Consider the following 42,086-nt stretch of genomic DNA (forward strand, 5'->3'; position numbering starts at 1 on the left):
GTGGTCGCCGCCGAACTCAACGGACGACCCCGCCAGACCCTCGGATGGAGAACCCCCGCAGAAGCCCTCAACGACCTACTCTCAGCCCCTCAACCAACCGGTGATGCAACGACCGGTTGAACCCACCGGAGCTGATCCAACTGCGTCCTGGTTCACCGGCATCGGCGAGCCAGGACGGAGTTCGATCAACCTCCCTGATCAACGCCGGACGGGGAGCGGCGGCGGGCCCGTCACGGGGTGAAGCGGTAGCCCATCCCCGGCTCGGTGTGCAGGTGGCGCGGGTGGGCGGGGTCGGGCTCGAGCTTGCGGCGCAGCTGGGCCAGGTAGACCCGCAGGTAGTTGGTCTCGGTCTCGTACGCCGGGCCCCACACCGACTGCAGCAGCTGCTTCTGCCCCACCAGCCGGCCGGGGGCGCGCACCAGCTCGCTCAGCAGCGCCCACTCCGTCGGGGTCAGCCGCACCGGGACGCCGTCGACGGTCACCTGCCGGGCGGCGAGGTCGACGGTGAAGTGGTCGGTGACCACCACCGGTTCGGCCGGGGTGTCGGGGCGTCGGCGCACCAGCGACCGCAGCCGGGCCAGCAGCTCGTCCATGTCGAAGGGCTTGGTCACGTAGTCGTCGGCACCGGCGTCCAGCGCGTGGACCTTGTCCCGGCTGTCCGAGCGGGCCGAGAGCACCAGCACCGGCCCGGTGAACCAGGGCCGCAGCCCGGCCAGCACCTCGGTGCCGTCCAGGTCGGGCAGCCCCAGGTCCAGGACGACGACGTCGGGGTGGGCGGCCGCGGCCTCGCGCAGCGCCGAGGTGCCGTCGGGGGCGGTGACCACCTCGTGGCCGGCCGCCCGCAGCGTGATCCGCAGCGCCCGCAGCAGCTGCACGTCGTCGTCGACGACCAGCACCCGGCTCACGCGGCCACCTGCAGCGACAGCACCATGGTCAGCCCGCCACCGGGGGTGTCCTCGGCGTCCAGGGTGCCGCCCATCGCCTCGGTCAGCCCGCGGGCCACGGCGAGCCCGAGCCCGACGCCGTGCCCGGACGGGGTGTCGCCCAGGCGCTGGAAGGGGGCGAACACCCGCTCCCGGTCCGCGGCCGGCACCCCGGGCCCGCGGTCGACGACGCGCAGCTCCACCCGGTCGGGCAGGCAGCCGGCGGTGACCGCGAGCGGGCCGGCGGGGGCGTGCTGGGCGGCGTTGTCGACCAGGTTGGCCACCACCCGCTCCAGCAGCCCGGGGTCGGCGAGCACCGGCGGCAGGTCGTCGGGGGCGGTGACGGTGACCCGGGAGGGGTCCTCGAGCCAGGTCAGCGCGCGGTGCACCACGCCGACCAGGTCGGCCGGGGCGGTGACCGGGGTGACGGCGCCGGCCTGCAGCCGGCTCATGTCCAGCAGGTTGTCCACCAGCCCGGCCAGCCGGTCGGCGGACTCGTCGACGGTCTCGACCAGCTCGGCGCGGTCGGCCTCGGAGAGCGACAGCTGGGTGGAGCGCAGCGCGGAGGAGGCGGCCTTGATGCCGGCCAGCGGCGTGCGCAGGTCGTGGCTGACCGCGGCCAGCAGTGCCGTCCGCATGCTGTTGCCGGCGGCCAGCCGGTCGGCCTCGGCCGCGGCCTCGGCCAGCCGGCCCTGCTGCAGCGCGACCGCGGCCTGCTCGGCGAAGGCGACCAGCACCCGCCGCTCACCGGGGGCCAGGTCCCGGCCGGTGAGCTGCAGCTGCAGGCCGTTGGTGACCGGCACCGTGGCGACGTCGCCGGCCGGGTCGCCGCACGAGCCGACGACGGCGTCGGACTCCACCAGCGCCACCGACTGCAGCCCGAAGGCCTCCCGCACCTTCTCCAGCATCGCCTGCATGCCCCCGCCGCCGGCCAGCACCGAGCGGGACAACGAGGCCAGCAGCGCGGTCTCCGCCCGGGAGCGCGCCGCGGCGGTGGCCCGCTGCGCCGACCGGTCGACCACGGTGGCCACCGCGACCGCCACCACCAGGTAGCCGGCCAGCGCGACCAGGTCGTCCAGCCGGGCGACCGTGAGCCGGCCGGTGGGCTGGGTGAAGAACCAGTTCTCGACCAGGGCGCCGACAACCGCGGCCAGCAGCGCCGGCCCCAGCCCGCCGACGAGGGCGACGGCGACCACCAGCAGGAGGAAGACCAGCAGCACGCTGGCCAGCGACAGCGCCGTGCCGGCGGCCAGGCACGCGGCGGTGACGACGGGGATGCCGGCGACGGCGAGGGCCAGGCCGGCCCAGCGGCGGCGGGCGGTGAGCGCGCCGGTGAGCGGGGGCAGCCGCAGACCCCGGCTGCCCGCCGCGGAGTGGGTGACGATGTGCACGTCGATCTCGCCCGACCCGGCGATGACGGCGCCGCCCACGCCGCCGCGGAGCGCCCGCGCCCACCGGCTGCGCCGGGAGGTGCCGACGACGAGCTGGGTGGCGTCGGCACCGCGGGCGAACTCCAGCAGTGCTGCGGCGACGTCGTCGGAGACCACCTGGTGGTAGCTGCCGCCGAGGGACTCCACCAGCGCCCGCTGGGCGCGCAGCGCGGCGGGGGAGGCGCCGGTGAGGCCGTCGGCGCGCAGCACGTGCACCGCGAGCAGGTCGCCGTCGCCCTGCCGGCGGGCCACCCGGGACGCGCGGCGGATCAGCGTCTCGCCCTCGGGGCCGCCGGTCAGCGCCACGACGACCCGCTCGCGGGTCTCCCAGACGTGGTCGATGTCGTGCTCGGCCCGGTACCGGCGCAGGCCCTCGTCGACCCGGTCGGCCAGCCACAGCAGCGCGAGCTCGCGCAGGGCGGTGAGGTTGCCGACCCGGAACCAGTTGCCCATCGCGGCGTCGATGCGCTCGGGCGGGTAGACGTTGCCGTGCGCCAGCCGGCGGCGCAGCGACTCCGGCGACATGTCGACCAGCTCGACCTGGTCGGCGCGGCGGACCACCTCGTCGGGCACCGTCTCGCCCTGGGTGACGCCGGTGATCTGCGCGACGACGTCGGTGAGGCTGGCCAGGTGCTGCACGTTCACCGTGGTGATCACGCAGATGCCCGCGGCGACGAACTCCTGCACGTCCTGCCAGCGGAACTCGTTGCGCGACCCCGGGGCGTTGGTGTGCGCCAGCTCGTCGACGACGACGACCTCGGGGTGGCGGGCCAGCACGCCGTCGACGTCGAGCTCGGCGAGGGCCACGCCGCGGTGGGTGACCGTGGCGCGGGGGAGCACCTCCAGGCCCTCGAGCTGGGCGGCGGTCCGGTCCCGGCCGTGCGTCTCGACCACCCCGACGACGACGTCGGCGCCGCGCTCGGCGCGGCGGCGTGCCTCGCCGAGCGCGGCGAAGGTCTTCCCGACGCCCGGTGCGGCGCCCAGGTAGACGCGCAACGTGCCCCGGCCCATGGCCCCATGATCACCCTGCCCGGCCGCGGGGTGGCCGGGGCCGGCGTCAAGGTCGCGTCAGGATCGCCCTCGGGGGTGACGTCGTGGGGGCTGCCAGCTCGGTCTCCACCAGCAGGTGCACCAGGTCGTGCGGCAGGTCGTCCCCGCCGCCGGCGCCGCGCAGGGTGAAGTCCACGCCGTCGTCCCGGGTCACCGGCGTCACCACGGGCCGCCGGTCGACCATCCGCTCGAACACCGCACGCACCCCTCCAGGGTGGCGCGGTCGCGCAACCGGGTTCCGGTGTCGCCGGTCACGGGCCGTCAGGACGGCGTCAAGGGCAGCGCAGCGCGGCGTCAAGGACGCGTCAAGGCCGGGTGCGGCGGGGCCCGCCGCTCCTAGCGTCGCGGTCCGCAGGGGACCGGTGGTGTGCCGGCCCCGCGGACGAGAGAAGGCGACGAACGGTGACCGACGTGGTCTACGTGCTCCTCACGCTGGCGGTCTTCGGACTGCTGGCCCTGGCCGTGCGCGGGGTGGAGCGGCTGTGATCGAGACCTGGGTCGGTCTGGCGGTGGCGGTCGGGCTGACCGGCTACCTGCTGGCCTCCCTGCTGTTCCCGGACCGGTTCTGATGACGGGCTGGCTCCAGGTCGCCGTCCTGGTCCTCGCCCTGGGCCTGGTGCACAGGCCGCTGGGGGACTGGATGGCCCGGGTCTACACCTCGGAGCAGCACTGGCGGGTGGAGAGGCTGACCTACCGGCTCGTCGGCGTGGACGCCGGCGCCGAGCAGCGCTGGCCCACCTACCTGCGCAGCATCCTGGCGTTCTCGCTGGTCGGCGTCCTGCTGCTCTACGCGCTGCAGCGGCTCCAGGGCCTGCTGCCGCTGGACAACGGGATGGCCCCGGTCGAGCCGTCCAGCGCCTGGAACACCGCCATCAGCTTCGTGACCAACACGAACTGGCAGGGCTACGCGGGCGAGTCCACGATGGGCCACCTGGTCCAGATGGCCGGCCTCGCGGTGCAGAACTTCGTGTCCGCCGCCGTGGGCCTGGCCGTGCTGGTGGCGCTGGTGCGCGGGTTCGTCCGCCGCGGCACCGACCGGCTGGGCAACGCCTGGGTCGACATCACCCGCTCCGTCGTCCGGCTGCTGCTGCCCCTCGCCGTCCTCGCGACCGTGGTCCTGGTGCTCGGCGGGGTCGTGCAGAACCTGCGCGCCGGCGGCGACGTCACCACCCTGGCCGGCGGGTCCCAGTTCGTCCCGGGCGGTCCGGTCGCCTCGCAGGAGGCGATCAAGGAGCTGGGCACCAACGGCGGCGGGTTCTACAACGCCAACTCCGCGCACCCCTTCGAGGGGCCGACCGCGTGGGTCTCGCTGTTCCAGGTCTTCCTGCTGCTGCTCATCCCGTTCTCGCTGCCGCGCACCTTCGGCCGGATGGTCGGGGACCGCAGGCAGGGCCTGGCGATCCTCGGCGTGATGGGTCTGCTGGCCGGCATCTCGGTGGCGCTGATCAGCGCCTTCCAGGCCGGGGCGCTGCCCGAGGGTCAAGAGGTCCGCTTCGGCGGCCCGCTCTCCGCGCTGTTCGCCTCCGCCACCACGCTCACCTCGACCGGCGCGGTCAACTCCATGCACGACAGCTACACCCCGCTGGGCGGCATGGTGGCCTTGTTCAACATGATGCTCGGCGAGGTCGCGCCGGGCGGGGTGGGCTCCGGGCTCTACGGGATGCTCGTGCTCGCCGTCGTCGCCGTCTTCGTCGCGGGCCTCATGGTCGGCCGGACGCCGGAGTACCTGGGCAAGAAGCTCGGCCGCCGGGAGATGACCCTGGCCAGCCTCTTCATCCTCACCACCCCGGCCATCGTGCTCGTCGGCACCGCAGTCGCGATCGCGGTGCCCGCCGGGCAGGCCGGGATGCTGAACAGCGGCCCGCACGGGCTGAGCGAGGTGCTCTACGCCTTCACCTCGGCCGGCAACAACAACGGCTCGGCCTTCGCCGGGCTGAGCGCGAACACCACCTTCTACAACACCGCGCTGGGCCTGGCAATGGTCCTCGGCCGGTTCGTGCCGATCGTGCTGGTCGTCGCGCTGGCCGGGACGCTCGCCGCGCAGGGCAAGGTCCCGGCCACCGCCGGCACCCTGCCCACCCACCGCCCGCTGTTCGCCGGGCTGCTCACCGCCGTCGTCCTCGTGGTCGTCGGGCTCACCTACTTCCCGGTGCTCGCACTCGGGCCTCTCGCCGAAGGGCTGTCATGACCACCCCCGTGCTCGACCGGGCACCCGCTCCGGAGACCGCGACACCCGCCATCGACTGGAGGCCGGCGCTCGCCGGCGCCGTCCGCAAGCTCGACCCGCGGGGGTTGGTCCGCCAGCCCGTCGTGTTCACTGTCTGGGTCGGCTCGGTGTTCTCCACCGTGCTGGCCGTGCTGCACCCCTCGGTCTTCGGCTGGTCGATCGCCGTGTGGCTGTGGCTGACCGTGCTGTTCGCCAACGTCGCCGAGGCCGTCGCCGAGGGCCGCGGCAAGGCGCAGGCCGCGTCGCTGCGCAGGGCCAGGACCACCGCCGTCGCGGTGCTGGAGGACGGCCGGGAGGTCCCGGCCGCCGACCTGCGGCCCGGCGACCGCGTCGTCGTGGTGGCCGGTCAGGTCATCCCGGGGGACGGCGACGTCGTCGAGGGCATCGCCAGCGTCGACGAGTCGGCCATCACCGGCGAGTCCGCGCCGGTCATCCGGGAGTCCGGCGGCGACCGGTGCGCCGTCACCGGGGGCACGACGGTGCTCTCCGACCGCGTCGTCGTGGTCATCACCAGCAAGCCGGGCGAGACCTTCGTCGACCGGATGATCGCCCTCGTCGAGGGCGCCTCCCGGCAGCGGACGCCGAACGAGGTGGCGCTGAACATCCTGCTGTCCTCGCTGACCATCGTGTTCCTGCTGGCCGTGGTCACGCTGGCGCCCATCGCGTCGTGGTCGGGCGCCGGCCAGTCGACCACCGTGCTCATCGCGCTGGTGGTCTGCCTGATCCCCACCACGATCGGTGCGCTGCTGAGCGCGATCGGCATCGCCGGGATGGACCGGCTGGTGCAGCGCAACGTGCTGGCGATGAGTGGGCGGGCCGTGGAGGCCGCCGGGGACGTCGGCACGCTGCTGCTGGACAAGACCGGCACCATCACGCTCGGCAACCGGCAGGCCGCCCGCTTCGTGCCGATCGGCGGGGCCACCGAGGCCGAGGTCGCGCAGGCCGCCGTCCTCGCGTCGCTGGCCGACGAGACGCCGGAGGGCCGCTCGGTCGTCGTCCTGGGCGGGGGAGCGGTGGACCGGCCCGCAGGTGCCGAGTTCGTGGAGTTCACGGCGCAGACCCGGATGAGCGGGGTCGACCTGCCCGGCGGCCGCCAGCTGCGCAAGGGCGCGGCCGGGGCGGTGCAGGCGTGGGTGCGCTCGCTCGGGGGCGACGTGCCGGCCGAGGTCGGGACGTCGGTCACCGAGATCTCCACCGCCGGCGGCACCCCGCTGGTGCTGGCCGCGAACGGGCCGGACGGCGCCCGGGTGCTCGGCGTGATCGAGCTGAAGGACGTCGTGAAGCCCGGGATGCGCGAGCGCTTCGACGAGCTCCGCCGCATGGGCATCCGCACCGTGATGATCACCGGCGACAACGAGGCCACCGCCCGGGCGATCGCCGCCGAGGCCGGGGTGGACGACGTGCTGGCCGAGGCGACGCCGGAGGACAAGCTCGCGCTGATCGCGAAGGAGCAGGAGGGCGGCCGGCTGGTCGCGATGACCGGGGACGGCACCAACGACGCCCCGGCGCTCGCCCAGGCCGACGTCGGCGTCGCGATGAACACCGGGACGTCGGCGGCCAAGGAGGCCGGCAACATGGTCGACCTCGACTCCAACCCCACGAAGCTGATCGAGATCGTGGCGATCGGCAAGCAGCTGCTCATCACGCGCGGCTCGTTGACCACGTTCTCCATCGCCAACGACCTGGCCAAGTACTTCGCGATCCTGCCGGCGATGTTCGCCCCGGTCTTCCCGGGCCTGGACGCGCTGAACGTGATGCGGTTGCACTCGCCGGAGTCCGCGATCCTCTCCGCGGTCGTCTTCAACGCGCTGGTCATCGTGGCGCTGGTGCCGCTGGCGCTGCGCGGTGTGCGCTACCGACCCGGGACGGCGTCGGCGCTGCTGTCCCGCAACCTCCTGGTCTACGGCGTCGGCGGCGTGGTGCTGCCGTTCGTCGGGATCAAGGCCATCGACCTGCTCGTGTCGCTCGTCCCCGGGATCTCGTGATGACTCGTCAACTGCTCGCCTCGGTCCGTGCCCTGCTGCTGGCCACCGTGGTGCTGGGCCTGGCCTACCCGCTGCTGATGACCGGGTTCGCCCAGGTCGCCGTCCCCGGGCGGGCCGACGGCTCGCTCGTCACCTCGGCCGACGGCACCGTGGTCGGGTCGTCGCTGCTCGGCCAGGGGTTCGTGGACTCCGCGGGCGACCCGCTGCCGCAGTACTTCCAGTCCCGGCCGTCGGCGGGGGACTGGGACGGGGCGGCGTCCGGCGGGTCCAACCTGGGGCCGAACTCGCCCGAGCTGGCCTCGGCGGTCGCCGAGCGCCGGTCGGCGGTGGCGTCGTTCAACGGGGTGCCGGAGTCGCAGGTGCCCGACGACGCGGTGACGACGTCGGCCTCGGGCCTGGACCCGGACATCTCGCCCGCGTACGCCGCCATCCAGGTCGACCGGGTCGCTGCCGCGCGGGGGGTGCCGCCGTCCGAGGTGCAGGCGCTGGTGCAGCAGGCCACCCACGGCCGGGACCTGGGCTTCATCGGGGCGCCGGGCGTCGACGTCCTGGAGCTCAACCTGGCCCTGGACCGCGCCTTCGGCTGAGCCCGGCACGGAGTGGCACCGCAGCGGGCGTGCAGGTCGCCCGCACGCCCGCTGCGGTGCCACTCGATGACACGCCGGAGGCCAGGACCCCCCTGCGGGGAGGCCCCCGGGGGACTGTATGGTTGTCGACGGCTCGGACGCACCAGACCGGGCCGGTTCGGGGCTGTGGCGCAGCTGGTAGCGCACCACACTGGCAGTGTGGGGGTCAGGGGTTCGAGTCCCCTCAGCTCCACCCCGTTGACCAGGCCGTTCTCCATCAGGAGGGCGGCCTGAGTCGTCTCTGGTGGCAGTTGTGGTTGCAGTTGGTGCACCACCGCCGGGCAGCAGCAGGGTGCTCATCCGGTCCGCCGCCTCCCGGGCGAGGGCCGGCATGACGTGGCTGTAGATGTCCATCGTGGTGCGCATCTGGCTGTGGCCGAGCAGCTCCATGACCACCCGCGGGTGCACGTTCTCGCTGAGCAGCAGGGTGGCGGCGGTGTGCCGGCCGTCGTGCAGCCGCACGTGCCGGACGCCGGCGGACTTCAGCAGACGGGCCCAGTCGTCGTAGTCGGTCTTCTTGTCCACCGGGCGGCCGTTGGACTGGGTGAAGACCAGGTCCTCGTCGTGCCAGTCGGAGCCGGCCTGCATCCGCTCGCCGAGCTGGGCGGCCTTGTGGTCCTGCAGCTGGGCGACGAGGGGGAGCGGCAAGGCCAGGGTGCGCTGGCTGCGCCGGGTCTTGGGCTCCTCGTAGACCAGCCCGCCGCCGCGGACGCGGTGGATGCTGCGCCGAACCGTGAGGGTGCCGGTCAGCAGGTCGATGTCCTTCCACTGCAGGGCCAGCGCCTCGGACTGCCGCAGGCCGAGGGCGAGAGCGACGGTCCAGCGGGCCGGGTTCCGCGTGTGAGCGGCCGCGGTCAGGACGGCGCGGGCCTCGCCGAGGTCGAGGGCGGTGGCGACGTCGCTCTGCTTCTGCGCCGGTGGGTCGACGAGGGTGACGACGTTGCGGGCGATGTGACCCCGCTGGACGGCGACGGTCAGCGCCCGGGACAGGATCCGGTGCTGGCGCAGGACCGTGGCGGGGGAGTAACCGTCGTCGAGCATCGCCGTGTAGAGCGCGTCCAGGTGCTCGGGCCGCAGCTTGTCGAGCCGGTGCCGGCCGATGCCGGGCACCAGGTGCTTGCGGACGGCGGACTCGTAGCTCTCCAGCGTGCGCTGGCGTACGCGGCGCGGTGCGATGGTGGTCAGCCAGTGCTCCAGCCAGGCCGCAACGGTCGGGGTCGAGGCGGCGCCGAGCGTGCCGTCGGACCGCTTGCGCTCGATGTCGCGGACCTTGGCGACGACGACGGCGCGGGTCTTGCCGGTGACGTGCCGCCGGTCGGGCTTGCCGGTGACCGTGGTGCCGACGGAGACGTAACCGTGCCAGCGACCGTCGGGGGCCTGGTAGATCGTCGACTCACCGTTGGCCGCGCGTCCTGCCATCACTCGCTCCTGTGCTCGGTCGGGGCAGTGTGGTCGGGGCGGTCCCTGGTCGCCAGTACGACTGTGAACAGCGGCGCCTGGTCCACAGGTGGGTGGACGCGCGGGCGGCGCCGGGGTAGGGGAGCCGGGTTATCGAGCCGGCGGACATAACGCTCGAGCTCGGCCCGGGAGATCCGGCAGCTGCGGCCGATGTGTACCGGTCGTAGGTGCCCGTCCTTGATCAGTGCGTAGACGGTGGTGCGTCCGATGCGCAGGACGTCAGCTGCTTCCTCGGTGGTCAGCAACAGCTGGTCGCGGCTGAGGTTGGGCATTTGCTCGTCCGCCGACATGTGTTCCTCCCTGGAGGCTCTTCGGCCGGAGCATCTGCTTCCGTCCTGGACTCAACAGGCGACTCGGGTTCTCGTTCGGTGCCGTCCGGTGCCATTCCGTGGCGGTGGTTTGCATGCCGTGGCCGCTGGGGTGACGTCTGAGGGGGAGGCGTCACTCCACCTCGCACATCGCGATGTCACCCCAGCCACTGCGCGGGCCTTCGTCTCCTTCGGCCTGCCCTACTACGGTTGGCCTGGCGACGTGGCGGGCCAGGGCGATCTCGGGCGCGTGTGCCATCTGACAACCGGTCCGCTGCCGTCCGCACGTGTTCACCTACGCCCGGGACAGCATCTCGCCGTCGAAGCGCACCCGGTCCTCGCGCCCGTTCACCCCGGTGCAGATGGCCAACATCAGGGCGATGGCGGAGGAGCCGGTCCGGGGTCGCCCTCGGTGACGCTGCCCACCTCGTTGAACTTGGCCAGGACGTCGGCACCCATCCATGTGCACTGCCAGAGCTGGGTGCCGTCCTGCAGGCTGCAGTACGTGTAGTCCGCGAGGTTCATCGACCGCAGGTCTGACAGGATTGCGTTGAAGATTGCGCTGTCGCGGATGCCTGAGGCCGCGGCCACGTGACGCCCCTCGCGCTTCGGGTCGGTCTCTTCGCCCTTCTCAGGCAGGCCGTTCAGGTAGACGAGGACGCGTAGGTGTGGGGCCTCGATGCGGCTCAGCAGGCGTACCCAGTGTCGTTCCGCGTCCACCGTGGCTTCGTCCTCGGCCAAAGCGCCCGAAGCCAGCGCCCGGCCGAGCGCCCGGGTGCGTTCGGGGTAAGCGCTGTAGGCGGCGGCGGTCAGGGCTTCGGCCAGCATCGACAGGCGCACTGGGTCGGAGCTCAGGACGTTGAGCAGTTGGTCTGCGGTTTTGCCGCTGACGCGGGTTGCCTCTGTGAGTGCACCGTCCACGTTGTCGGCGCGCTGCCGCTGGTAGCGACCGACCGCGAGCTCCAGGGCCGGCACAAAGCCCGCGGCGACCAGTCCGGCTACCGGATCGACCAGGGACACCCCTTGCGCCGCGACGGTGGCCACAATCTTGGCGGCCAGGGCAGTCAGCTCGGGTGACTGGTCCTCCACGGTCGCACCGTAGCGCCGGCTGAGGCCACGCCGTGGGATCGGTGGGCACCACCGGTCAGCCGCAGACCCTGTTCTCGGCTCGGGGAAGACGTTGCGCAGCGGGCAGTCCAGCCGCTGGGCGATCCGGGCACTGTCCGGCCCCGAGGGCACCTCGATGGTGTCGAGGCGAAGGCCCTTCTTGTCCCGCACGTAGGCCATCAGGACACCGCTGCAGTGAACAGGCCGGTGATGTCCGTGTCGTCGGCGGTCAGCCGAGCCGTCAGCCCTCTTGTGATGCTGGGGGGCCCGTCGCTGATGAGCATTCCGCCCGCGACGAAGGAGGCCGCGAGGTACCGGGCCGAATCGCGTCAAAGTCGAACGGCGCCCGACTTTTCACGACGCATTGCCGTCACCCGGTTTGCAAGAGGTGTGTCGTCGTTGTCTTCGCGGTGCTCGGATGCCGCGGTATCGCGGTGGGCGCGGTCCGCCATAGGGGGTCGGTGTACGTGGCCTCGTCTGCGGACGGAGGACGGCGGTTGCGGTGACGGAGCAGTCGCTCAGCGCGCCAGGCGCGCGTCTGCCTGAGTCAACACCAGGGTTGACAGCCCGTGGACGATGAGTGGATGAGCTCCACCGCAGCCGACCCGGTCCTGCCACCGCCGGTCCTCGCCGAGGTCGCCGACGGCGTGTTCGCCTACGTCCAACCCGACGGCACCTGGTGGGTCAACAACACCGGTCTGCTGGTCGGCGCGCGGGGGGCCGCGGTGGTCGACACCTGCTCCACCGAGAAGCGCACCCGGGCGTTCCGGGACGCGGTCGCCACGGTCACCGACCAGCCGGTGCGCACCCTGGTCAACACCCACCACCACGGCGACCACACCCACGGCAACTGGCTGTTCGACGGCGCCACCGTGGTCGGCCACGAGGCCACCCGCGAGGGCGTGCTGGCCGCCGGCGTCCCCGGCGAGCAGCCGTTCTGGACGCCGTTCGACATCGGGCAGGTCGTCCTGGAACCACCCTTCCTGACCTACACCGAGGGCGTCACGCTCTGGGTCGACGACCGGCGCTGCGAGGTCACCCACGTCGGCACGCCGGCGCACACCACGAACGACTCCGTGGTCTGGCTGCCCGAGCAGCGCACGCTGTTCGCCGGCGACCTGCTCTTCGCCGGCGGCACCCCGTTCCTGGTCATGGGGTCGCTGGCCGGGGCGATCGAGGTGCTCGAGCACGTCGTCGCCCCGCTCGGCGCTGAGACCATCGTGCCCGGCCACGGCCCGGTGTCCGGCCCGGAGCTGGTCGACGACGTGCTGGGCTACCTGCGCTGGCTCGACGGGGTCGCTCGCGACTCGCACGCCGCCGGGGTGTCACCCCTGGAAGCTGCGCGCAGCACCGACCTGGGGCCGTACGCCGGGTGGTCCGACGCGGAGCGCATCGTCGGCAACCTGCACCGGGCGCACGCCGAGCTGTCCGGTGGCGAGCGCGGCTGCCAGATCGACGTCCGTTCGGCACTGGCCGACATGGTCACCTACAACGGCGGTCACCCCCTGACCTGCATCGCCTGACCCCGTGCAGCCGTCCCTGACCGCCCTGGTCAGGGCTGTTCCCCCCGCCGGCACCGCTGCCGGCGCCCAGTGAGAGGAGTCGCCAGATGCGCGACGCAGTGATCGTCGAGGCCGTGCGCACCCCCGTCGGCAAGCGCAACGGTGGCCTGTCCGGTGTCCACCCCGTCACCCTGTCCGCGCACGTCCTCCGCGAGCTGGTGTCGCGCGCCGGGGTCGACCCCGCGCTGGTCGACGACGTGGTGTGGGGGTGCGTCTCGCAGATCGGCGAGCAGACCTACGACGTCGCCCGCAACGCCGTGCTGTCGGCCGGCTGGCCCGAGAGCGTCCCCGGCACCACCGTCGATCGGCAGTGCGGCTCCTCCCAGCAGGCCGTGCACTTCGCGGCGGCGGGCCTGGTGGCCGGTCACTACGACGTCGTGGTCGCCGGCGGCGTGGAGTCGATGAGCCGGGTGCCCATGGGCTCTTCGCTGGCAGGTGCGAGCCCGCTGGACCAGGACTACCTGGACCGCTACGACGGCGTGGCCCCCAACCAGGGCGTGGGTGCCGAGCTGATCGCCGAGCACTGGGGCCTGTCGCGCACCCAGCTCGACGAGTTCGCGCTGCGCTCGCACGAGCGCGCTGCCGCCGCCCAGGACGAGGGCCGCTTCGACGCCCAGATCGCCCCGGTCGACACCCCCGACGGCCGGGTCGCCCTCGACGAGGGCGTGCGGCGGGGTGGCACCGTGGAGGGCCTGGCCGGGCTGAAGACCCCGTTCAAGGCCGACGGTGTGGTGTCGGCCGGGAACGCCAGCCAGATCTCCGACGGCTCGGCCGCCCTGCTGATGATGACCAGCGAGAAGGCCGCGGCCCTGGGTCTGACCCCGATCGCCCGCGTGCACAGCGTCGCCCTGGCCGGCGACGACCCGGTCAAGATGCTCACCGCGCCCATCCCGGCCACCAAGAAGGTGCTGGACCGCTCCGGCCTGCGGCTGGACGAGATCGGCGTGTTCGAGATCAACGAGGCATTCGCGCCCGTGCCGCTGGCCTGGCAGGCCGAGATCGGCGGTGACGAGAAGCTGCTCAACCCGTTGGGCGGGGCCATCGCGCTGGGTCACCCGCTGGGCGGCTCCGGCGCCCGCATCATGACCACGATGGTCCACCACATGCGCGACAACGGGATCCGCTACGGCCTGCAGTCGATGTGCGAGGGCGGCGGCCAGGCCAACGCGACCATCCTCGAGCTGGTCTGACCTCCAGCCTGGATCAGCTCAGCTGATCGGACTCCGTCCTGGCCCACCGACGCCGGTGAGCCAGGACGGACATCCGCGGACCCAGCTGATCAGCGCCGGACCCAGCGGGCCAGGTCGGCGGTGAGCTCGTCGGCCTGGGCCAGTCGCTTGTCCAGCCACCAGAAGCCGTGCACCGCGCCCGGGTACTCCACCAGCTCCACCGGCACCCCGGCCTCCCGCAGCCGCCCTGCGTACGCGCGGCCCTCGTCCCGCAAGGGGTCCAGCTCGGCCACCACGACAACGGTCGGCGGTGACCCGACCAGCTCGGGGGCGTGCAGGGGTGCGGCCAGCGGGTCGGTCGGCGAGCTGTCGCCGAGGTAGAGCCCCCAGAACCACTCCAGCTCGCGGCGGGTCATGAACGGTCCGTCGGCGCGGGCCAGCATCGACGGGGTGTCCGTCGGCGGGGCCAGGGTGGGGTAGAGCAGCACCTGCGCATCCGGGGCCGGTTCCCCCGCGTCCCGCAGCGACCGCGACACGGCTGCGACCAACGCCCCGCCGGCGGAGTCCCCGACCAGCACCAGGCGGTCCCCGAGCCTGGCCGACCGCACCCACCTGACGGCGGCCAGGCAGTCCAGCACCGGCCCCGGGAAGGGGGACTCCGGGGCCAGCCGGTAGTCCACGGACACCACCGTGGCACCGGAGGCGGCGGCCAGCGCCCGGCACGGCCGGTCGGCGACCTCGACGTCGCCGATCACGAACCCCCCGCCGTGCAGGTAGACCACAACCGGGCCCGCGGTCCCCGGCCGGTAGACCCGGACCCGGACGCCGTCCCCGAGGTCGACGTCGTGGACGTCGGCCACGGGGGCGGGCGGCTTCTGCAACCGGACGGCGCCCCGGACCTGCTCCCGCGCGGCGGCGATGCCGACGCGGTCGTAGGTGGTCACCCCCGCCGCGGCGAACGTCTCCAGCAGGTACTGCACGTCGGGGCGCATGTCGGGTCCGTTCAGCGGTGGTCGGACGCGCACCGGACCGGTGCCCAGGCATCCGGGGACCTCCGAGTTCGGGTGGCCCCCGCCGACCGCTCGAGCAACGCGTTCTGCCACGCAGTGGAGATCTGGTCGGTGTGGGTCGGCACGGCGCTCCTCCGGGGCTCGCATGTGGTGCAGCACCCGCACGATGGCTCGACGGCGCACTCTCGTCAACATCGACGTGGACTGAACAACGTGCGCAGGGCGGGCGCCGACAGCAGGGCGCTGGCGCTCCGGCAGCGGGGAACCGGTGGCGTCAACACGTTCGTTGACAGAGGTCCGTCCGCGACCTACCGTCGGAGGCGCACCACCCCGCGACGACAGGAGCGACATGAGCGCGAGTCCCCGCCCCGGCACGGCACACCACGACGTGGACGTAGTGGTCGTCGGCGCCGGTTTCGCCGGGCTGGCGATGCTGCGTGAGCTGCGCGACGAGCGCGGCATGAGCGTGCGGGTCCTGGAGGCCGGCGACGACGTCGGTGGCGTCTGGTTCTGGAACCGCTACCCCGGCGCGCGCTGCGACGTCGACTCCACGGACTACAGCTACACGTTCTCGGCCGAGCTGGACGCCGAGTGGGACTGGTCCGAGCGCTACGCCACGCAGCCGGAGATCTTGCGGTACGTGCACCACGTGGCCGACAAGTTCGACCTGCGACGGGACATCACCACCGGCGCCCGGGTCACCCGCGCCGACTGGGACGACGCCGAGGGACATTGGGACGTCGTCTGCGAGGACGGCACCACCGCTCGCGGGCGCTACCTGGTCATGGCGACCGGGTGCCTGAGTGCGGTGAAGAGGCCCGACATCCCCGGCATCGAGGAGTTCGCCGGTCAGGTGCTGCACACCGCCGACTGGCCGCGCGAGCCCGTCGACCTGGCCGGCAAGCGGGTCGGTGTCATCGGCACGGGGTCCTCGGGCATCCAGGTCATCCCGCGCATCGCGCCCGAGGTGGCCGAGCTGGTGGTCTTCCAGCGCACGCCGGCCTTCAGCGTGCCGGCCCACCACCACGTCCTGTCCGACGCCGAGCGGGCCGCCCTGCGGCTGACGCTGGCGCAGCGCCGCGAGCAGCTGCGCAGCTCGCCGACGGGCCTGTCGGTGCCGGTGACGAAGCGGGGAGCCCTGGACGACGACGAGCAGGCTCGCCGTGCGCACTACGAGGAGCAGTGGCGCACGGCCGGGTTCGGTTTCCTGCTGGCCTACAACAACCTGCTCGTCAGCCACGAGGCCAACGCGACCGCGGCCGACTTCATCCGCAGCAAGATCGCCGAGCGGGTCGAGGACCCGGAACTGGCGGCCAAGCTGTCGCCGAGCAGCTATCCCTACGGCGCGAAGCGTCCGTGCGTGGACACCGGCTACTACGAGACCTTCAACCGGGAGAACGTCACCCTGGTCGACATCGCCGACGCCCCGATCACCGGGGCCACGGCAACCGGGCTGACCACCACGGCCGGCTCGCACGACCTCGACGTCGTCGTCCTCGCGACCGGGTTCGACGCCATGACCGGGTCCCTGCTGCGACCGACCATCACCGGCCGGGACGGCGTTACCCTGCGGGAGCACTGGTCGGGCGGACCCCGCACCTACCTGGGCCTGATGACCGCCGGCTTCCCGAACATGTTCGTGATCGCCGGTCCGGGTTCACCCTCGCTGCTGGGCAACGTCATGGTGTCCATCGAGCAGCACGTGGACTGGGTGTCGGCGCTGCTGGCCGACTCGGCCGCTGCCGGCACACCGGTCATCGAGGCCACGGCCGAGGCGGAGGCCGGGTGGGTCGACCACGTCAACGCCGCCGCCGCTCCCACGCTCTACATGGAGGCCGCCTCCTACTACCTCGGGGCCGAGGTGGAGGGGAAGCCGCGGGTGTTCATGCCCTACGCAGGTGGCCTGCGCCGCTACCGGCGGGAGTGCGACGCGGTCGCCGCCGACGGCTACACCGGCTTCGAGCGGTCGCCCGCGCCGGGGGACGTCCGGGTGCCCCAGCCGGCCTGACCCCCTCCGACCCGACGAGGGCCGGGTACCGCGACAGCGCCGTCGCGGTACCCGGCCCTCGTCGTGCAGGGGTCGAGGCCGGAGGGGTCAGGCCCCCAGGTAGGCATCCACCAGGTCGCCGCTCCTCAGCTGGTCGGCCGTGCCCTCGAGGACCACGCGGCCCTGCCGCAGCACGTAGGCGCGCTGGACCACCTCGAGGGCCAGGCCGGCGTTCTGCTCGACCAGCACCACGCTCATCCCGCCCTCCGCGATGAGCTGGCGCAGTGCGTCGAACAGTGAGGCCACGATGGCCGGCGCGAGCCCGGTCGAGGGCTCGTCGAGGAGGAGGAGCGCCGGATCGGTCATCAGCGCGCGCCCGAAGGCGAGCATCTGCTGCTCCCCGCCCGACATCGAGCCCGCCCGGCGGTCGAGCATGCGGCCCAGGGCGGGGAACAGCTCCAGCACCCGGGCGCGGAGCTCGGTGGCGCGTGCGGTCGGCAGCGCCTGGCCGCCCATGGCCAGGTTGTCCGCGACGGTCATGTCGGCGAACAGCTCACGCCCGCTGGGCACGTGGCCGACCCCTGCCCGGGTGCGGGCGTGGTCGGCCAGGGCGCTGACGTCGCGACCGTGCAGCACGACGGTGCCGGCCTGCGGCCGGACGATGCCCGCAACAGCGCGCAGCAGCGTCGTCTTGCCCGCGCCGTTGGCGCCCAGGACGCCGACGACCTCGTCGCGGCCGACGTGCACGGACACGTCGTGCAGCACACGCAGGGCCCCGTAGCCGGCCGTCAGGCCCTGGACGGCGAGGGCGTCGGTGTCGCCGCCGTCGCCGTCCCGAGCCGCTGCCCCGAACAGCTTCACGAGGTCACCGCCCCCGGGGTGGTCGACCCGGTGGACCCGCCTGCGCCGAGGCCGACGCCGGATCCGAGGTAGGCCCGGATCACCTCCGGGTGCCGGAGGACCTCGGCCGGTTCGCCGTCCATGATCGTTGCTCCTCGGTCCATGACGACGATCTCGTCGGCGATGTCGACGATCGCCTTGATGACGTGCTCGATCCCGGCGACGGCGTCCACGCCGAAGCCGGGCATCCGGCGGATGGCATCCCGGACCACCTCGAGCTCCTCGTCGCTCATGCCGGCCATGACCTCGTCGAGCAGGATCAGGGACGGGCCGAGCGCGAGGGCCCGACCCAGTTCGACCATGCGGCGGTGACCCACCGCGAGGGTGTCCGATGCGGCGAAGCGGATGTCGGTGAGACCCAGCACCTGGACCACCCAGGACGCCTGCTCGTGCGCCTGCGCCCGGTGCCGGCCGCCCAGTGCGGCGAGGTACACGTTCTCCCACACCGTCATGGAGGCGAAGGGCCGCGGGATCTGGAAGGTGCGGGCCAGGCCGCGGCGTGCGAGGCGGTGCCCGGGTCGACCGCCGCGTACGGGCTGTCCGTCGAAGACGATGCTGCCCTGGGTCGGCGTCACGATCCCGGCGACGGCGTTGAAGAGCGTGGTCTTGCCCGCGCCGTTGGCACCGATGATGAACACGGTCTGACCGCGGCGGACCGTGAGGTCCACGCTGCGCAGCGCCTGCACACCGCCGAAGCTGACCCCGACGTCCCGGCAGACCAGCAGTTCGTCCGAGGACGCGGCGGCCGCCCGAGGGGTGTGGGAGGCCCGCAACCGCTCCGCCAGCTCGGCCTTGCTGGGGAGCTCGGCCGGTCCGCGGACGATCTCGCGGCGCAACCAGCCGACCCGGTTGGCGAGGGAGACGATGCCACCGGGCAGGAACACCGTGACCAGGACGACCAGGGCGCCGAACAGGGCCAGCTGCCACTCGGGGAAGGCGGTGGCCAGTTGGTCGCTCACCACGGTCAGCACGACCGCGCCGATGAGCGGGCCCCACAGCGTGCCGATGCCACCGGCCAGCACCAGCACGATGACCTGCAGGTCGAGTGCGGGGTTGAAGACGCTGGACGTGTCGATGAAGCCGCGGTTGTAGGCCACCATGCCGCCGACCAGAGCGGGGACCAGGGCGCTGAGCGAGAAGGACAGGACCTTGACCTGGGTGGTGGCCACGCCCATGGCCTCGGCCACCTGCTCGTCGTCGCGGACCGCCATCGCGCGCAGCCCGAACGGCGACCGGGCCATGAAGGCGTTCACGGCGAAGGCCATCACGGCGACCCCGGTGACCGACAGCAGCACCGGCTTCTGCGCGATGACGCCCGGGACGACCAGGCCGGTGGAGCCGCCGGTCAGCTCCCACTGCGAGAGCAGCAGCGAGACGATGTAGGCCAGGCCGAACATGCCCAGCGCGAAGTAGATCCCCTGCAGCCGGAGCATGACCCAGCCCACCGGTACCGCGACGACGGCGCCGGCCAGGCCACCGAGCACCGCAGCCAGGAACCAGGGGACCTCAGCGTGGATGATCAGCAGGGCGGTGGCGAAGGCGCCGAAGCCGAAGAAGACGACCTGCCCGAAGCTGATGTAGCCGGTGAAGCCGCTGATGATGTTGAAGGCGTAGGCCAGCGCGACGAACATGGCGATGTCGATCGCCAGCTGGTTGGTCGCGAGGTCGCCGAGCAGCCCCCACGCCAGGAACGCGGCCACCAGTGCGGCGAGCAGCCCGAGCTGCAGGGCGTCGCTGCGGGTGGAGGGCAGCCGGCCGCCGGTGTGCCGCGGGCCGCCGCTGGACCGGTTGAGCAGGCCTGCGACGAGGGAGCCGCCGGACGGTCGGGCGTCGGTGGTCGGGCCGGTCATGCCGTTGCCTTCCTCGAGAGCAGTCCGGCGGGCTTGAGCAGCATCACCAGGATGAGCATCAGGTAGGGCGCAGCAGCCTGGACGACGGCGCCGAACTGGTAGCCGGCCACGGTCTGCACGATGCCCACGAGCAGGGCGCCGACGACCGCCCCCTTGTAGTTGCCCAGGCCGCCGAGGGCGATGACCACGAACGCGACGATGGTGAAGTTCGTGGCCGCCTGCGGTGCGATCGGCTGGGTCATCACCAGCAGCATCCCGGCGGCCGCGGCGACCGCCGCACCGACGCTGAAGCCGACCAGCCGGAGCCGCCGGGGGTTGATCCCGCACGCGCCGGCGCCCAGCGGGCTCTGCGCCTGCGCCCGAAGGCTCGTGCCCGACCGGGTGCGGGTGAGCCAGAACGCGATGCCCGCGGTGATCGCCGCGGCCAGCACCACGCCGACCAGGAGGGACCACGCGAAGCGGAAGGGCCCGACGGTGAGGGAGGACTGCAGGAAGGTGGTGGTCCGGTAGTCCGAGCCCCAGACCTGCTGACCGACGTTGATCAGGATGTAGGACAGCCCGAAGGTGGCCATGAGGGTCAGCAGCTCGTGCTGCTTGGCGGTGCCCCTGATCCGCTCGATGATCGCCCACTGGACGAGTGCGCCGAGAGCGGAGGCGGCGACGACCACCACGAGCAGCCCGAGGAAGGGGTTGATCCCGGCCCCGTACAGACTCCACACGCCGAGCCCGCCGAGCACGATGAAGGCTCCGTGCGCGAGGTTCACGATGCCCATCACGCCGAAGACCAGGTTCAGGCCCTGGGCCATGAGCAGGTAGAACCCACCCAGCAGGACGCCGTTGAGCGCCACCTGCACGTACGTCACGTCGGATCCTCTCGGTCGGACGTCCCTGTCCGGCCCACGCGGCCGGACAGGGACGTCGGGGATCAGTAGGGGAGCTGTGCGGGGACGGCGCCGGCCACGTCGGCGGGGAAGACGATGGCCTGGGCGCCGTCGATCCACTGGAAGAGCACGGGGCTGTACCCGGTCTGCACCCCGCTGTCGTCGACGGCGTACTGGCCGAGGACGGTCTCGAACCCGCCCGCGTGGAGGGCGTCGTTGACCGCGGACTTGTCGGTCGACCCGGCTTCCTCGATGGCGGCGGCGAGGACCTGGACCGTCGCGTAGGCGCCGGCGGCCTGCGTGTTGACCGGGGTGTCGTAGGCGTCCTCGTACCCGGCGAGGAACTCCTCGGTGCCCTGGAACCCGAGAGCCGCGTCGAACTGCGTGTAGCCGACCGTCCGCTCGGCGAGGTCCCCGAGGCCCTCGACGAACGCGGGGTCGACGGCGGTCGGGCTGGCGATGACCTCGGGACGGAAGCCCTGCTGGTCCAGCGCTCGGGTCAGTCCGATGGAGTCCTGGATGGCAGAGCACTCGATGACCACCTGCGGGTCACCCTCGGCGATGCGCAGTGCGGTCGACGAGAAGTCGCTGGTGGAGGCGGCGTACTCGATCCGGTCGACCAACTCGGCACCGGCATCGGTGATCGTCTCCTCTGCGCCGTCGCAGATGGCCGAGAAGGCGTCGAGGTCGTTGTTGACCAGGGTGATCCGGGTGTACCCGGCATCCGCGGCGAACTGCGGGACCTGGGCGAGGGTGTCCCGGCCCGGGCCGAGGCCGGCCATGACCGACCAGGAGGTGCCGTCGAAGACCGCAGGCGAGGAGGTCTGGCTGTGCACCATCGGCGTCTGGTAGCGCTCGGCGAGCTGCGCGGCCGGGCCGGCCAGTGCGCTGCCGTAGGGCGAGAGGACCGCGTCCACGCCGGTGGAGCCGAGGAACTCGGTGTAGAGCCGGCTGACGATGCCCGCATCGCTCTGGTCGTCCTGCAGGTCCAGCTCGAGCTGACGGCCCAGCACCCCGCCGTCGGCGTTGATCTGGTCCACGGCCAGCTGGTAGCCGTTCGAGACGTTGGTGCCGCTGCTGGCGTAGTTGCCGGTCAGCGAGACCGACGCCCCGATCCGGATCGGTTCGTCGGAGGACCCGCCCGAGGCGCTGTCGTCGGACCCGCCCCCGCAGCCGGTGACGACGGTGGCGGTCACCGCGATGCCGATCGCGAGCCTGGTGGACCTGCTCATGGGTGCTCCTCGTGCGCTGGCCCGGCGTCGGTGCCGGGTCGGGTGGGGACGGGTGGTGCGGTGGTGCGGTGGGGGGTCAGGGGCCGACGGCGGCGAGCTCGTCGGCAGAGGGGGACGCCAGGGACGCGTCACCGGTGGTCATGCCGCCGTCGACGGGCAGCAGCTGGCCGGTGACGTAGTCGGCGTCGTCGGAGAGCAGGAAGGCGATGACCCGGCCGACGTCCTCGGGGGTGCCGAAGCGGCCGGCCGGTGTGCGGGCCAGGACGGCGTCGCGGAAGCGCGGGACGGCGAAGGCGCGGCGGGTCATCCCGGTCTCGATGTAGCCGGGGCTGACCGCGTTGACCCGGATGGCGTGCGGTGCGAGCTCCAGCGCCGTCGCCCGGGTGAGCACCCCCACGCCGCCCTTGGAGGCCACGTAGGAGGTCAGGTTGGGGGCGGCGAAGTGGGCCATGACCGACGCGACGTTGACCACCGCTCCACCCGAGCCCTGCGCGATCAGCTCCCTGGCGAACCGCTGCGTCACCGCGCGGGTGCCGGTCAGGTTGACTCCCAGCACGCGGTCCCACTCGGCGTCCGGCGTGTCGGTGAAGGCGTGCCGGCTCGTGACCCCGGCGCTGTTGACCAGACCGTCCGCGAGCACTCCCCGCTCGCGCAGGCCGGCGAACAACGCGTCCACCGACGCGACGTCGGCGACGTCGACGCGCAGAGCCTCGCCCCGCCCCCCGGCCTCCACGACCGCAGCGGTCGTCGCCTCCGCCGTTCCCGGGTCCAGGTCGGCGACCAGCACCCGGGCTCCCCGCGCGGCCAGCACGACCGCCGCGCCGGCACCGATGCCCGAGCCGCCGCCGGTGACCAGGACGGTGCGGCCCGACAGCGGCGTGGCGACGGTGCTCATCGGTCTCCTCTGGGTGTGGCGGCGTGGTCGGGTCCCCGCTTCTGGAGGACCGGTTCGCCGGGTGTGCGCTCAGTGCGCGCTCAGCCTGGGCTGCTGGTGGGCAAAGCTAGGTGACCCAGGACACGCGCGTCAACCCCTGTGTTGACGGCTGGTCGGGATCGTTCCCGCACCGTGCCCCGGCGGATCCGCCCAGGGCACGACGACGGACCGGACGGCGAGGAGCCGTCCGGTCCGTGGGCTGTCGAGGTCGGTCAGCGCCGGGCGCGGCTCCGCAGCAGACCGTGCCGGTCGCTGACCACCACACCGCCGTCGACCACCCCGCCCACGACCGTCACCAGCCCCGCCACGCCCAGCCGGACGACCTCACCGGTGTCCGTGTCCTCCCCGACCTGGGTCGCGGCGAACGCCACCTGGTCACCGGCGGAGAACAGCTGCGCCACCTCGACGTCGCGGGGACGGACCAGTGCGGCGGTCAGCCCGTCGTCCCAGGTCACGCCGTCGACGCCGGGCTGCGCCGAGGCCAGCCAGGTGCGGACGACGTCCTCGGCGGCGGGGTCGGGCACCGCGGGCCGGGTCGTCCACGGCGCCACCATCGGCGTCCCCACGGTGTCCGGGACCCCGTCGGCCAGCTGACGCCGGCGGGCCGCGTAGTCCTCCTGGGTCCAGTTCTCGGTCAGCCGCCCGCCGTCCCAGGCGAACAGCGCGACACCGGTCCAGGCGGCGGCCCGCAGGTCGTGCCGGGCCGACGCCCCGTGCTCGGTGAAGTGCAGCACCAGCCGGTCCTCGGTGAACGCGAGGTCGTGCACGGTCAGCTGCAGGCCGGGGAACTGCTCGAGCTGGCCGACGGTGGCCGGCACGTAGGCCTCGAGACCGTCGAGCTCGACGTCGCCGATGTGCACCTGGTAGCCGGGCACCATGATCTCCGGGGGGACGGACGCATCGGCCCGGTCCAGCCAGTCGACGGTGAAGCGCTGGGCCAGGCGGGCGAGCGGGTGCATCAGTGGACCTGCCTCTCGGAGCCGGACCAGAACGGCTCGCGCAGCACCTTCTTGAGCACCTTGCCCGAGGCGTTGCGCGGCAGCTCGTCGGCGAAGTCGACGCTGGTCGGGCACTTGTAGTGGGCCAACCGGTCCCGGACGAAGGCGATCAGGCCCGGCTCGTCGACCGTGGAACCCGGCCGCCGGACGACGACCGCCTTGACCGTCTCGCCCCACCGGTGCGAGGGCACCCCGATGACGGCGGCCTCCAGCACCTCCGGGTGCGCGTAGAGCACGTTCTCGACCTCGGCGGGGTACACGTTCTCCCCGCCCGACACGACCATGTCCTTCATCCGGTCGTGCAGGAACACGTACCCCTCGGCGTCGAGGTAGGCAGCGTCGCCGGTGCGCAGCCAGCCGTCCTCGGTGATGGTCTCGGCGGTCAGCTGCGGCTGGCCCCAGTAGCCGACGGTGTTCTGCCCCGACCGGACCCAGATCTCCCCGACCCCGCCGACGGCGGCGTCCGCACCGGTGGCCGGGTCGACCACCCGGAGCTCCAGCCAGGGCAGCGGCTTGCCCACCGAGCGCAGCAGGCCGGCCCGCGGCCCGCCCGGGTCGTGGTCCTCGGGTGGCAGGCAGACGACCGAGCCCGAGGTCTCCGTCATGCCGTAGACACCCATGAAGTCGCACCCGAAGAGCGCAATCGCCTTCAGCAGCTGGGTCTCACCCATCGGCGCGGCGCCGTAGGCGATGCGCCGCAGGCTGGACAGGTCGGTGCCGGGCAGCGCCGCGCTCTCGGCCAGCATCTGCACGACCGCCGGCACCAGGAACGTGTGCGTGACCCCGTGCTGCTCGATCAACCCCAGGACGGCGGCCGGGTCCATGTCGCGCACCAGCACGGTGTGACCGCCCTGGCCCAGGGCCGTCAGCGAGTAGCCCGCGCCGCCGATGTGGAACAGGGGAGAGGGCACCAGGTTGACCGTGTGCTCGTCCATGCCGTAGAACTCCCGGCCCATCCGGGGTGTCCACAGCAGGTTGGCCGAGGTGAGCATGGCCCCCTTGGGGCGTCCCGTCGTCCCCGAGCTGTAGAGCTGCAGGACCACGTCGTCGGCGTCACCTCCCCACCCCGGGTCCCGGTCCTCGCCCAGCCACGCCTCGTAGTCCTCGCCGAGGTGCACCTGCGGGACACCCTCGGGGAGCAGGTGGGCGAACTCCGGGTCGACGACCACGAGCCGGACACCCGCGTCGGCGACCACGTCGGCCACCTCGGGGGCGGCCAGGCGGAAGTTGAGGCCGACGGTGACCGCACCGAGCTTGGCCGCCCCGAAGACGACCTCGTAGAAGGTCGGCGCGTTCTTGTCCAGCACGCCGACCCGGTCGCCGGGGCCCAGCCCGGCCGTCTGCAGGGCGCGGGCCACCCGCGAGCTGCGCTCGTGCAGCTCGGCGAAGGTGCGGGTGGTGTCCCCCAGCGTGACCGCCGGCGCACCGGGTAGGTCCGCGGCCAGCTCGCGGACCAGCTGGGCGAGGGTCTCGGCCACGGTCAGTAGCTCTTGGGCAGGCCCAGGCTGTGCTGGGCCACGTGGTTGAGGACCATCTCGCGGCTGACCGGCGCGGTCTTGAACATGCGCGCGACGAACCACAGGTCGGCCAGGCCGTACTCGTAGGACAGGCCGTTGCCGCCGTGCACCTGGATGGCCTGGTCCAGGGCCTTCACCGCGGCGTCGCCGGCGGCGAACTTGGCGATGTTGGAGGCCTCGGCGGCGTCGAGGCCGGCGTCGGACATCTCGGCGGCGCGCATGGTCATCAGCCGGGCCAGCTCCACCGCGATGTAGGACTCCGCCAGCGGGTGCGCCACCCCCTGGTGGGCGCCGATCGGGGTCTTCCAGACGGTGCGCTCGTTCGCGTACTGCGCACCCTTGGCCAGCGCGTAGCGGGCGATGCCGTTGGCCATGCACGCCGCGGCCACCCGCTCGGGGTTGAGCCCGGCGAAGACCTGCTTGAGGCCCTCGCCCTCGGTGCCGACCAGCCCGGCGCGCTCGACCGGGACGTCGTCGAAGAACGTCATGAACTGCTTCTCGGGCAGCATCAGCGCCGAGTCCAACTTCTGGAAGGTGAGCCCGGGGGCGTCGGTGTCGCAGATGAACAGCGACAGCGTGTGCCGCCCGTCGGGGCCGGGCTCGGCGTCGCGGGCCACCACGAGCAGGGCCTGGCACTCGTCGACGCCCGACGTCCAGTACTTCTGCCCGCGCAGCCGCCACCCGCCGTCGCCGTCCTTGTGCGCGGTGGTGGTGATCTTGTGGGTGTTGGAGCCGGCGTCGGGCTCGGTGATGGCGAACGCCATCCGGAAGGTGCCGTCGGCGATGCCGGGCAGGTACTTGGCCTTCTGCTCGGGCGTGCCGTGCGCGGTCAGCACGGTGCCGGCGATGGCCGGGCTGATCACGACCATGAACATGGGGCAGCCCTGGCTGGCCATCTCCTCGATGACCACGGCCAGGTCGGCCAGCCCGCCGCCCCCGCCGCCGTGCTCCTCGGGCAGGTGGACGCCGAGGAACCCGGCCTTGCCCATCGCCGACCACAGCTCGTCGGCGCGCTCGCCCCTGGCGACGACGTCCTGGAAGTAGGAGCGGCCGTAGCTGCCGACCAGCTGCCGCACCGCCTCGCGCAGGTCGCGGCGCTCCTCGGTGGTGTCGCTGATCCGCGAGCCCTTGCCGGGCAGGCCGACCGGGGTGTTGTTCACGAGGTCTCCTCTGCAACGTCGTCAACGCCATCGTTGACGGTAGGGAGTGGCCTGGGCCACGTCAAGGGTGCGAACGGGGTCAGGGCCAGTCGTAGAACCCGCGGCCGGACTTGACGCCCAGCTCGCCCGCGGCGACCTTGTCGACCAGCAGCTGCGGCGGCGCGAACTGCGGCCCCAGGGCGGTCTCCAGGTTCCGGGCGATGTGCAGCCGCACGTCCAGCCCGACGATGTCGGTCAGCCGCAGGGGCCCGACGGGGTGCCGGTAGGCCAGCTGGACCGCCCGGTCGATGTCGGCCGGTTCGCCCACCCCCTGCTCGACCATCCGGATGGCCTCCAGGGCGGCCACCACGTCGAGCCGGCTGGTGGCGAAGCCCGGTGCGTCGGCGACCACCGCGGACTCCTTGCCGATCCCGGTGACGGCGGCCAGCGCCGTCTCCAGCGTCGCCGCCGACGTGCGTGCGCCGCGGACCACCTCGACCACCGGGATGGACCAGACGGGGTTGAAGAAGTGCATGCCCAGGAACGCCTCGGGGCGGGCCAGGCCCTCGGCGAGGGCGTCGATGGACAGGGCGCTGGTGTTGCTGGCCAGCACGGCCGGTCCGCGCGCCTCGCAGGCGGCCAGCACCCGGTGCTTGAGCGCCAGGTCCTCGGGCACCGTCTCGACGACCAGGTCCAGGCCCTCGGGCAGCTCGTCGGCCGAGGGCACGTGCTCCAGGCGGTCGGCCAGGCCGGCGGCGACCTCGGCGGAGAGCTTGCCGCGGCGCACCCCGGCCTCTGCTGCGCCGGCCACCTCGCGGCGCACCGCGGCCATCCGTGCGTGGTCGGGCTCGACCACCACGGCGCGCGCCCCGGTCACCGCGAAGACGTAGGCGATGCCCACGCCCATCGTGCCGGCCCCGACCACACCGACGCTGCCCGTCGCATCCGCCACCCGGTCCTCCTCGACGCGTCCTGGCTGTACCGTGCCGTCAACGTACACGTTGACAGCATCGGAGGGCACGATGGGCGGGACGGTCACCGTCGACAGGCGCGGACAGGTTCTGGTGATCACGCTGGACCGCCCGGCCAGGCGCAACGCGGTCGACGGCGCGACGGCCCGCGCCCTGGCCGCCGCGGTGGACGACCTCGACGCCGACCCCACCCTCGCCGTCGGCGTCCTCACCGGGGCCGGTGGCACGTTCTGCTCCGGCATGGACCTGGGCGCCTTCCTCACCGGCGACCTCCCGGAGGTCCCGGGTCGAGGCTTCGGTGGCATCACCCGTCGCCCCCCGGAGACGCCCCTCGTCGCCGCCGTCGAGGGCTACGCCCTGGCCGGCGGGTGCGAGCTGGCGCTGGCCTGTGACCTGGTGGTGGCCGCCGAGGACGCCGTGTTCGGCATCCCGGAGGTGACCCGCGGGCTGTTCGCCGGCAGCGGCGGGCTGCTGCGACTGCCGCGACGCATCCCACCCGCGATCGCTCTGGAGCACGCACTGACCGGCGACCCGCTACCAGCGGTCGAGGGTGCCCGCTGGGGTCTGGTCAACCGGCTGACCCCACCCGGTGGTGCGCTCGCCGGTGCCCTGGAGCTCGCCGAGCGGATCGCCCGCAACGGGCCGCTCGCCGTCCGTGTCACCAAGCACGTGGTGCAGACCGCGCCGGAGTGGCCCGCCGACGAGGTGTGGGACCGCCAGCAGGTGCTCCTCGACCAGGTCATGGGGTCCGACGACGCGCGCGAGGGCGCCCGCGCGTTCGCCGAGAAGCGACCACCGGTGTGGACCGGGCGATGAGCGCTCAGCGGGTCGTGAGGCCGTCCAGCAGCACGTCTGCGTAGGCGCGACCGATGGTCGCGGCGTCGACGGCGGACTTCTCGGGGTTGAACCACCGGTTCGTCCAGCCCACCATGCCGATCAGCCCGTAGGCGAGCACCCACGGTTCGGCGACCGGCCGGATGGTGCCCTCGGCGATCCCCGACTCGATGATCGCGGTGACGCAGTCCTGGTAGGCACGGTTGAGCCCGCGCATCTCGGCCGACCAGTCGGCGCGCTTCTGCCCGACGTGCGACAGGTTCTCCTGGATGAACACGTACAGGAAGGGATAGGACGCGGCGTAGGAGTCCATCAGCTCGGTGACCAGTCGGCGCAGCTTGTCCGGCGCGTCCCCGGCGCCGTCCCGGATGGCTTCGGCCCGTGCGACGTTGGCCCGGACGGCATCGCTGACGACCTCGTCGAACAGCTCCTCCTTGCTGCCGACGTAGTAGTACAGCGTCGCGCGGTCGGTCCCGAGAGCCTCGGCGATCTGCCCGATGCTCGTGCCGCGGAACCCGTGCGACTTGAACAGGCCGGCTGCCGCCGCGATGATCTCCTGCCGCCGCTCCCGGTAGGCCGCGCGGTCGCCGTCCTGGGCCGCGGCCCGGCGACGACCGATCGCGCTCGCCTGCTCCTCGCTCACCCCGTCGACCCTAGGCGTTGTCCTCGACGGCGCCGGAGGACCGTCGCGTGCGCCCTCCCCGCGGCTGCGCCGTGGTGGCAGTTCTGGTTGCAGTTGCCCGCTGTCGATCATGGTTCACCGCCGTTCGTCGGCGTGCGCAAGTCGCGGAGAAGGCCGTCTGAACAGGGCTTTCGTCCGTCGGCGGACAATGGCGTACGGCATCAGGTCGGCCTGGCAGTGTGGGGGTCAGGGGTTCGAGTCCCCTCAGCTCCACCCGAATGACGAAGGCCGCTCACCCACCGGGTGCGCGGCCTTCGTCGTCCTGGTCAGCGCTGCCGGGCCCGGGCCAGCTTCCAGCCCGACGCGATGACGCCGAGGTGGCTGAACGCCTGCGGGAAGTTGCCCAGGAACGAGCCGTCGCGGGGGTCGATCTCCTCGCTGAGCAGCCCCAGCGGGGTGGCGCGGGCGCACAGGGAGTCGAACAGGGCCTCGGCCTCGTCCAGCCGGCCCTGGCCGGTGAGGTTGTCCACCAGCCAGAAGCTGCACAGCAGGAACGCGCCCTCCCCACCGGGCAGCCCGTCGTCGGACTCGGTGTGCAGGTACCGGTAGAGCAGCCCGTCGCCGGCGTCCAGGTGCTCGCGCACCTTCTCGACGGTGGCGACCATCCGCGGGTCGTCGAAGGGGACGACGCCGCGCAGCGGCAGCGCGAGCAGCGACCCGTCCAGCCCGCCGTCGTTGGCCTTCCCGTGCTCGGCGAGGTGCTCGGTGAACGTGCCCCGCTCCTCGTCCCACGACCGCTCGAGCACCGCGGCCCGGATCTCGTCGGCCGCGGCCCGCCACCGCTCCCGGGGGTGGTCCAGGCCGCAGCGCTCGGCGATGCGCAGGGCCCGGTCCACCGCGACCTGGCACATCGCCACCGAGTAGGTGAACGGCCGGCCGGCGCCGCGGATCTCCCAGATGCCCTGGTCGGGGGTGCGCCACTGCTCGATGGCCTGCTCGGCCAGCGCCGACAGCGCCCGCCAGAGGTGCTCGTCGACCGAGCCGCCGTCGGCGGCCCACTGGTGGGCGACGTCCATCAGCTCGCCGTAGACGTCGTGCTGGGTCTGCCCGGCCGCGCCGTTGCCCCAGCGGACCGGGGCCGACCCGCGCCAGCCGCGCAGCACGGGGTCCTCCCACTCCTCGGGCGGCTGGCCGCCGTCGAGGGCGTACATGATCCTTGGTCCGCCGTCGCGCTCGGCGTTGGTGAGGGTCCAGGCCAGGAAGGAGTCGGCCTCGGTGGTCAGCCCGATGCGGCGCAGCGCGTAGACGCTGAACGCGGCGTCGCGGACCCAGGTGTAGCGGTAGTCCCAGTTGCGCACGCCGCCCACCTCCTCGGGCAGCGACGAGGTGGCGGCGGCCATGATCGCGCCGGTCTCGGCGTGGTCGAGCAGCTTCAGGGTGAGCGCCGAGCGACGGACCAGGGCGCGCTGCGGGCCCTCGTACCGGATCCGGGCCGCCCACGCCCGCCAGGCCGCGGCGGTCTGCTGCACCAGGGTCTCGGGGTCCTGCCGGTCCAGCAGCCGGGTGTTGCCCGACCAGTGCAGCGAGACGGTCAGCGGGGCCCCGGCGCGCAGCGTGGCGGTGCCGTGCAGCCCGCCGTCCTCGACGCGCAGGGGGTGCGAGCACCACAGGGTCAACCGGAGGTCCGGGCGCGCCGGCCAGCTGATCGCCCAGCCGCCGCCCTCCTCCTGGAACTCGACGTCGTCCTTGGGGCGCAGCCGCACGGTCACCTCGGCCGTGCCGCGCACGACCCGGGCCAGCCGGAGCAGCTCCGAGCGGCCCGCGGGGACCAGCTCGGTGAGGTCGGCCCCGGCCCGCAGGGTGAGGCAGTCGGTCACCTCCAGCACACCGTCGGGGCCGTGCAGCTCGGTCACCAGCACCCCGGTGTCGTCGAGGTAGCGCTGGTCGGCCGACGTCAGGCCGGTCAGCTCCAGGTCGAGCGAGCCGCCCCGTTCGTGGTCGAGGAGACCGGCGAGGAAGGGCGGGGAGTCGAACTCGGGCAGGCACAGCCACGGGATCGAGCCGTCCCGGGCGACCAGCGCGCACGTGGCGCCGTCCCCGACCAGGCCGTGGTCCTCGATGGGGAGCTGACCGCGGTCTCGGGTCAGCGGGCGGGTCGGCACAGGTGTCTCCTGGGTGTCGGCTCGTCGTCGGAGGCCAGGATGCGCAGAGCCGGCAGGTCCCGCAGCTCGGGACGGGCCGCTGAGCTGCGGTTTCTCCGCGCAACCAGTGCAGGCCCAGGTTTGGCCGAGCCGCGCCGGAGGAACAGAGGACGCAACCGGGGACCACCCACGACGCAGGAGAGACCATGTCGCTGTCGCCCACCGAGCTCGCCGCGCTCCAGGACATCGAGGCACAGCTGGTCGGGGAGGGGCCGACCGGTTCCCCCGGCCGCACGTGGGCCCTGGCCGCGGCCCTCCTCGTGGGCGCCGCCGTCCTGCTGGTCGTCGGGGCCGTCGTCGGCAACCCGGCCGCGGTGGTCCTGGGTGCGGCGTGGGCGCTGGCGGCGCCGGTCGCGTGGGTGGTGCAGAGGCGGTTCGCCGGGGCGGCTGCGCTCGGGGGCGGCGCGAGCTAGGCAGCCGGCGGGCCGGAGGGTCCGCGCGGTGGTGGTGTTCCTGCTGCTGGCGGGCCTGGTCGCGCTGGTCGCCGGGGGAGAGCTGCTCGTCCGGGGCGCCGGGGGGCTCGGCCGGGCGGCGGGCCTGTCCCCGCTCGTGGTCGGCGCGACCGTGGTGGCCACCGCCACCAGCGCGCCCGAGCTCGCGGTGTCCGTCGACGCCGTGCTCTCCGGCTCACCGGGGCTGGCGGTCGGCAACGCCGTCGGCAGCAACACCGTCAACATCCTGCTCGTGCTGGCGGTCGCTGCCCTGGTCCGCCCGCAGACCGGCGGCCGGTCGGTGCTCCGCTTCGACCTCCCGGCCGCGCTGGCCATCGCCGTGGCCCTCGTGCTGCTCGGCCTGGACGGCGACCTCGGGCGGTGGGACGGCGCCCTGCTGGTCCTCGGCCTGGTCGGCTACCTGGCCGCCGCGGTCGCCCGCGGGCGGCGAGCCGAGCCGGAGCGCCCGACGGCGGCCCCACCGGTCCGACCCCGCCTGCTGCGGGACGGCCTCGCCGTGCTCGCCGGCGTGGCGCTGCTGGTCGTGGGCGCGAACTGGCTGGTGGACTCCGCCAGCTCCATCGCCTCGGCGCTGGGCCTGTCCGACCTGGTCATCGGCCTGACCGTGGTGTCGGTGGGGACCGCACTGCCGGAGATCACCACGGCGGCCATCGCGGCGCTGAGGGGGGACACCGAGCTCGCGGTGGGCAACGTCGTCGGCAGCAACGTGGCCAACATCGGCCTGGTCCTCGGCGCCCCGGCCCTCGCCCTGCCCGGTGGGGTGGCCGTGGACCCGGCGGTGGTGCGGTTCGACGCCCCGGTGATGATCGCCGCGACGGTGGCGCTGGGTGTGGTGCTGTGGACCGGGTCGCGGGTCAGCCGGGTCGAGGGCGCGGTGCTGCTGGCCTGGTTCGTCGCCTACACCGCCTACCTCGTGCTGGCCTCGACCGACCACGACGCGCTGGGCCCGTTCAGCGCCGTCCTGCTGTGGTTCTGCCTACCGCTCACGGTCGTCGCCGCGGCCGGGTTCGCCGTCCGGGAGGTCCGCGGTGGTGCGGGTACCGGGCGCCAGCGGCGCGCCTGAGATGCGCGCCGCCTGACCGATCTCGAAGCCGGCGATCGCCACGGTGAACAGCTGCAGGGCCACCGCGAGCAGCAGGACGACGACGGCGGTCGGTCCGGGGTCGAGGACGACGACGCCGAGCAGCACGAGCACCAGCCCGAGGCCACCGGCCTTGGCGACGGCGTTGGTGCGGTTGTACACGTCGGGCATCCGGACCAGGCCGACCGCGGCGACCACGAAGAGCAGCACCCCGAGGAGGAGCAGGACGTCGCCGACCACCGTCTGCAGGCTCACCGCGATCGCCGCACCACGAGCCGGGCCAGCGCGATGGTGGCCAGGAAGCCGACCAGCGTGCCGATGAGCACCAGGTCCAGCAGCGCCGGGGTGCGCAACCGGACGGCCAGCAGCGCCACCGCGCCCAGCGTGACCAGGAACCCGAAGTCGACGCCGAGCACCCGGTCGGCGTCGCTGGGCCCGCGGACGGCGCGGACCGTGGCCATCACCAGGCACACCGCCAGCAGCACGAGCAAGGCGTCCAGGACGGTCTGCTGGACGATCACGGGTTCCTCCTCGTCCGGCCGAACGCGGCCAGCATCCGTTTCTCCAACTCGCCCAGCTGCGCCAGCTCGGCATCGCAGTCGACGGCGTGCACGGCGTGCACCACGACGTCCGAGCCGCGCCGGTCGACCACCAGCGTGCCGGGGGTCAGGCTGACCAGCGCGACGAAGCTCGCCACCTCCACGTCGGTCCGGGACGCGAGGGAGTAGGTCACCACGACCGGCCGGTGGGCCAGGCGAGGGCGCAGCACGTGGCCGGCCACCCGCACGTTGGCCGCGAGGAACTGACCCACGTACCAGACCAGGAAGGACACGGTCGCCAGCGGCCTCACCGGGTCACCGCCGCGACCCACGCCGAGGTGTCGGCGAGCTGCTGCCCGGCGACGGTGCTGGCGGCCAGCAGGGGTTGCGCCCAGATGCCCAGCACCAGCGCCACTGCGGCCAGCACCAGGGGCGGACCCACCAGGGTCACCGGGATGCCGCCGGAGGGCGCGGGCAGCGGCGACGGCTCACCCCAGAAGACGCCGTTCCAGAGCTTGAGCATCGACACCAGGGTCACCGTGCTGACCGCGACGACGGCCAGCAGCACCCACCACGGCCCGTCGGCGGCCGCCGCGGTGGCCAGCTGGAGCTTGGCGACGAACCCCGAGGTCGGCGGGATGCCGACCAGCGCCAGCGCCGACCCGGCGAAGGCGACGGCGAGCCAGCGCTCGCGGTGCACCAGGCCACCACCCAGCCGGGAGAGCACATCGGTGCCGTACCGCACCTCCACGGCTCCGCCGACCATGAACAGCGCCGCCTTGACCAGCACGTACTGCACCAGGAAGAACGTCGCCGCGGCCAGCCCGGCCACCGTGGACAACCCCAGCCCCACCAGCACGTAGCCGATCTGGCTGACCATGTGCGCGGTCAACACCGGCCGCACGGCCTTCGCCCCGACGGCCGAGAGCACACCTACCACCATGGTGAGGACGGCGACCACCAGCACCACCCACAGGAAGCGCCGGTCGCCGTCGAAGAGCACCGCGTAGAGCCGGAACAGCGCGTAGAGCCCGACCTTGGTCAGCAGGCCGGAGAACAGCACGGTGACAGCCGGCCCGGCCACCGAGTAGGACCCCGGCAGCCAGGAGTGCAGCGGGACGACGGCGGACTTCACCCCCATCGCCAGCAGCACCAGCGTCGCGGCGAGCGCGGCCGGGGCGCTGTCGGCGGCGACCCCAGCCAGCTGAGCGAGCTGCACGGTGCCGGTGACGCCGTAGAGCAGGCCGACCCCGCCGAGGAACAGCGTCGAGGCCAGCAGGTTGACCCCGACGTAGAGCCGGGCGCCGGCGACCCGCTGCCGCCGCCCGGCCAGGGTGAGCAGCACGTAGCTCGGGATGAGTACGACCTCGACGAAGACGAACAGGTTGAACAGGTCCGCCGTCGACAGCGCCCCCGAGACCCCGGCCGACATGACCAGTACCAGCGGGGTGAAGGTGCGCTCGCGGTCCTCGCCCGTGCCGATCGCGTAGACCAGCCCGAGCAGCGTGACCGCGGCGGTGAGCAGCAGCACCAGCGAGCCGAAGGCGTCCAGCGCCAGCACGATCGCGATGCCCGCCGGCCAGCCGCCGATCTGCGCCACGGGGACGTCGCCGCCCAGCGTGGAGGCCAGCAGCACCGCGGCGGCGACCACCACCAGCGCCGAGCTGCCGATGCCCACGACCCGGGCCAGCACCGTGGACCGCGGCGCCAGCAGGAGCACCGCGGCGGCCACCAGCGGCAGCGCGACCGGCGCGACGACCAGGGCGTTCACGACGGGCCCCGCGCGTCGTCGTCGCCCTCGGTCGGCTCCTCGGAGCCGGCGCGGAGCAGCCCGAGCAGGTAGACGGTGACGGCGAAGGCGATGACCACCGCGGTGAGCACGAACGCCTGGGGGAGCGGGTCGGCCGGCGTGCCGGCGCCGTTGCCGGGCAGCGCGAACCCGCCCCGGTCACCGCCGGCGGCCAGCACCAGCACCACCATCGCGTGCCCGAGCAGCACGAACCCCAGGACGACGCGCAGCATCCCGCGCTGCAGGACCAGGTACGCCCCGCCGGCCACGAGGAGGCCGACGGCCACCGCGGCGGTCATGCCGCCGCCGGGTCGCGCTCGTGGCCGGGCCGAGCGCCGAGTGCCTGGACCACGGCGACCACCAGGGCCAGCACCATCAGCCACACCCCCACGTCGAAGACCAGCGCGGAGCTGAGGAAGGGCAGCAGGTAGAACGGCGTCAGCAGCGCGTCTCCCACGGCCAGGGGGGCCACCCCGACGCCGACCGACAGCACGGCGCCGACCCCGAGCAGCACCCGGGGCCGCAGCCACCGGCTGGTCGGGACGGTGCCCGATGCCAGCTGGCGCAGCGCGACCGCGATCCCGGCGACCAGCGCGGAGATGAACCCGCCGCCGGGCTCGTCGTGGCCGCGCCACAGCAGCCAGGCCGACAGCAGCAGCATCCCGGGGGCGAGCAGCCGGGTGCCCACCCGCAGCAGCACGTCGTCGGTGTCGGTGGGGTGCGGCACGGTCGCCGTCCCCAGCAGCAGGAGGCCGAGCGCGGCGACGCCGACGACCACGGACTCCAGCAGGGTGTCCAGGCCGCGGAAGTCCACGAGCACCGTGTTGACCACGTTCGTGCCGCCGGTGAGCTCCTCGGCGCGGTCGAGGAAGAAGGTGCCCGCCGCCGACAGCTCGCGCCGGCCGGTGAGCGCGGCGGTCGCGCCGGCGGCGACCAGGCCGACCGCGACCGCGAGGACGGCGGTGGGCCAGCGCCGGGGACCGGGCGAGGGCAGCCGGCGGGGTCCGCCGCGCAGCACCAGCACCAGGACGACGGCGGTGAGCACCTCGACCAGCAGCAGGGTGATGGCGACGTCCAGCGACCCGGACAGCAGCAGCCACAGCGCCACCACCAGGCCGACGACCCCGACCAGGGCGACCAGGGCCACGGTGCGGGTGGCCAGCACGGCCCCGAGCACGGCGGCGGCCAGCAGCCCGACGACCAGCCAGCGGCCGGGGTCGCCGGCGTCCACCCGGGCGGGCAGCGCGCCGACGGTGGCCAGCCCGACGGAACCGAGCCCGACCACGGCGACCAGCGGGCGGGCCAGGTGTGCGGCCAGCGAGGGTGATCGGTCGGGGGCACCCACCCGGCCGCCGAGGGCGAGCAGGGTGTCGTGGCCACGGGTGAACAGGGCGGGCCCGTCGGGGAGGCGCAGCCGCTGCAGCGCGCCGTCGACCCGGTCGCGCTGCCAGAACAGCACGAGGCCGACCGCCACGGTGATCGCCGACATGGCCAGCTCGGGGCTCAGCCCGTGCCAGGCGTAGACCGACGGCGGGGTCGACCCGGGCAGCGCGTCGGTGGTGGCGCTGTCGATGACCGGGTCGAGCAGGGACACGGCGGGTCCGGCGACGACGCCGACCACGGCGGCCACCGCGGCGGGGGCGAGGAAGGCGGGCGCGGGCTCGTACAGGTCGGGTTGCTCGACCGGTCCGCCGAACGCGCCCCAGACGATGCGGGCGCCGTAGGCGAAGGTGAGCGCGGAGGCCGTGACCGCCACCGCCCCCGCCACCGGACCGGCCCAGGGGGTGACGTCGGCGGACAGGAGCCCCATGAACAGGTACTCCTTGCTGACGAACCCGAGCATCGGCGGCACCCCGGCCATCGACAGCGCGGCGACCGCGGTGGCCGCCGCCGTCCAGGGCATGACCTTCCGCAGGCCGGAGAGCTCCCGGATGTCGCGGCTGCCGGTCTCCTTGTCGACGATCCCGACGAGCATGAACAGCGTCGCCTTGAACAGCGCGTGCGCCATGGTGTGCAGCAGCGCCGCGGCCAGCGCGGTCGCGGTGCCCACTCCGATGACGGCGACGAGCAGGCCGAGCTGGCTGACCGTGGACCGGGCCAGCATCGCCTTCAGGTCGTGCTCGCGCAGCGCCTGCACCGCGCCGAGCAGGGCGGTGGTGAGCCCGACGGTGACGAGCACCGCCGACCACGCGGTCTGGCCGGCGAACAGCGGGCTCATCCGGACCAGCAGGTAGATCCCGGCCTTGACCATGGTCGCGGCGTGCAGGTAGGCGCTGACCGGGGTCATCGCGACCATCGCCCCGGGCAGCCAGGACTGGAACGGGAACTGCGCGCTCTTGGTGAACGCCGCGACCGCCACGCAGGCCGCGATCGCGACTGCGTAGGGGCTGTCCAGTACGGCAGCGGGGTCGGCGAGGACGGCGGAGAGCCGGGTGGTGCCGGTGGCCAGGGTCAGCAGGACGACGGCCACCAGCAGCGCCAGCCCTCCGACGACGGTGACCACGAGCGCGTGCCGGCCGGGCCCCGCGGCCTTGGCCCCCGCGGTGGAGACCAGTGCGAACGAGCAGAGGGTGGTGATCTCCCAGAACACGTAGAGCAGCACCAGGTCGTCGGCGAGCACCAGTCCGACCATGGCGGCGGCGAAGAGGGTGAGCAGCGGGTAGACCGGGCCGCGGGCGGCGGTGTCGGAGAGGTAGCGGCAGCAGTAGGCCATCACCAGCGCGCCGACCACCAGGGCGACCAGGCTGAAGACCAGCGAGACGCCGTCCAGCCGCAGCGCGAGCGAGACCCCCAGCTCGGGGATCCACTCCACGTCCCAGTCCACGGTGCGGTCGGCCAGGACGACGGGCGCGTGCGCGGCGAGGACGCCGGCCACCGCGAGGAACCCGGCGGCCAGGGCGTAGCCCGCGTTGCGCCCGAGGGCGCGGGTCAGCAGCGGGGCGCACGCAGCGAGCCCGCCGAGGACGGCGAGGCAGACGAGCAGGCTCACCGGATCAGCAGGGGCCCGTGCTCGTCACGTCGACAGGATGCGGGCGCCGGCGGGGTCGTGCATCTCGGAACCGGCTCTGACCTGCGGTTTCGTCAGCCAACCATGCGCGAGGTGTTCCGCCGGGTCAGCGGGGGACGACCTCGGTCACCCCCGAGACCATCAGCCCGGTGGCGCCCTCGGCAAGGGCCTGCCGCGCCTGGGCGGGTGTCGAGACGACGTGGCCGAACACCGGCTTGCCCGTGGCCACCGCATCGGCCCAGGCGGTGGCGGGCCCGTCCCACGGCAGCGCGAGCAGGTCGTAGCGGACCTGGTCGGCGTCGAAGGTCAGCAGGTCGGCGGTGAACCAGTAGCCCCAGGTGAGGTAGCCGCGCCCGCGGGCCGCCTCCGGCGCCGCGACGGACGGGCCGTAGCTCTTGACCACGAAGCGGGCAGGCCCGCCGGCGGCGTCGAGCAGGTCGAGCAGCCCGGCCGGGTCGGCCGCCGGCTTGTCGTCGACGAGCCACACCCGGTCGGGGTGCTCGGCCAGCACGTCGGACAACCGGGCCATCGGCAGGCCGCGGTCGACCGTGCGCAGAACCGACAGCTGCGCCCAGGTACTGGTCGCGATGTCCAGGTCACGGTCGAACTCCGCGCCGGTGGTCGCGTCGTGGCAGATGACCCAGACCCCGTCGGACGTGAGCCAGACCGGCGCCTCCAGCGCCAGGGTCGGGGACCACTCGGCTGCCCGGCCGTAGGCGTACGCGGTGCCCTCGGGCCAGTCGGCGCTGCCGCCGCGGTGGGCGATGAGCGACGGCGAGTGCGCCAGCCAGGCCTCGACCGGTGTCCGGATCGGCTGCACGGACCAGGCCACCGGGCCGCCGCAACCGGCCAGCAGCAGACCGCCGACGAGCAGCACCAGGACGAGCCGGGGCCTCACCTGTTCTGGCGGCGGGCCACCAGCACGGCGATGAGCAGGACCAGGGCCAGCGGCGCCCAGCCCGGCAACCCGAACGGACCGAGGACGAGCCGGGCGACGAAGAGAACCAGCTGGAAGGCCACCCAGAACCCGACCAGCAGCACGATGAAGTACACGACCGGTCGTTCCGACTGCAGGCGCCGCAGGTAGTCCATGACCGACATCATCCCCGGTCGGCACAGGGAACAGGCGCGGGCGCGGCCGTGGTGCCCCGTGGGGATGAGCACCGATGGCACCCACGTCCCCGTCCCTCGGTGCCCAGCCGTTCGTCGTCGGCGTCGGCGGCATCACCGGCAGCGCGTCGGTGGAGAGGCTGGCCGCGGGCGAGGTGCGGACCGAGGACTCCTTCCTGCGGCTCCCGAGCGTCACCGGGCCCATCGTCTCGTCCCGTGACCACGTCGTCACCTCTCTGACCTGGCCGTTCATCAACGGACGCGCTAGACTTCGAACACCTGATCGAACAGGCGGGAGGTGTGCGGGTGACCGTTCTGGAGCTGGACGAGGTCGAGGACCTGCACCGCCTGCCCGCCGATGATGTGCTGGAGCTGCTGGCCGGGCTGGTGGTGGAGCGCAACCGTCTCGATGCCCAGATCACGGGGCTGGTGCGGCACGCCGAGCTGACCCAGGCCGCCGAGCACGACGGGTTGGCCTCGATGCGGTCCTGGCTGATCGGGCACCTGCGGCTGTCGGCGGGTGAGGCCTCGCGGATCGTGCGCGCGGCGAGGCTGCTGGGGCATGTGCCGCACCTGGCCGCGGCGTTCGCCGAGGGGTCGGTGACCGCGGCGCAGGTGGATGTCGTGGCCGGGGCGATGGGCGAGTCCGACCGGGCGCGGGCCGAGGAGCAGGACGTGGACGTGGAGGCCTTCGACCGGGCGTTCACCGCGGTCGCGGTGTCCAGCTCGCACCAGTCGCTGGTGGTGGCAGTGGGGGCCTTCGCCGACGCCCTGGACCCCGACGGGCCAGAGCCCGACCCCACCGAGGGCCGGCGGCTGAGCATCTCCACCCACGGCGACGGCAGCGTGACCGGCCGGTTCGACCTGGACGCGGTCGGTGGGGAGAAGGTGCGCACGGCGATCGAGGCGCTGGTGCAGGCCCACCGCCCGGCCGGTGACGTGCGGACCCGCGGCCAGCGGCAGGCCGACGCGCTGGTGCAGCTCGCCGACAACGCCCTGGCCGGCGGTGGGCTGCCGGTGCTGCGCACGGTCAAGCCGCACGTCGTGGTCACCATCGCTGCCCAGGACCTCGCGACCGAGGGCATCGGGCCGGGGACGGCGGCCACCGGGTTCGGCACCGTGATCTCCGCCGCCCGTGCCCGCTGGCTGGCCTGCGACTCCGAGGTCTCCCGGATCGTGATGGGGCCCGATGGCACCCCGCTGGACGTCGGTCGGGCGCACCGGGTCGTCACCCCCGCCCTGCGCCGGGCCGTGGTGGCCAGGGACAAGGAGTGCGTGTTCGCCGGGTGCGGGGCGCCGCACCACTGGGCCGAGGTGCACCACCTGGTGCACTGGGCGCACGGCGGCGAGACCTCGCTGGCCAACTCCGCGCTGCTGTGCGAACCCCACCACACCAAGGTCCACCACGGCTTCCGCGTCGAGCGCGACCCCGGCGGCCGATGGCGCACCTACCGCCCCGACGACACCGAGATCCTCATCGGCCCCCGCATCACGACCTGACGTCGCGCCCCGGCACGTCCTGCCGGCGCTCGTCCAACCACGGACCGGGCGGGTCGGCGGGGCGCCCGGCCAGCCGGAGCACCAGGGTCAGCGCCCGGTCGACGACGGCGTCCACGGCCAGGCCCACCGCGACCACCACGGACACGGGCAGCACCAGCGGGGCGACCGCGACAGAGAGCGCCAGCACTGCGGGCGCATCGCGGACCCACCCGGGGCGGCGGACCGGGTTGGCCAGCGCACCCCATCGGACGCCCGTCCACATCACCCAGCGGCGCAGCACCGGCGTCCCGAGCTCGCGGCACATCCGGCGGAAGACCCCGTCGGCGTCCCGGCTGCTGATGACCCCGGCGGCGATGCCGACCTCGCAGAACCAGTCGTGCACGATCGCGGCCGCCGTCCACGCCCCGTCGGCCGGGATCAACCAGCGCACCGGCACCGGGACCGACGCGAAGTCCGACTCGAACCCCTCCGGGACGACGAACTCCTCCGCGCGGCCCGCGTAGACCAGCGGAGCGGTCAGCGTCCAGTGCCCGCTGGCGATCTGCTCCACGCGGGGACGGGTCAGGAACGGCACGCGGACAGTCTGGACCCCCAGCTCGGGGGGCTGGACCAGGTCCTTGCCCCCGCTTACGGTCAGACGGGCCGGCGGTGACGACGGGGAGGGTGACCGATGGGCAGAGGACCGGGCACCACCCTGCTGCTCGCCGTGGTCGGTGGCGTCGCGGTGGCCACGTTGCCCGCCCTCGTGGGCCCGGGCGCCACCACGGTCCCGCAGCCACGGCACGAGCAGTTCGTGCTGGCCGCCGACAGGGTGCGCGACCCCGACCTCGACATGGGCGCCGGGCTGCCGGCCACGCGGCGGGGCACCGGCGCAGCCGCCGCGGAGGGGACCCCGGCCGCCGCCGACGCACCCTCGACCCACCGCTCCGGCTCGGTGGACCCCGACCTGGACGCCGGACCGCGGCCGTCCTCCACCCGGACGCCGAGCTCGCCGGCGTCCGGGCTGGCCGCCTCCGGCATCCCGACGACGGCCCTGGAGGCCTACCGCGCCGCCGCCGACGCCCAGGGCTGCGGCATCGACTGGACACTGCTCGCCGCGATCGGCCGGGTCGAGTCCGACCACGGCCGGTTCGGCGGGGCGACCCTGCGCACCGACGGCACGTCCAGCCCGAAGATCATCGGCATCCCGCTGGACGGCGGCCCCGGGGTCGCCACGATCACCGACACCGACGGCGGCCGGTACGACGGCGACACCGAGCACGACCGGGCCGTGGGCCCGATGCAGTTCATCCCCGGCACCTGGGCCCGCTACGCCGCCGACGGCGACGGGGACGGTGTGCGCGACCCCTTCGACATCCACGACGCCGCCGCGGCCGCCGCGGACTACCTCTGCACCGCGGGCGGTGACCTGTCGACGCCGGCCGGCCAGGCCCGCGCGGTGCTGGCCTACAACCGGTCGCAGACCTACGTCGACACGGTGCTGGGGCTGGCCGCGACCTACGCGGGCACCGAGGTCCCGCAGGTCCCGACGCCGACGGCGCCCCCGACGGTGCCGCCCGCCGCGCCGCCCGCGCCGGCACCTGCCCCCACCGGGCCCGTGCCGGTACCTGCCCCGGCCCCTGCGCCCAGCCCGTCGCCCGGCCCCGAGCCGTCGCCCAGTCCGTCGCCGAGCCCCGAGCCGTCGCCC

The 42,086-nt window shown here is 73.6% G+C and carries 38 protein-coding genes, 1 tRNA gene and 1 pseudogene; 13 read left to right on the forward strand and 27 right to left on the reverse strand.

From position 1 onward, the window contains the following. Positions 1-230: 230 nt before the first annotated feature. The 3 genes from NH342_RS07050 to NH342_RS07060 are packed head-to-tail and all read right to left on the reverse strand — an operon-like array spanning position 231 to position 3,608. A complete protein-coding gene (locus NH342_RS07050) occupies positions 231-905 on the reverse strand; it encodes a response regulator (protein WP_253013104.1) in 675 nt (224 codons plus the stop codon). Next, a complete protein-coding gene (locus NH342_RS07055) occupies positions 902-3,364 on the reverse strand; it encodes an ATP-binding protein (protein WP_253013106.1) in 2,463 nt (820 codons plus the stop codon). Before NH342_RS07055 ends, NH342_RS07050 begins: the two co-directional genes overlap by 4 nt. Positions 3,365-3,410: 46 nt before the next feature. Further along, entirely contained in the window at positions 3,411-3,608 is a 198-nt protein-coding gene (locus NH342_RS07060) for a hypothetical protein (RefSeq protein WP_253013108.1), read from the reverse strand. Between the two features lie 304 nt (positions 3,609-3,912). On the opposite strand from NH342_RS07060, the gene kdpF reads away from it, so the two are divergent. The 5 genes from kdpF to NH342_RS07080 all read left to right on the forward strand — a co-directional run bounded on the left by kdpF (position 3,913) and on the right by NH342_RS07080 (position 8,434). After that, a complete protein-coding gene (gene kdpF / locus NH342_RS24485; RefSeq protein ID WP_374209417.1) occupies positions 3,913-3,972 on the forward strand; it encodes a K(+)-transporting ATPase subunit F in 60 nt (19 codons plus the stop codon). After that, positions 3,972-5,591, forward strand: coding sequence for a potassium-transporting ATPase subunit KdpA (gene kdpA / locus NH342_RS07065; protein ID WP_253013110.1), 1,620 nt, complete (start codon positions 3,972-3,974; stop codon positions 5,589-5,591). Before kdpF ends, kdpA begins: the two co-directional genes overlap by 1 nt. Next, positions 5,588-7,615 carry a potassium-transporting ATPase subunit KdpB gene (gene kdpB / locus NH342_RS07070; protein ID WP_253013112.1) on the forward strand — a complete coding sequence of 676 codons (2,028 nt, stop codon included), beginning with the start codon at positions 5,588-5,590 and terminating at the stop codon, positions 7,613-7,615. Before kdpA ends, kdpB begins: the two co-directional genes overlap by 4 nt. Continuing rightward, positions 7,615-8,202, forward strand: coding sequence for a potassium-transporting ATPase subunit KdpC (gene kdpC, locus NH342_RS07075; RefSeq protein ID WP_253013114.1), 588 nt, complete (start codon positions 7,615-7,617; stop codon positions 8,200-8,202). The genes kdpB and kdpC overlap by 1 nt, the downstream gene beginning before the upstream one ends. Before the next feature lie 159 nt (positions 8,203-8,361). Then, a tRNA-Ala gene (locus NH342_RS07080) sits at positions 8,362-8,434 on the forward strand. Between the two features lie 200 nt (positions 8,435-8,634). Here NH342_RS07080 and NH342_RS24490 read toward each other — a convergent pair. The 3 genes and pseudogenes from NH342_RS24490 to NH342_RS07090 form a co-directional block, all read right to left on the reverse strand. Further along, positions 8,635-9,660 (reverse strand): annotated as a pseudogene (locus NH342_RS24490) (tyrosine-type recombinase/integrase); the annotation flags it as partial. Further along, positions 9,660-9,989, reverse strand: coding sequence for a helix-turn-helix domain-containing protein (locus tag NH342_RS24495; protein ID WP_374209416.1), 330 nt, complete (start codon positions 9,987-9,989; stop codon positions 9,660-9,662). The gene NH342_RS24495 and the pseudogene NH342_RS24490, both read right to left, overlap by 1 nt. Positions 9,990-10,379: 390 nt before the next feature. Then, complete coding sequence (locus NH342_RS07090) at positions 10,380-11,294, reverse strand: hypothetical protein (protein ID WP_253013118.1); 915 nt, start codon at positions 11,292-11,294, stop codon at positions 10,380-10,382. 404 nt (positions 11,295-11,698) lie between these two features. Here NH342_RS07090 and NH342_RS07095 point away from each other — a divergent pair, with 404 nt between their 5' ends. Both NH342_RS07095 and NH342_RS07100 read left to right on the forward strand, forming a co-directional pair. Next, positions 11,699-12,637, forward strand: a complete 939-nt coding sequence (locus tag NH342_RS07095; RefSeq protein ID WP_253013120.1) for an MBL fold metallo-hydrolase — start codon at positions 11,699-11,701, stop codon at positions 12,635-12,637. Between the two features lie 86 nt (positions 12,638-12,723). Next, positions 12,724-13,866, forward strand: a complete 1,143-nt coding sequence (locus NH342_RS07100; RefSeq protein ID WP_253013122.1) for a thiolase family protein — start codon at positions 12,724-12,726, stop codon at positions 13,864-13,866. Positions 13,867-13,955: 89 nt separating this feature from the next. On the opposite strand, the gene NH342_RS07105 is transcribed toward NH342_RS07100, so the two are convergent. Next, on the reverse strand, positions 13,956-14,837 hold the full coding sequence (locus tag NH342_RS07105; protein WP_253013124.1) for an alpha/beta hydrolase: 882 nt from the start codon (positions 14,835-14,837) through the stop codon (positions 13,956-13,958). Positions 14,838-15,204: 367 nt separating this feature from the next. Between NH342_RS07105 and NH342_RS07110 the strand changes: the two genes are divergently transcribed. Beyond that, positions 15,205-16,863 (forward strand): NAD(P)/FAD-dependent oxidoreductase, encoded by a 1,659-nt coding sequence (locus NH342_RS07110; protein ID WP_253013126.1) that lies wholly within the window; start codon positions 15,205-15,207, stop codon positions 16,861-16,863. 87 nt (positions 16,864-16,950) lie between these two features. Here NH342_RS07110 and NH342_RS07115 read toward each other — a convergent pair whose 3' ends face one another. The 9 genes from NH342_RS07115 to NH342_RS07155 form a co-directional block, all read right to left on the reverse strand. Next, the gene (locus NH342_RS07115) at positions 16,951-17,703 is read right to left on the reverse strand and encodes an ABC transporter ATP-binding protein (RefSeq protein ID WP_253013128.1); all 753 of its coding nucleotides are present in this window, start codon (positions 17,701-17,703) and stop codon (positions 16,951-16,953) included. Further along, on the reverse strand, positions 17,700-19,592 hold the full coding sequence (locus NH342_RS07120) for an ATP-binding cassette domain-containing protein (protein WP_253013130.1): 1,893 nt from the start codon (positions 19,590-19,592) through the stop codon (positions 17,700-17,702). The genes NH342_RS07115 and NH342_RS07120 overlap by 4 nt, the downstream gene beginning before the upstream one ends. Continuing rightward, complete coding sequence (locus NH342_RS07125; RefSeq protein WP_253013132.1) at positions 19,589-20,455, reverse strand: branched-chain amino acid ABC transporter permease; 867 nt, start codon at positions 20,453-20,455, stop codon at positions 19,589-19,591. Before NH342_RS07125 ends, NH342_RS07120 begins: the two co-directional genes overlap by 4 nt. 62 nt (positions 20,456-20,517) lie before the next feature. Then, on the reverse strand, positions 20,518-21,705 hold the full coding sequence (locus NH342_RS07130; RefSeq protein WP_253013134.1) for an amino acid ABC transporter substrate-binding protein: 1,188 nt from the start codon (positions 21,703-21,705) through the stop codon (positions 20,518-20,520). A gap of 76 nt (positions 21,706-21,781) precedes the next feature. Further along, positions 21,782-22,600, reverse strand: a complete 819-nt coding sequence (locus NH342_RS07135; protein WP_253013136.1) for an SDR family NAD(P)-dependent oxidoreductase — start codon at positions 22,598-22,600, stop codon at positions 21,782-21,784. Between the two features lie 251 nt (positions 22,601-22,851). Then, positions 22,852-23,598, reverse strand: coding sequence for an ester cyclase (locus tag NH342_RS07140; protein ID WP_253013138.1), 747 nt, complete (start codon positions 23,596-23,598; stop codon positions 22,852-22,854). Next, positions 23,598-25,115, reverse strand: a complete 1,518-nt coding sequence (locus NH342_RS07145; protein WP_253013140.1) for a long-chain-fatty-acid--CoA ligase — start codon at positions 25,113-25,115, stop codon at positions 23,598-23,600. Before NH342_RS07145 ends, NH342_RS07140 begins: the two co-directional genes overlap by 1 nt. 2 nt (positions 25,116-25,117) lie before the next feature. Continuing rightward, positions 25,118-26,314 (reverse strand): acyl-CoA dehydrogenase family protein, encoded by a 1,197-nt coding sequence (locus NH342_RS07150; RefSeq protein WP_253013142.1) that lies wholly within the window; start codon positions 26,312-26,314, stop codon positions 25,118-25,120. 79 nt (positions 26,315-26,393) lie between these two features. Beyond that, entirely contained in the window at positions 26,394-27,245 is an 852-nt protein-coding gene (locus NH342_RS07155) for a 3-hydroxyacyl-CoA dehydrogenase family protein (RefSeq protein ID WP_253013144.1), read from the reverse strand. 70 nt (positions 27,246-27,315) lie between these two features. Here NH342_RS07155 and NH342_RS07160 point away from each other — a divergent pair, with 70 nt between their 5' ends. Beyond that, positions 27,316-28,080 carry a crotonase/enoyl-CoA hydratase family protein gene (locus tag NH342_RS07160; protein WP_256479664.1) on the forward strand — a complete coding sequence of 255 codons (765 nt, stop codon included), beginning with the start codon at positions 27,316-27,318 and terminating at the stop codon, positions 28,078-28,080. A 4-nt stretch (positions 28,081-28,084) separates the two neighbouring features. Here the strand turns inward: NH342_RS07160 and NH342_RS07165 are convergent, their stop codons facing one another. Both NH342_RS07165 and NH342_RS07170 read right to left on the reverse strand, forming a co-directional pair. Then, positions 28,085-28,741, reverse strand: a complete 657-nt coding sequence (locus tag NH342_RS07165) for a TetR/AcrR family transcriptional regulator (RefSeq protein WP_253013148.1) — start codon at positions 28,739-28,741, stop codon at positions 28,085-28,087. Between the two features lie 305 nt (positions 28,742-29,046). Further along, positions 29,047-30,882 (reverse strand): glycoside hydrolase family 15 protein, encoded by a 1,836-nt coding sequence (locus tag NH342_RS07170; RefSeq protein ID WP_253013150.1) that lies wholly within the window; start codon positions 30,880-30,882, stop codon positions 29,047-29,049. Between the two features lie 185 nt (positions 30,883-31,067). Here NH342_RS07170 and NH342_RS07175 point away from each other — a divergent pair, with 185 nt between their 5' ends. Both NH342_RS07175 and NH342_RS07180 read left to right on the forward strand, forming a co-directional pair. Further along, complete coding sequence (locus NH342_RS07175) at positions 31,068-31,334, forward strand: hypothetical protein (protein WP_253013152.1); 267 nt, start codon at positions 31,068-31,070, stop codon at positions 31,332-31,334. A 28-nt stretch (positions 31,335-31,362) separates the two neighbouring features. Beyond that, entirely contained in the window at positions 31,363-32,436 is a 1,074-nt protein-coding gene (locus tag NH342_RS07180) for a calcium/sodium antiporter (protein WP_253013154.1), read from the forward strand. On the opposite strand, the gene NH342_RS07185 is transcribed toward NH342_RS07180, so the two are convergent. The 8 genes from NH342_RS07185 to NH342_RS07220 form a co-directional block, all read right to left on the reverse strand. Further along, positions 32,350-32,709 carry a monovalent cation/H(+) antiporter subunit G gene (locus tag NH342_RS07185; protein WP_253013156.1) on the reverse strand — a complete coding sequence of 120 codons (360 nt, stop codon included), beginning with the start codon at positions 32,707-32,709 and terminating at the stop codon, positions 32,350-32,352. The two genes, NH342_RS07180 and NH342_RS07185, sit on opposite strands and share 87 nt — an antisense overlap. Next, positions 32,706-32,975 (reverse strand): monovalent cation/H+ antiporter complex subunit F, encoded by a 270-nt coding sequence (locus tag NH342_RS07190; RefSeq protein ID WP_253013160.1) that lies wholly within the window; start codon positions 32,973-32,975, stop codon positions 32,706-32,708. The genes NH342_RS07185 and NH342_RS07190 overlap by 4 nt, the downstream gene beginning before the upstream one ends. Continuing rightward, positions 32,972-33,304, reverse strand: a complete 333-nt coding sequence (locus NH342_RS07195; RefSeq protein WP_253013162.1) for a Na+/H+ antiporter subunit E — start codon at positions 33,302-33,304, stop codon at positions 32,972-32,974. The genes NH342_RS07190 and NH342_RS07195 overlap by 4 nt, the downstream gene beginning before the upstream one ends. Then, a complete protein-coding gene (locus NH342_RS07200; RefSeq protein WP_253013164.1) occupies positions 33,301-34,764 on the reverse strand; it encodes a proton-conducting transporter membrane subunit in 1,464 nt (487 codons plus the stop codon). The genes NH342_RS07195 and NH342_RS07200 overlap by 4 nt, the downstream gene beginning before the upstream one ends. Further along, positions 34,761-35,081, reverse strand: a complete 321-nt coding sequence (locus NH342_RS07205) for a sodium:proton antiporter (RefSeq protein WP_253013166.1) — start codon at positions 35,079-35,081, stop codon at positions 34,761-34,763. The genes NH342_RS07200 and NH342_RS07205 overlap by 4 nt, the downstream gene beginning before the upstream one ends. Further along, the gene (gene mbhE, locus NH342_RS07210) at positions 35,078-37,771 is read right to left on the reverse strand and encodes a hydrogen gas-evolving membrane-bound hydrogenase subunit E (protein ID WP_253013168.1); all 2,694 of its coding nucleotides are present in this window, start codon (positions 37,769-37,771) and stop codon (positions 35,078-35,080) included. Before mbhE ends, NH342_RS07205 begins: the two co-directional genes overlap by 4 nt. Before the next feature lie 124 nt (positions 37,772-37,895). Next, positions 37,896-38,687 carry a glycerophosphodiester phosphodiesterase family protein gene (locus NH342_RS07215; RefSeq protein ID WP_253013170.1) on the reverse strand — a complete coding sequence of 264 codons (792 nt, stop codon included), beginning with the start codon at positions 38,685-38,687 and terminating at the stop codon, positions 37,896-37,898. After that, a complete protein-coding gene (locus NH342_RS07220; RefSeq protein WP_253013172.1) occupies positions 38,684-38,881 on the reverse strand; it encodes a hypothetical protein in 198 nt (65 codons plus the stop codon). Before NH342_RS07220 ends, NH342_RS07215 begins: the two co-directional genes overlap by 4 nt. A 324-nt stretch (positions 38,882-39,205) precedes the next feature. Here NH342_RS07220 and NH342_RS07225 point away from each other — a divergent pair, with 324 nt between their 5' ends. Next, positions 39,206-40,399 (forward strand): HNH endonuclease signature motif containing protein, encoded by a 1,194-nt coding sequence (locus tag NH342_RS07225; protein ID WP_253013174.1) that lies wholly within the window; start codon positions 39,206-39,208, stop codon positions 40,397-40,399. Here the strand turns inward: NH342_RS07225 and NH342_RS07230 are convergent. Continuing rightward, entirely contained in the window at positions 40,389-40,973 is a 585-nt protein-coding gene (locus tag NH342_RS07230; protein WP_253013177.1) for a DUF1353 domain-containing protein, read from the reverse strand. The two genes, NH342_RS07225 and NH342_RS07230, sit on opposite strands and share 11 nt — an antisense overlap. Positions 40,974-41,069: 96 nt before the next feature. Here NH342_RS07230 and NH342_RS07235 point away from each other — a divergent pair. Continuing rightward, the coding region (locus NH342_RS07235; RefSeq protein WP_253013179.1) for a lytic transglycosylase domain-containing protein at positions 41,070-42,086 on the forward strand (1,017 nt) is incomplete at its 3' end.

The organism is Klenkia sp. PcliD-1-E (assembly GCF_024124375.1).
GTDB lineage: Bacteria > Actinomycetota > Actinomycetes > Mycobacteriales > Geodermatophilaceae > Klenkia.

Coding starts and splice junctions, on each gene's coding strand:
- NH342_RS07055 (WP_253013106.1), bottom strand. CDS start 3,364: ATGGGCCGGGGCACGTTGCGCGTCTACCTGGGCGCCGCACCGGGCGTC.
- kdpA (WP_253013110.1), top strand. CDS start 3,972: ATGACGGGCTGGCTCCAGGTCGCCGTCCTGGTCCTCGCCCTGGGCCTG.
- kdpB (WP_253013112.1), top strand. CDS start 5,588: ATGACCACCCCCGTGCTCGACCGGGCACCCGCTCCGGAGACCGCGACA.
- kdpC (WP_253013114.1), top strand. CDS start 7,615: ATGACTCGTCAACTGCTCGCCTCGGTCCGTGCCCTGCTGCTGGCCACC.
- NH342_RS24495 (WP_374209416.1), bottom strand. CDS start 9,989: ATGTCGGCGGACGAGCAAATGCCCAACCTCAGCCGCGACCAGCTGTTG.
- NH342_RS07090 (WP_253013118.1), bottom strand. CDS start 11,294: ATGGCCTACGTGCGGGACAAGAAGGGCCTTCGCCTCGACACCATCGAG.
- NH342_RS07095 (WP_253013120.1), top strand. CDS start 11,699: ATGAGCTCCACCGCAGCCGACCCGGTCCTGCCACCGCCGGTCCTCGCC.
- NH342_RS07100 (WP_253013122.1), top strand. CDS start 12,724: ATGCGCGACGCAGTGATCGTCGAGGCCGTGCGCACCCCCGTCGGCAAG.
- NH342_RS07105 (WP_253013124.1), bottom strand. CDS start 14,837: ATGCGCCCCGACGTGCAGTACCTGCTGGAGACGTTCGCCGCGGCGGGG.
- NH342_RS07110 (WP_253013126.1), top strand. CDS start 15,205: ATGAGCGCGAGTCCCCGCCCCGGCACGGCACACCACGACGTGGACGTA.
- NH342_RS07120 (WP_253013130.1), bottom strand. CDS start 19,592: ATGACCGGCCCGACCACCGACGCCCGACCGTCCGGCGGCTCCCTCGTC.
- NH342_RS07130 (WP_253013134.1), bottom strand. CDS start 21,705: ATGAGCAGGTCCACCAGGCTCGCGATCGGCATCGCGGTGACCGCCACC.
- NH342_RS07135 (WP_253013136.1), bottom strand. CDS start 22,600: ATGAGCACCGTCGCCACGCCGCTGTCGGGCCGCACCGTCCTGGTCACC.
- NH342_RS07140 (WP_253013138.1), bottom strand. CDS start 23,598: ATGCACCCGCTCGCCCGCCTGGCCCAGCGCTTCACCGTCGACTGGCTG.
- NH342_RS07160 (WP_256479664.1), top strand. CDS start 27,316: ATGGGCGGGACGGTCACCGTCGACAGGCGCGGACAGGTTCTGGTGATC.
- NH342_RS07175 (WP_253013152.1), top strand. CDS start 31,068: ATGTCGCTGTCGCCCACCGAGCTCGCCGCGCTCCAGGACATCGAGGCA.
- NH342_RS07205 (WP_253013166.1), bottom strand. CDS start 35,081: ATGACCGCCGCGGTGGCCGTCGGCCTCCTCGTGGCCGGCGGGGCGTAC.
- NH342_RS07220 (WP_253013172.1), bottom strand. CDS start 38,881: ATGGACTACCTGCGGCGCCTGCAGTCGGAACGACCGGTCGTGTACTTC.